Genomic DNA, 57,671 nt, shown 5'->3' on the forward strand with positions numbered 1-57,671 from the left:
TGGACCAGATTGTCCGCCGCGACCCCTGCGAACCCCGCCATGAGCAACCGAAGCGACAGCAGGAATCCGGGGATGGGCTCCGTCGGACCGAAGTTGGAGTTGTTGAAGTCGTACAGCCAGCCGAAGGACCGGGTACGGCGCCTGGCAGTCCAGCCTTGGAAGGAGAAGTGGGGCAGGTTGATCTTGCCGATCTCGGCGATCAATTCGGCTTCCATCTCGGCAGAGATGAAGTCGCTCTTGAATCCGAGACCGGGCACGATCGGGTACGAGGACGCCGGGCTGGTCGAGGCGAACAGGTCTGTCTGCATCACGGCGCCATGGATGGCGAGTGGTCGTGATCCTCCACCCGGCCCTGCGGATCCCAACCGCCGCCCAGCGCACGGAACACGCCCACCGCGGCCCGCGCCACACCGGCCCGGTTGACGTCCAGCTCATCCTGGGCGGTCAGCAACTGCCGGTCCGCGTCCAGGACGTCCGTCAGGGTGATGGAGCCGGCCTGATAGGCCTGCTGGGCCAGGTCCCGGGCCCGGATCAGCGCAGCCACCTCGCCCTGCAACTCGGTCACGTGATCCTGGGTCGTTGCCAGCGCCGCCAGCAAGTCTTCGACATCCTGGGCGGCGCGTAGCACCGCTTGACGATAAACCGCCAAGGCTTCGGCATTGGCGCCCTTGGCCAGAGCCACTTCCGCATCGACCTTACCGAAGTCGAACAGGCGCCAGCGTAGGGCACCACCGCCCAACGCTTGGAAGGCGGAGCTGGTGAACAGATGGTTGGTGCTGACGCTATCCACACCCAGCGCCCCGGATAGGGAGATTTTCGGGTAGTAGTCCGAGATCGCGGCGCCAATGCGCTCGTTGGAGGAGGCCAGGTGTCGCTCGGCCGCGATGACGTCCGGACGCCGGCGCAAGACCTCGACGGGCCGCTGGTCGCCGGGAAGGGCCGGGATTGCCGGGATGGCCCGCGCAACCGCGAGATCGTGGGCATAGGTGCCGGGCTGGGCCCCCATGAGCACGTCGAGACGATTCAGCTGCTGCTCCAAGCCGAAGCGCAGCTGCGGCACGGTTGCGCGCGCCTGCTTCAACAGGGCTTCCGCCTGGGCGATCTCCCGGTCGGTGGCGGCGCCAGACGCCTGGCGATTGCGCACCAGATCGAGCAGATGTTCATCCGTCGCGATCTGGTTGGCCGCGACCGCCAGCCGGGCCTGGTATGCCCGGACCTGGAGGTAGGCATCGGCTGTGTCGGCGGCGACCGTCACCCGGGTTCCCGCCTGCTCCGCATCGGCCGCTTGCACTTCCTCGCCGGCGGCGGTGGCTTCCCGGCGCAGCCCGCCGAAAAGATCGAGCTCCCAGCTGGCCGAGGGTCCCACCGCGAGTTCATGACCGTCCCGGCGGAAGCCCGGCGAACCGCTGGATACCGAGCCCACGGCACTGCGCAGGCTTTGATGCTCATAGGTCGCGGTGGCATTGATGTCGGCGGTCGGTAGCAGCTGTGCATCCGCGCTGGCCGCCGCTGCCCGGGCCTGTGTCACCCGGGCGATGGCCGCGTCCAGGGTGAGATTCTGGTTCAGCGCCCGCTGGACGACCTCGGCCAGCATCGGATCGTCGAAGCCGGTCCACCAGCGATCGAGCGGCGGGGTCGGCCTCGCCAGGGGGGCTGGGGCGCCGATGGTGTTGTGGAACGGAACCATCTCCGCCTTCGGGGCGGTGTAGTCGGGGCCGACGGTGCAGGCGGCCAGGGCGGTGCTGAGCAGCAACATGCCGCTCAGCCCCATGATTTTGAGATTGCGGGTCATGACACGCTCCCTGAGGCAAGCTTCCGGGAGCCGGCCTTGCGGGAACCGAGCTTGCGGATGATGGTGTAGAAAGCGGGCGTGAACAGCAGGCCGAAGATGGTGACACCCAGCATGCCGGAGAACACGGCCGTCCCCAGGGACTGGCGCATCTCCGACCCTGCCCCAGTGGCGACGGCCAGGGGGAAGACGCCCAGGATGAAGGCGAAGGAGGTCATCAGGATGGGCCGCAGCCTCACCCGGGCTGCCGTCGTCGCCGCCTCTTCCGGCTGGTCGCCATCATGGTCCTGCCGTTGCCGGGCGAACTCCACGATCAGGATCGCGTTCTTCGCCGCCAAGCCCACCAGCACCACGAAGCCGATCTGAGCCAGGATGTCGATGGGCATGCCCCGGAAGTCCAGGCCGGTGGCCGAGGCCAGCAGGCACATCGGTACGATCAGGACAATGGCCAGCGGCAGCTTCCAGCTTTCGTACTGCGCGGCCAGCACCAGGAAGACGAAGAAGGCGGACGCGGCGAAGATGGCGATGGTGGGGATGCCCTGTTGTTCCTGCTGGTGGCTCAGTTCCGTCCATTCGATGGAGAAGCCGGGGGGCAGCACTTCGGTGGCGAGAGCCTCCATCCGTGCCATGGCCGTGCCGGAGGCGACGCCGGGGGCCGCTGCGCCGAGGACGTCGGCGGCCGGGTAGAGGTTGTAGCGGGGCTGGCGATAGGGGGCCGTCCGGTCCTTGAAGGTGGCGACCGAGCCGATGGGCACCATCTCACCGCTGGCGTTGCGGGCCTTCAGCTTGGCGATGTCCTCCGCCGACTTGCGGAACTGCTCATCCGCCTGGGCCAGGACCTCGTAGGTGCGGCCGAGGTAGTTGAAGTCGTTCACATATTGCGAGCCCAGATACAGCTGCAGGGTGGAGAACACGTCGCTCGGGGTCAGGCCGATCTTCTGGGCCTTTTCGCGGTCGATATCGGCGTAGAGCGACGGGGCGCCGGCGTTATACAGCGTGAAGACGCCACCGAAATTCGGGTCCTTGTTGGCGGCGGCGACCAGCGTGTTTGTGGCGGCGGCCAGTTCCTGGGCGGTATGATCGCCCCGGTCCTCGACCATCAGCTTGAAGCCGCCGGCGGAGCCCAGGCCCTGGACGGGGGGCGGGTTGACCACGATGACGACGGCGTCCTTGATGCCGGCCAGCGCGGCGCGGACCTTGGGCAGCATGGTGGCGGCGGTGACGCCCTTGATGTGTTTCCCATACAGGGAGGGCAGGCCATAGAAGATCGTGCCGACGTTGGGCGCGATGGTGGAGGTGGTCACGTCCAGGCCGGCCACCGGAGAGGTGTGGGTGGGGCCCGGCACGGTCTTCAGGATGATGTCGTTGACCTCGCGGACGACGGCGTCGGTGCGTTCCAGGCTCGACCCCGGTGGCAGGAAGACGATAACGGCTTGGTAGCCGATGTCCTGGTCCGGGATGAAGCCCGTGGGCAGCCGCGACATCTGGAAGCCGGTCAGGCCGATCAGGCCGACATAGACCACGCCGATGATGGCCGTCGCACGGACGAAGCGGGCGGTCATCCGGCCATAGCTGGTCGACAGCCACTCGAACCCGATGTTGAAGCGGCCGAAGGCGGCGGCCACCAGCCGGTTGAGGCCGCGCGGCTGGCTGTGGCTTTGATGCGACTTCAGCAGGACCGCGCACAAGGCCGGGCTCAGCGTCAACGAGACGATGACCGAGATCAGCGTGGAGGCGGAGATGGTCACGGCGAACTGGGTGAAGAACAGCCCGGAGATGCCGCTGATGAAGGCGGAGGGGACGAACACGGCGCACAGGGTCAGCGCGATGGCGATGAGGGCGGTGGAGACCTCGTTCATCGTCTTGTGCGCGGCCTCCCGGGCACCCATGCCCATCGCCATGTTGCGTTCGACGTTCTCGACCACGACGATGGCGTCGTCCACCACGATGCCCACGGCCAGGATCAGGCCGAACATCGACAGGTTGTTGATGGATATGCCCAGGGCGGCGAGGATGATGAAAGTGCCCACCAGGGAGATGGGGATGGCGATCACGGGGATGACGGCCGCCCGCCAAGTTTGCAGGAACACGAAGACGACGGCGACGACCAGGGCGATGGCGACGAAGATCGTCTCAATCACCTCGTGGATGGACTGGCTGACGAAGGTCGTCGGGTCATAGATCTTGATGTAGTCCAAGCCCGGCGGAAACGACTTCTTCAGTTCCGCCATCTTGTCCCAGATCTCGTTCTCGACCTGGACCACGTTGGCGCCCGGCGTCGCGATGGCGAACCAGGGTGCGGAAGCGTGCTGGTCGGCATAGGCGATGGAACCATAGTCGACGGAGCCCAGCTCAACCCGGCCGATGTCGCGGATGTGGGTGACGCGGCCCTGGTTATCGGACTTGACGATGACGTCGCCAAACTGCTCCGGCGTGGTCAGCCGGCCCAGAGCCTCCACATTGATCTGGTAGGCGGCGTGGGTGGCCACCGGCGGTTGGTTCAGGACACCGGCCGAGACCTGGGCGTTCTGGGCCCGCAGGGCCTCCAGAATCTCAGTGGCGCTGATGTTGCTGGCGGCGGCCTTGTCCGGGTCGATCCAGATGCGCATGGCGTACTGCCGCTCGCCGAACAGCTGGAAGTCGGCCACGCCGGGCAGGCGGGCGATCTGGTCGCGTACCTTCAGCATGTAGTTCGACATGTATTCGGGGCTGCGCGAGCCGTCCGGCGAGTACACATGCACGCCCAGCAGCAGGGCTTGGATGGTCTTCTTGACCTGGACGCCCTGGGCCTGGACCTCCTGCGGCAGGCGGGACAGCGTGTCCTGGACCCGGCTCTGGGTCAGCAGCAGGTCGGTGTTAGGGTCAGTGCCGATCTTGAAGATCACGGTGATGGTCAGTTGGCCGTTACCGGTCGACTGGCTGCTGATGTAGTCCATGCCCTCGACGCCGTTGATCGCCTGTTCCAGCGGCGTGGCGACGGTGCGGGCGACGACTTCGGCCGAGGCGCCGGGGTAGCCGGTGACGACCTGAATGGTGGGCGGGACGATGTTCGGATACTGGGCCACTGGCAGGAACGCCGCCGCGGCGATGCCGAACACCATGATGAAGATACTGATCACGGCGGCAAACCGCGGGTGATCAATAAAGAAGTGGGTGAGTTTCATGATGGGGCGGCCCCGGGTTTAGTTGGTTGCGGTTTTGATGGCTTGGGCCTGTGGGGCGACGGTGGCGCCTGGCCGGACGGTGGGGATGCCGCCGACGATGACGCGGTCGCTGGGGCTGAGGCCTGAGCGGATGACGCGGAGGCCGTCGCGGAGGTCGCCCAGCGTGACCTGTTTGGGGGTCACGACGTTGTCGGGGCCGACGGTCAGGACGACATGGTCGGACTGGTCGGGCAGGACGGAGGCGTCCGGGACGAGCAGGGCGGGGGCGGGCGGTGCGAGCTGGACGCGGACGCGGGCGAAGCCGCCGGGGGTGAGCAGTCCGTCCGTGTCGGGAACGGTGGCACGGAGATGGATGGTGCCGCTGGAGCGGTCCAGGCTGTTGTCGACGAAGTCGAGCGTGCCCTGATGGTTGAAGGCGGTCTCATCGGCCAGGGCGACCGCGACCTTGTTGGCGAGGACGCCGCCCTGGGCCTGGCGCTCCCGCAGGAAGCGCATGTAGTCGGCTTCGCTCATGTCGAAGTTCAGGTAGAGGGTGTCGGTGGAGACGATGGTGGCGAGCAGGGTGGTGGGGCTGGTTGCGGCGCGGCTGCCGGCGACCAGGTTGCCGACGGAGACGAGGTGGGTGCCGACGCGTCCGGTGAAGGGGGCGGTGACGCGGGTGTGATCCAGGTCGAACTGGGCATCGCGGATGGCGGCCTGGGCGGCGTCGACGGCGGCCTGGGCGGCGCGCTGCTCCGCGTTCTTCTGGTCGGTGCTTTGGACGGATCCGGCGCCGGTTTTCTGCAGGGCGTCGGCGCGGGTGAGTTCGCGGTTGGCGAGTTCCAGGCGGGAGCGGGCGCTGGCGAGGGCGGCCTCGGCCTGGCTGAGCCTGATCTGATAGGGGGTGGGGTCGATCTGGAACAGCAGGTCGCCTTTATGGACGATGTCGCCGTCCTTGAAGCCGATCTGGGTGAGGGTGCCGCCGACCTGGGCGCGGAGTTCGACCTTTTGCACGGCGGAGAACTGTCCCAGGAGTTCCAGGCGGCCATCGACGTCGCGCTGCAGGGGCAGGCTGACGGCGACGCTGGGGGGCGAGGCGGTGCCGGCCGGCAGGGTGGGAGAGGCCATGAGCTGGGGCCCGGCGATGACGGCGCCGGCGACGACGCCAAGGGCGATCATGGAAGCGACCCAGGCTTTGGCGCCTGGCTTGGTGGCGGAAGGCTTGGGGGATTGCTGCTGGGTGACGAAGTCGGTGGCGTGGTGGGTGACTAGGTCGGACATGATGGCCTCGCTGGTGTCTGTCGCATCTATCTACCGATAGATTTACGAAGCACAGATAAGCGCACGGACATCGACTCTGTCAACATCTATCTATCGATAGAGAGTTGTTTTTGAGGGCGTCGCGAGTAGCCAAAAAACGCGGGGGCCGGCCTGAAGGACCGCCCCCCGCGCCATTCCAGGTTTTTAGGACAGGGCCGCTTTCGTTTCCGCCTCGAGCTGGCGCATCGCCCGGGAATAGGGAAGTGCGCCATAGCTGATGCGTGACACGCCCAGCGCCGCCAGTTGATCGCGCGGTGGCACCCCGTCCATGACCATCACATTGACCGGTAACGTGACGCCCTCGATGATTCGGCCGATCAGCGCGGCGTCGACCAAGCCGGGGATGAAAAGGCCGGAGGCGCCGGCGGCCGCATAGGCCTCTGCCCGGGCGATTGCCTCGTCGACGGCTTGAGCCGGGTCCCGTCCCTGGCCAAGGAACAGATCGGTTCGCGCATTGATGAAAAAGTCGACGCCTTTACGCTGCGCCGCCTCGCGGATGGCCGCGATGCGGCTCGCCTGCCGCTCTTTGGGGTAAAGGCCCCGGCCCTTGACGATCCGATCTTCGAAGTTGATGCCGATGACGCCCAAGTCGATAAGGCGTGTCACGTTGAAAGCCAATTCATCGAGACTCTCGCTATAACCACCTTCGAAATCAGCGGAGACTGGAACGTCGATGGTTGAAGCGATGCGCGCCACCGTCAGTTCAAAGAGATCGATCGGGATGTCCTCGCCGTCCCGGTAGCCCTGCGCCTCGGAAACAGCCCAACTGCTGGTCGCGATCGCGGGTGAACCGGCCGCCGCTATCGCGCGGGCGCTGCCGGCGTCCCATGCATTGTAGAGCACCAAGGGCTTTCCCTTGATGTGAAGCGCACGGAAGCGTCGAGCTTTCTCTGATTGAGACATTTTGAGGCCTCTCTTTCACTGCAACGAGTTTAAGGGGGAGTGGGCTGTCGGGGGGCGCCAGCCGAGACCGGGGCTCACACGAATGACTACCTATCGATAGATCATATCAAGTGGGTCAAATCCAGCTGCCGTCAATGTCTATCTATCGATAGGACTGAAAAATCCTTGACGCCCCGATCTAATATATCTATCTATCAACAGATAGAATAGGAGTTGAGGCCATGAACGATATTGCCACGGCGATCCTGGACGCTGCGGAGCGGCGCATGCGGATCGGCGGCTTCGGCGGCTTCAGCCATCGCGAGATCGCAGCTGAAGTTGGTGTGAAGAGCTCAAGCGTCCACTATCACTTTCCGACCAAGGACAAGCTCGCGGCGGCCGTCATACGGCGGTACGCCGACCATGTGTCGGAGCTCATCACCCGGGAGTTTGCAACCGAGGCGGACCCGGTGAAGGCCTGGACTCGCGCATTCCGCGCCGCGGTTTACCCAGGAGAACGGATTTGTCCCTGCACGGTGCTGAGCGCCGAAGCCTCGGACCTGCCGCCGGAGGTAGGGGCGGAGGTGAAGCGCTTCTATACGATGTGCATGAGCACGCTGACGGCAACCGGCATGTCGGACAGGGCCGCGATCGAGCTGCTCTCGACCTTGACCGGCGCCATGGTGGTTGCCAACGGTCTGAATGACGGGACGGTGTTCGACCGCGCCATGTGCGAGTTATTGGGCGAGACACCGGCCCAGCCTGCGGCATGACGGGAACGCAGCCGGCCCTCTGCTGGCGCTGGTTGCGCCAACACTTCGGCCCGGCGTTTATGGCCTGATGATATTCAGCAGATAGGGCGGCTGGACGGGAATGCCGCATCCAAACAGAACTTCGGCGGGGGGGCGCGTGCGCTGGCCGGTTGGCCAGCCTTGTCGGAGCCAACGACTGTAGGGGACGAAGGTGTCCTTGCCGCGGCGCGCCGGTCTCCTGCGGGCATTGCCGCTGTTGATGGGCGACAGCAAAGCCTGGTCACCGAACGCATCAAACAGCGCCGCCCCGTCAAAAACCAGGATGACCTGGGGGCGGGGGCCGCATGCGATGCGCTGCCGCTCCAGCCGATCCCGATCCGGCCACAGGAACACGAAACTGTTCAGCAGGGCGTACCAGTCGCTGGTCGTAAGACCGTCGTCGAGCGCCTTGGCCAGGGCGGCAGGCGGCATCGGGCGCTGGTCGCGGACAAGGATGTTGGCGGATAGCTGCATGGCGTCGGGGCGATGGTTCCGCAACACCGCAGTGTGCGCTGCCCCGGTGATGCCTGCCAAGTCCAGCAGCCGCTCGGTGCTCAGCAGCCCATGCGCCATGATGGATGGGAGGTTGTGTTCCTCGGCCAAGTGATAAAGCGTATCAAGCCGGCTCATCTCCATGCCCTTTCCCGCTGCCCCAGGCTAGGGGAGGCCGCGGACAGCAAAAGAGCCTGCCCGCCATTTGATGATGGCGACCGCCAAGCTCACGTTTTGTCGCGAATTAACCGCCGGTGGGCACGTTTGAAAACCCCGCGGCTCCTGGAAGGCACGGGGTTTTAGGGCGATCATGCCGCCGCTGCGTGCTCCCGCAGCACATCCTGGGCGGCATTGTCGTACCGGTTGACGTCGTCGAACACGGCGGCCAGCATCTGGGCGCCCAGGAGAGTGGACATGATCACCGACGCCTTGGCCTCAGGCAGGCCGCGCGCCGCCAGCTTGTCGAACCACATCCGATAATATCCCCGGACCTCCGCCGACACTTCCGCCGGCAGATCGAAGATGGCAGCACCCAGGACGACGCAAGGGCACAGGCGGTCGGAAGAATGGACCGGCCCGCCGAACGCCTTGGCCATGACCTTGATCGGATCACGCTGGCTCTCGAACAGCCCATCAACGAATTCCGCCACCCGCGCCGTATAGCGGCGGATCACCTCCGCAGCCAGCTTCTCCTTCGTCGGGAAGTGGTAGTGGACGCTGGAACTCTTCACACCGACTTCGGCGGCCAGGTCACGGAAGCTGAAGGCGTCATAACCCCCAACGCGGATGTGCCGTTCAGCAGCGTCCATAATTCGAGCAGCTATGTCACTCATCGCAATCCTCCTTGACTACCTCACGATAGATAGTCTTTCTGACGCCAGAAAGCAAGCCCCAACGCCGGGTCCGGGCCGCCTCATCATTGAGGGTTGGGATAGATGGCTCCCAAGAAATCCCGCTTGCCCACATCAACTCCGCCTTGGCGCAAGATCGCGTAGGCCATCGAGACGTGGAAGTAGACGTTGGGGACGACCACGCTGATGAGATAATCTTCACCGCTGATTGCCTCCGGTATCCAGGAAACTGTGACTTTCCGCTGAATGGCATCGGCGAGCTGATTTTCAGTGAGGCCGCGAACGAAGGCGACGGTCTTGCGGATCCGCTCGCGCATGTCGGCGATATTGTCTCCAGTGTTTCCGTACGTAGGTGGCTGCTGGCCAGTGAACCTGACGGCAATCCCTTTTAAGTAGTCGCAGGCGCTCTGGATCTGGAAGACGAACTGCCCCATGTCGGGGGCCAGCCGCCATTCCATGAGCACCTCGGCATCGAAGCGTTTGGCGGTGGCGTGCAGCTCGGCCTTGTCCATCCAGGTCTCGATGCGCTCGACTGCCGAGGCGCACTGTTCGATGATCTTATGGTACATGGATACCTCCAGCGGCGCCGCTCGCGGCGCCAGGTTTCTGCATCAGTGTTCGGCGGTCCTGGCGCAGCTGCGGGGGTTGAGCACGCGCCGCATCGAGGACTGATAGCTGGCTCGCTTGGATTCCGGCCGGATGGGCCGCCGTGTCAGGTTGCTTCCGCAGTTGCGTCGGCGGCGGCCGGTGACAGGTCCTTGTCACAGCATTCGAAGATGGGGCGCAGGTCCGGCATCGCGATTTCCTCCGGATTGGTTCGGGTTCAGCTGTTCTCAAGCAGGGCGACGGCGCCTTCGCCACCATCGGCGCAGACACTGACGATCGCTTTCGACCCCTTGGGCATGGCCGCCAGTTCCTTGACGGTCTGGCTGAGGTCGCGGGCGCCAGTGGCGCCGAAGGGATGGCCAATGGCGATCGACCCGCCGTTCGGATTGACACGCTCAAACGGGAAGCGGCCAAAGTCCCGGGCAATGCCGACCTTTTCGGAGATCCAGCCCGGTTTCTCCAAGGCTGCGACGTTGGCGAGCAGTTGCGCCGCGAATGCCTCGTGAATTTCCCACAGCGCGATATCCTCGAAGCGCAGGCTGTGCCGGTTCAGCAGGCGGGCGATGGCGTAGGGCGTTGCCATCAGCAGGCCGTCGGCGAAATCGATCGCCGCCAGCTCATGGTCGATCAGCTTGGCCGTGGGTACGTTGGTACCCAGCCGACGCCGCCCTTCCGCCGAGACGACCCAGAGGCCCGCTGCGCCATCGGTGATCGGCGATGAGTTGCCGGCGGTCAGCGTGCCCTTGCCGCTGGTCCTGTCGAACGCGGGCTTGAGGGAGGCCAGTTTCTCCAACGTGGTGTCGGCCCGTACGTTGGCGTCGCGAGCGATTTCCGGCAGGGGGATGACCAAGTCGTCGAAAAAGCCGCCGTCCCAGCCAGCGGCCGCGCGCCTGTGGCTGTCATAGGCCCACTGGTCCTGCGCCTCGCGGGTGATGCCCCACTGTTTGGCGGTCTCCTCCATATGGTCGCCCATGGTGCGGCCGGTGATGCGGTTGGCCCAGCCCTTGACCGGTAGCACGAAGTCGGCCGGCGTCAGTTGGCCCAGCGCTGCCAGGGCTTCGGCCGGGTCTTGGGCGAAGAGCGCGCGCAACCGGTCAACCGTCGCGGTGGTGAGGCCGATCGGGGGCCGGCTCATGGTTTCCACGCCGCCGACCAAAATGACGTCAGTCCCGCCGCCGATCATGCCGGCGGCCGCGAAGCTGGCCGTGATGCTGGTGGCACAGGCGAGGATGGCGGTAAAGGAAGGGACGGTGGGGTCCAGCTTGGCGTCCAGCCAGATTTCTCGGGCGATGTTGCTCCAGCCCAGGCTGGGAATGACCGTACCCCACAGCACCAGGTCCGGCCGCCCATTGGACATCTGCTTCGCCATGGCTTGGACCACGGGGACCGACAGGCCGATGGCGTCATAGCCGGCCAGGGCGCCGCCGCCACGGCCGAAGGGGGTGCGCAGGCCCGAGGCGAGATAGACGTCTTGTTGGAAGCGTTTCACGGGCGAACTCCTTGGTTCGGGATGAAGCCGTTGCGGGTCGCCCGCCCAGGCGGCGGGCGACCCGGTTTGCGGTGGCCTTAGGCGTTGGCGCCGCCGTCGACGGTCAACGCCGTGCCCGTGATGTAACGGGCGGCCGGGCTGGCCAGGAAGGCCACCGCGTTGGCGATGTCATCGCCGACGCCGTAGCGGCCCATGGGGATATTCTTCACGTTGGCGTCGAAGATAGGGCCGCTGGCCGGGTTCATGTCGGTGTCGATGGAACCGGGCTGGACCAGGTTGGCAGTGATGTCCAGCAGGGCGAGCTCACGCGCCAAGCCTTTGTTGAAAGCGATCAGAGCCGACTTGGAGGCGGAGTAGACGCCGACCATGGAGAACGGTACATGGTCGGCGAAGTAGCTGCCGATGGTGATGATGCGGCCGTCCTTCTTCAGATGGGGTATGGCGGCCTTGCTGGCCACGATGGGGCCGCGCACGTTGACGTCCAGGATGGCATTGATGTCCTCGATGGAGATGTCCCGGACGTCGGCCAAGCGGATGATGCCGGCGTTGTTCACCAGGATGTCCAGCCCGCCCAGCTCGGCGACCGTGGTCTCGATCGAGGCCTGCACGGCGGCCACGTCGGCGCTGTCCGCCTGGATGGCCACGCCCCGGCGGCCATAGGCCTCAATGGCGCGGACCACGGCGGCGGCGTGGTCGGCCGACTTCTCATACGTGATCGCCACGTCCGCGCCCTCGGCGGCCAGTTTCTTCGCGATCGCGGCACCGATGCCGCGGCTGGCGCCGGTAACCAGGGCGCGCTTGCCAATCAAAGTTGTCATTTTCAGCTCCATTCTCGTGAGGTTTGCCCCGGAGGAGGTTCTCCGGGAAGGAGGGGTAGTTGATCGTCTATCTATTGATCGATAGCCATCCATGCATAGCGGGCGTATTTTCGGTGGTCAAGAATCTTTCTATCGATAGATAGATAATTTTCAGAAAGAGCCGCGACTGGAGTGAATCCCGGCCTGCGGATGACATTCAAAATTTCGGTCGTCGGAGGCGTTCGTTGACAGGAATGGCAACGCCACCGATGAAAAGGAGCCTCGCCAGCGCACGGCTCCTTTCCAGGAAGTTTAGGTCGTCGCCAACGCGGCCTTGGTCCGGTTCGCGGCGGTGATGCGCCAGGTGGCCAGCTCACAGGTCGCGAGTGCCAGGAGGATGAGAGCGACCCCAATGGCACCCAGATGGTGGGCGCCCAGCGTGTGGACGCCGGCAGCACCGAGGATGCCCGCTGTGGTGACGCCTAGGTAGGTGCCAGAGTTGTTGAGCCCCAGCACGATGGGGGCAGCGGTGGGCGCCAGGGAGACGAGGCGGCTTTGCTGGGGTGCTTGGATGCTCCAGGCGAACAGGCCCCAGATCGCGATGGCCAGCACGGCTGTCCAGAGGACGGCACCGGTCCAGGCGAACAGCGCCATGTCGACGGCTTCCAGGATCATGACCGTGAGCAGCACCTTGCGGACGCCCAGGCGATCGACGATGCGTCCCGTCACCAGGTTGCCGATGGTGCCGGACGCTCCCCAAACTACAAGCAGGATGCCGAGCAGCAGCGGGTTGCCGCCAATGGCACGATCGAAGACCACGGAGAAATAGGTGTAGACCGTGAAGTTACCCCCCATGGCCAGCATGGTGGTGAGCAAGGTCAGCAGGATGCGGGCGTCCGCCAGCGGCGCCAAGCGTCTGGCCAGGCTGACCGCCGATAGCATGGGCAGGTTGGATAGCAGGAACAGGACGCCAAGGAAGGCCAGGACACCCAGGGCGGAGACGAAGATCATGGTCCAGCGCCAGTCACCCACGCCGCCGATCACCGATCCCAGCGGCGACCCCAAGGCGGTGGCGGTGGTCAGGCCGCCGATGATGATGGACAGGGCGAAGCCGCGGCGCTCAGGCGCCACGATCATGGCGCCGACGCCGCTGGCGGTGGGCGCGAACATGGCGGCACCCAGGCCCGTGATTACGCGCATTAGGATGGCGACGCCGAAGGTGGGCGCCACCGCCGTCGCCAGGTTGGCCGCCACGAACACCGTCATGCCAAGCAGCATGAGCGTCTTGCGCGGCACATTACCGGCGATGGCGGCGACGGTTGGCGCCAGCAGCGCGAACGACAGGGCATAGGCCGTGGTCACTTGGCCAGCAGCACCGATGCCGACGTCATAGAAATGCGCGATCTGCGGCAGGACACCGGCCATGACAAACCCGTCGGTGCCGATCGCGAACATGCCGAACGCTAAGACAAGCAGGCGCTTATCCATGACTCACCTCCTGAGGGAAGAGCCCCGGGTTTAGTTGGTTGCGGTTTTGACGGCTTGGGCCTGTGGGGCGACGGTGGTGCCTGGCCGGACGGTGGGGATGCCGCCGACGATGACGCGGTCGCTGGGGCTGAGGCCTGAGCGGATGACGCGGAGGCCGTCGCGGAGGTCGCCCAGCGTGACCTGTTTGGGGGTCACGACGTTGTCGGGGCCGACGGTGAGGACGACGTGGTCGGACTGGTCGGGCAGGACGGAGGCGTCTGGGACGAGCAGGGCGGGGGCGGGCGGTGCGAGTTGGACGCGAACGCGGGCGAAGCCGCCGGGGGTGAGCAGTCCGTCCGTGTCGGGAACGGTGGCACGGAGATGGATGGTGCCGCTGGAGCGGTCCAGGCTGTTGTCGACGAAGTCGAGCGTGCCCTGATGGTTGAAGGCGGTCTCATCGGCCAGGGCGACCGCGACCTTGTTGGCGAGGACGCCGCCCTGGGCCTGGCGCTCCCGCAGGAAGCGCATGTAGTCGGCTTCGCTCATGTCGAAGTTCAGGTAGAGGGTGTCGGTGGAGACGATGGTGGCGAGCAGGGTGGTGGGGCTGGTTGCGGCGCGGCTGCCGGCGACCAGGTTGCCGACGGAGATGAGGTGGGTGCCGACGCGTCCGGTGAAGGGGGCGGTGACGCGGGTGTGATCCAGGTCGAACTGGGCATCGCGGATGGCGGCCTGGGCGGCGTCGACGGCGGCCTGGGCGGCGCGCTGCTCCGCGTTCTTCTGGTCGGTGCTTTGGACGGATCCGGCGCCGGTCTTCTGCAGGGCGTCGGCGCGGGTGAGTTCGCGGTTGGCGAGTTCCAGGCGGGAGTGGGCGCTGGCGAGGGCGGCCTCGGCTTGGCTGAGCCTGATTTGGTAGGGGGCGGGGTCGATCTGGAACAGCAGGTCGCCTTTGTGGACGATGTCGCCGTCCTTGAAGCCGATCTGGGTGAGGGTGCCGCCGACCTGGGCGCGGAGTTCGACCTTTTGCACGGCGGAGAACTGTCCCAGGAGTTCCAGGCGGCCATCGACGTCGCGCTGCAGGGGCAGGCTGACGGCGACGCTGGGGGGCGAGGCGGTGCCGGCCGGCAGGGTGGGAGATGCCATGAGCTGGGGCCCGGCGATGACGGCGCCGGCGACGACGCCAAGGGCGATCATGGAAGCGACCCAGGCTTTGGCGCCTGGCTTGGTGGCGGAAGGCTTGGGGGATTGCTGCTGGGTGACGAAATCGGTGGCGTGGTGGGTGACTAAGTCGGACATGATGGCCTCGCTGGTGTCTGTCGCATCTATCTACCGATAGATTTACGAAGCACAGATAAGCGCACGGACATCGACTCTGTCAACATCTATCTATCGATAGAGAGCTATTGGCGGCGGCAATTGCTATAACTGAGACCCAGCATGTGGCGCCGGTTCTGGCGTTCGCTGTGAACTGGCGTCGAAGTGGCCTTCTTGTGAAAAGCGAGGCAGCGTACTGAAACAGTTCAGGAAAATGACAAATGAATAGGGCTCTGATCAGCGCTGGTCGGGGTCCCGCTCTCAATACGCTTTCTGCGGATTTGTCAGGCTGTTGAGCTCGGGGCTCGCTTTGGGCGCCGGTTCACATTAATCAGCTCTTTGAGGTTGCTTTCCGGCGATGTCCCGCCTCGAGGCTGAGCCGGAGATTGTTAAGATCGACCCGCAGATCTTCGAGGCGCTGCTCCCCAAGCCCGGTGGCGAGATTGATCTCCGCCTGGACGGCCGCTGCGGAGCTTTTCAGGGCGTGTCCTTCGCCAGTCAATGTGATGCGCACCTGGCGTTCATTTTCCGGATCGCGCGTGCGCCGGAGACGTCCGGCCGCTTCGAGCCTTTTGAGCAGCGGGGTCAGGGTGCCGGAATCGAGCCGCAGTCGGCGCCCCAACTCCTTGACGGTCAGATCGTCACGCTCCCAGAGCACCAGCATCACCAGGTACTGCGGATAGGTCAGCTCCAAAGGGTCCAGATGAAGCTTGTATATCTTATTGTAGGAATGAAGTGCCGCATAGAGGGCGAAGCACAGGTGGTTTTCCAGCTTCATATTTTCATTGGCGGAGGTGCGATAGTGGGTTTCGTGGGACACGATCTTTTGCTTCATCCGGGTCGCAATTGCGTTGTTCCGGTCAGAATTCCCCATTGGAATGCGAAGCATAAGGGGATGATTTCGACAGTCTCACTTCCGCGAAGTGAAAGAAGGGACGCAAGATTGTGGGCATCTCCCGCCGAAAGCCGGAAGGAATGTGCTCGCCCGTTAATTGCGACGTTACGCCCAAAGGCATAAGTTGCGCCTCAAGGGCTATCGGTTTTCAGTGGGCGGAAGAAGCGATGGACAGATTGGAGGCGATGACGATCGTCTTGCTCACGGTCGAGAAAGGCAGCCTGACAGCCGCCGCGAAGGCGCTGAACATGCCGCTGCCGACCGTGAGCCGAAAAATCAGCGAGCTGGAAACCTATCTCGGAACGAAGCTGCTGCAGCGCTCCACCCGAAAGCTGACGCTCACCGCCGCGGGCGAGAGCTATGTCAACGGCATCAGGCGTATCATGGAGGATATAGACGAGGTCGAGCGTGCCGCATCGGGCGAGTATACAACGCCCCGCGGAGAGCTTGTCCTTACGGCGCCGATGCTGTTCGGGCAGATGTACATCCTTCCGATCGTGACCGACTTCCTGGCCGCATATCCGGAAATCAATGTCCGGCTGCTGCTGTCGGACCAGAACCTTCACCTCTATGACGATCACGTCGATATGGCGGTTCGGCTCGGCGCGCTTCCGGACAGCGGCATGATCGCGACCCGGGTCGGTTCCATGGACACGCTCGTCTGCGCATCGCCCGATCTCCTCGCGGCCCACGGTCTTCCAAAGCATCCAAAGGACCTCGAAACGCTTCCCTGCGTCGTGTTTGCCGGTCCTTCGACAACCACCTGGTCGTTTCAGGAGCCGGAAACGAAGCGGAGGTTCGAAGTCAACATCGCCCCTCGGCTGTCCGTGACGGGGGCCGAGGCGGCGATCCAGGCAGCGCTGCGCCGCACCGGCCTGACCCGCGTGTTCCGCTATCACTGCGCCGACGCGCTCCGCGCCGGCACGCTGGTGCAGGTGCTGCAGGACTTTGATGTGGACCCCGTTCCGGTTCATCTCGTCCATGCCGCCCACGGGCTCCTGCCGCTGAAAATGCGGGTATTCCTGGATTTCGCGGCCAGCCGGCTGCGCTCGGTCCTGTCGAAGCTGAAGTGAGGCGGCCGGTGGCGTCGGTGGGGCTTGGCGGTCCAACCTTGCGCTGGATGGAAGTCATGCTCTCGAATTCAGGTAATTATTCTGTTTAATGCAATGTCGCACATTCTCCTCACCGACGCCGCAGCGGCTCGGAAATAGAGGAGAAACGAAATGGCCCGTATTGCAATCCCCACCCTGGAAGAAGCCCCCGCGAAGTCTCAGCCGATCCTTCAGAACTATGTGAAGGTAATCGGCTTGGTTCCGAACTTCTTCGCCATGATCTCGCAGTCCCCGGACGCCCTCAAGGCGATCGCCGATATGCATGCGGCGCTCGGCAAGAGCCTCGGTCACAAGACCCGCGAACGCATCCACGTCATGACCGCCGAGGTCAACGGCTGCAACTACTGCCTGTCGGCGCACACCTATCTCGGCGCCAAGCTGCAGGGCCTGAGCGCGGAAGACATGGAACTGAACCGCGACGGTCACTCGACCGATCCGAAGGCCGACGCCGCGCTGCAGTTCGCCTACAAGGTCGCCAAGGGTCGTGGTCACATCGAGGACGCCGATGTCGAGGCGGTTCGTGCCGCCGGCTTCAGCGAAGCCGAGATCGTCGACATCGTCGCCGAGACCGCCTTCAGCTTCATCACCAACATCTTCAACAACACCTTCAAGACCGAGATCGACGCGGCGTTCCCGCCGCTGCGAACCAAGGCAGCCTGATGCGCCGTCTGGCCGAGCGCACACCAGCGCTCGGCCGCCTGCCCTTCGCTGGGCGGGCTCCCGGATCGTCGTTTGTTGCTTAAACCGGAACCTCGACCCGCGCCTGTTCCGCTTCGAACACCTGTCCGACGGTTCGTAGACGCTGCTGCAGGCGTGGCGCGACGAAGTCGAGGAACGCCTTGAGCTTCAGCGGCTGATGCGGACGCGGCGCATACACGATCTGCACGGGAAAGGGTGGCGGCGCCCATTCGGAGAGAACCGGTACGAGAACACCGTCGCGAACGCTGTCAGCCGCTTGGTAGGAGATGATATAGGCGATGCCGATGCCGGCGGCCGCTCCCGCGATGATGGCGTCTGCCGTGTTCACCGAGTAGCGCGGGCGGATGATCGTGGTCTGCTCGCCGCGCGGGCCCGCGAAGGTCCAGTCTCGCCAAAGCTTCAGCCCCTCATAGGCGATGCATGCGTGAGTGCTCAGCTCTTCCGGAGACGAGGGGGCGCCACAGCGGGCGATGTAGTCCGGGCTGGCGCAGGTTATCCAGCGGACTTCGCCCACGCGTTTGGCCACCAGCGTGCTGTCGGGAAGGTTGCCCAGCCGCACGGCGACGTCGACGTGTGATTCGATCAGATCGACGACGCCGTCCGTCAGCGCCAGCCTGACGGTCACCTCCGGATAGGCGCTGAGGAAGTCGTGAATGATCGGCGCGACGTGCATCTTGCCGAACATGATCGGGGCGGTGACCAGCAGTTCGCCTCGGGGCGCCCGGTATTCGCCCGACGCGGCCCGTTCGGCCTCGGCCAGTTCTTCCAGGACGCGCCGGGCCGAGGCGACATAGGCCGATCCGGCTTCGGTTAGAAGCAGCTTTCGGCTTGTGCGCACCACCAGTTGCGATCCGAGCATGGTCTCCAGGTCCGAGACCCGCCGGCTGACAGTGGGCAGGGGAAGGTTCAGGGTCCGCGACGCGGCCGAAAGACTGCCGCCATCCACGGCGGCCACCAGGGTACGCATTGCCTCGAACCGATCCATCAATCCTCTCACATAACGGAAGCCTGGGTTCCAAACCTACTGTCTACTGGAGGAATGTGGAAGGCGGTAATTCTGCTGCCGGAGGCCGGTCACGGCCGAGTTGATCAGGAGGCAGAGCCCATGGCGCGGATACCGACTCCCAGCGTGGAGGAAGCGCCCGAACGGTCGCGGCCACTGCTCGCCGAGGTGGATCAGCGGCTTGGGGCGATACCGAATTTCCACCGGGTGGTTTCCAACAGCCCGGCGGCGCTTGAGGCCGTGCTGGGCTTCCAGGCCACGCTTCAGGGCGGTGCGCTGGATGGCCTGGTCGCCGAGCGTATCGCGCTAACGGTGGCTGAGGTGAATGGTTGTGACTATTGCCTTTCGGCGCAAACCTACCGGACCCGCAAGGCTGGGGTTCTGGATGATGCCGAGATCACGGCGAACAGGAACGGCGCGTCGAACGACATCACGGTGGATGCGGCTCTGCGCTTTGCAAAGAAGCTGGCGCGCGAGCGCGGGCATGTCACCGAGCGCGATGTCGATGACGTGAAGCGGGCGGGATACTCGGATGCGGAGATCGTCGAAATCGTCGCGCATGTCGCTCTCAACGTCTTCACCAACTTCATCAATGAAGCCCTGAAGACGGAAATCGACTTCCCCAAGGTCGGCATTCGCCGGCCGACCTGACCGCTCAATCATTTGAAATTCAACACCGCCGGCGCTGACGCGCGTCGGCGAACCCTGGCTCACGCCCTCGAACAAGGAGAAGTGCGATGACTGTTCAATTCAAAACCACCGACGTGGACGGCCTCAAGGTCTTTTACCGGGAAGCCGGCGATGCGACCCGGCCGACGGTTCTGCTTCTGCACGGCTTCCCCAGCGCCAGCCACATGTTCAGGGATTTGATCCCGGAGCTCGCCGGCCAATACCATGTCGTTGCGCCGGATCTGCCGGGTTTCGGGCAGACGGAGCAGCCGTCACGCGACAAATTCGATTACACCTTCCAGAACCTCGCCAAGGTCATCGGCCGTTTCACCGAGGTGATCGGCCTCGCCAAGTTCGCGATCTACGTCTTCGACTATGGCGCGCCGGTGGGTTTCCGGCTGGCGGTCGAGCACCCCGAGCGCATCACCGCGATCATCACGCAGAACGGCAACACGTATCTGGAAGGCGTGTCGGAAGCCTTCGCGCCGATCCAGGCCTACTGGAAAGATCCGACCCCAGCCAATCGCGATGCCCTGCGTGGCTTCCTTGCGCCGCAAACGACCCTGTTCCAGTATACGCACGGTGTCGCCGACCCGAGCCTGGTCTCGCCGGATGGCCGTAACCTCGACGACTTCTACTTGGCGCGCCCGGGCAACGACGAGATCCAGCTCGACCTGCTCCTCGATTACCAGTGGAACGTCGCGCTGTACGACACCATCCAGGCCTATCTGCGCACGCATCAACCGCCGGTCCTCGCGGTCTGGGGCAAGAACGACCCGTTCTTCATTCCGCCCGGCGCCGAGGCCTTCAAGCGCGACGTCCCCTCGGCCGATGTCCGGTTCGTCGACAGCGGACACTTTGCCCTGGAGACCCACGCCGCCGAGATCGGCGCGGCAATGCGCGAATTCCTCGTCAAGCACGTCGGTTGAAGCCGCGACCCCACCCCGGGCGTCGCCGCGGTGACGCCCGAGGCTTGCTCAACAGCCGGCAACACTACGGCCGGCACCAGGAGACTGACATGAAAAACCCCGCTGAAACCATTCGCAGCTTCTACGAAAAGCTCGGCGCCGGCGATATCGCCGGTGTTATCGACCTGATCGCTCCGACCATCGAGTGGATCACCATGTGGCACTACAAGGTCACGGGCCCCGGCGTGGTCGGTGTCGTTGACGGCATCATCAAGCCGCTCGTGGCCGAATAGCCGCGGCATTCCCTGGTTTCGACGGAGTTCATCGTCGATGGCGACACCGTCGTCTCGCTCGGCGACTTCACCGGCGTCCATGGAACGACCGGCAAGGAAGCTCGGGCCCGCTATGCCCACGTGTGGACCGTCCGGGACGGGCTGATCGTCCGGTTCCGCCAGTATATCGACACGCTTGCGGTGGAAGGGGCTCGGTCATGAGCCGCGTTGCGATCGTCACGGGCGCGAGCCGGGGCATCGGTCGCGCCACGGCCATCCGTCTCGCGCGGGATTTCGAGGCGGTCGCCATCGTCGCGCGGTCGGCCGATACTCTGGCCGAGACCGCCGACATCGTTCGCTCGGCGGGTGCCGAGCCCCTGGCGCTCTCACGGGATCTGCGGACACCGGAGGCTTGTGCGTCGGTCATCCGGGCCACGCTTGAGCGCTTCGGTCGCATCGATGCGTTGGCCTGCATCGCCGGGGCGGTTGCCCAGGCGGACCTCTTCGCTCTGACCGACGAACAGTGGGACGACGGCCTTGCGCTGAAGTTCCACTCCGCCCGTCGCCTGACTCTCTCGGCGTGGGATGCGCTGAAAGCGTCGCGGGGTTCGGTGGCGATCACCTCGGGCACATCGGCCTATACCCCGAAGGCATCGCTTGCGGCGGTCGGCACCATCAACGCGGCGATCGTGGCACTCGCCAAGGCTTTTGCCGACAGCGGGATCAAGGATGGCGTCCAGGTGAACTCGATCCTGCCGGGTTCGGTGATGACCGGCCGCCGGCAGACCATGTTGCGAGGTTACGCCGACAGGCATGGGCTGCCGCTTGAGGCGGCGACTGAAAAATTCGCTGCCGAAATGGGCATCGCCCGTTACGGCGAGCCTGACGATATCGCCAACGCCGTCGCCTTCCTGTTCGCGCCGGAAAGCCATTGGATGACCGGGACGGCGCTGCGGGTCGATGGTGGCGAGACGAAAGTCGTCTGAAACCGCTGAAACGGCATGGCGCTGGCTCGGGCGCTCAGGTTCCAGAGCGCCGGCGATGACCCAAACATGCGTCGCATGGAGGTTCACAATGACCAGAATATTATTCGTTCACATCAAAGCCCGCCTGTTGAGGGCCGCGGCCGTTGCCGTCGCAACGCTGACCATGGCCGCGGCAGCGTCCGCGGCACCGCTGGAATTGACGGCGTCGACCACCAGCTATCACCGTGTGAAGGTTGACGGCGTCGGAATCTTTTATCGTGAAGCCGGGCCGAGGAATGCGCCGACGATCGTGCTGCTGCACGGCTTTCCGTCGTCGTCTCGCGAGTTCGACACGCTGATCCCTCTGCTGGCCCCTCGTTATCACGTGATCGCGCCTGATTTTCCGGGCTTCGGGCAAAGCGATGCGCCAGCGGCGTCGGCTTACGCCTACACGTTTGACCACCTCGCCGGGGTGATGAATGACCTTCTGACAAGCCTGGCGATCAACCGCTACAGCCTCTACATCCACGACTACGGTGCTCCGGTGGGATTCCGGATGATGGTGGCGCATCCGGAGCGGCTGCAGGCGCTGATCACCCAGAACGGCAATGCCTATCAGGAAGGGCTGGGCACGAAATGGTCCAAGATTGCCCAATATTGGGCCGACCCTGAAGGCCATCCGGAGGTGGTTGACGCCTTCCTGTCGTTCGAGGCGACGGAGCAGCGTCACACAGCGGGGAGCACCCATCCGGAGCGCTACAATCCGGATACCTGGACGGACGAGTTCACGCACCTCTCAAAGCCTGGCCAGCGCGAAATCCAATCGGCATTGCTCTACGATTATCGGACCAACGTTGCGGCCTACCCGCAGTGGCAGGCATGGCTCCGCGAGCATAAGCCTCCGACCCTCGTCGCGTGGGGCGCCAACGATCCGTCGTTCATCGCGCCGGGTGCCACGGCGTTCAAGAAAGACCTTCCCGACGCGGAGATCCACCTGCTGGATGCCGGGCACTTCGCGCTCGACGAACAGACGGACGAGATCGCGCGCCTGATCCTGAACTTCATGGCCGGACATCCAGGATGACGCCGTCTGCCGCGGATCGGCACTGAAGCAGGCCTGGAGGATGCGCCCCTACACCATGCGTCGGGTCGTGGCCCATAAATCTGATGATGAACGGTGGTTCACAGCCCAGAACAGCCGTTCACGGCTGTCGAACGCAGGTTCACTGTCCCTTAGCGGCACGACAGCGCCATGCGCGCCTGCCTAAGCCAGCCGTTGCGCCAGTTCCTCGGCGTCCGCGTGATAATACCTGGCCAGCATCGATAACGTCTTGTGACCAGTGACGCGCATCAGCTCCAGTGGGTTGGTGTAGATCTTGGCCAGCCGGCTGGTGGCCTCGTGGCGCAGGTCGTGGAACGTCAGGTCCGCGATGCCGGCGCGGTCAACAACGCGGCCAAAGGTCACTTTCAGCAGCCTCTGGTCTTCTCCCACCACGGGTCCATTCTTGTTTCCGTAAGAGGGGAAGGAGCGGAGGGCGTCCACCGCCGCGGTGGACAGCGGCACCTTGCGGATTTCGCCGTTCTTGGAGCCGTCGCCCGACAGGCCGCGAATGGTCATGACGCGCTTCGCCAGGTCCACGTCGGCCCAATCCAGTGCGCAGATTTCCCCCTGTCGCGCGGCCGTTTCCAGCGCCAGCTGGGCCATGGGCACCAGCCAGGCTCCGTGCTTGCTGGCGGCCAGTCCCGCCATCAGGCGTTCCTCCTCGGCGGGGATGTGGTGGCTTAGCTCAGCCTCAGCGCCGGTATCCGGATCGCGTTGGTGCGTCACCTCGACCCTGGCGGGCTGCAGGCGCCGCTCGCGCTTACGATCGGCACCCTTGGGGCGAGCGGTCAGCTTCGCTTCGGCGGGTTGACGGACGCGCAGGTAGAGTCGCTGACGACGTTGGACGATGTATGGGATGGCAACCAAGATGGCGTCGCCCTTGGCTATCCCAGCATGGGATCAGGGTGATGGGGTGGAACAATCTGACGTGCGTCCTGGCTGCGGGTTGGCGGCCGGTACAAGAGCCAAAGCGAACTCACCCCATCCATCGTCCCTTGATCAGGCCTGAAGGCCAGGGGCCTCTTGAAGCGCTACATTGGCTGACCTAAATCGAAAACGCTGGTCGCCAGAAGGGGCCGGCCGGTTGAGCGGGTGCGAAACGCCTGGCGACTGGAGATAACTCGTATCCACGTTGCTCAATGGAGGATATGGCTATGAGAACCACTTTCGACTTTGCTCCACTGTTCCGATCGAGCGTCGGCTTCGACCGGATGCTGGACGCGCTCGAATACACGAGCCGCCTTGCGCCGATCGACAACTGGCCATCCTACGACATCGTCAAGCTCGGTGAGGACGACTACCGCGTCAACATGGCGGTGGCCGGATTCACGGAGAACGACCTGACCATCACGCAGGAGCAGGACATGCTGATGGTTGCGGGGCGGAAGTCCGATGAAGGCGGGGAGAATGGCGAGTACCTGCACCGAGGTATTGCCGCCCGCGCCTTCCAGCGCCGTTTCGAGCTTGCCGATCACGTAAAGGTCGTGGGCGCGAGCCTGGTGAACGGGGTGCTGACCATCGACCTGAAGCGCGAGCTTCCCGAAGAGATGAAGCCGCGCCGCATCGCCATCGCCTCGGGCGAAGCGCTGCCGAAGGTCGAGACCCAGCGGATCGAGGCGAAGAAGCTGGCCGCCTAAAGGCAATCCCGTGAGCGATTTCCGCAAGGCGCCGGCCGGCATGCCGGTGCCGGTGGGATGGCTTTGCAACCTGTCAAGAACAGAAAGGAGGTAACCATGAGTGTCCGTGATCTGATCCCATGGGGCCGCTCCAGCAATCAGGTCCCCGCGGCCTTCAGAGACGACGATCGCAACCACTTCCTCTCGCTGCATCGCGAGGTGAACCGGCTATTCGACGACGTCTTCCGTGGCTTTGACCGACGTCTGCCGACGTTCGGCTCGCTGTCGACCTTCAACGGGGCTTGGCCGAGCGTCGAGATCTCTGAGACCGACAAGGAGATCAAGGTGACGGCCGAGATTCCCGGCCTGGAGGAAAAGGACATCGAAGTGCTGCTCAACGACGGCGTGCTAACGCTGAAGGGCGAGAAGCGCTCCGAAACGGAGGACAAGCAGTTCTCTGAGCGCTTCTACGGCCACTTCGAGCGCCGCGTCCCGCTTGGGGTCGAGGTCGAGGAAGACAAGATCGACGCGCGTTTCAAGAACGGCGTACTGAACATCGTGCTTCCCAAGAGCGCGAAGGCGCAGTCGCAAGTGAAGCGCATCGCGATCAAGAGCTGATGAGTCGGGCCGGCGGCCGCGTCAGGTGCCGCCGGCCCGCGTCCTTCGCCAATCGGGGAGGGGTGAACGATGATGCAGGAACCTATCAGGCAGGCAGAGAAAAGAGGAACGACTTACGTAACCGCGTCATGGCCCTCCAACGACAGCCAATGCGCGCCGTTTACAATGGGGCGCTCGTGGTTTCCGGACGATGCGGTCGCCCGGATCTACAAGCCATCCCGGTCGGTCATGACGTCCGGTGGGGCCCGGACGCGGGGCTGGCGGCTGACGTTCGAGCGGCGCACAGCGCCCGGCATCGAGCCGTTGATGGGTTGGACGGGCGGCGACGATACACTGACCCAGGTCGAGCTCAACTTCCCGACGCGGGAGGCGGCCATTCGGTACGCCGAGCGGCAGGGTCTCCGCTACACGGTTCAATCCGCCGGCGGCGCGGCGGATCGCAAGCGATGTGCGACGCCTTCAGCGCGTGCCTTCTCCGACGCGACGCTGAAGAAGCTTGGCCTGAAAGGCCTTCAGGACAGCTATGGGCACGCGATCGATGGCGCCGCAAACGGCAACAACCCTTCGGGCTCCGAAGCCTGGGGGTCTCCACTGGATGTGGTCCACGATCGCACGCTGTCGCTTGACGCCAAGCGCTTAATCCTAATCAATTGGGCCTGGAGCAAATACCTGATCGATCATGCGACCGAGGAGGTCGAGCAGGCGCTTCTCGCGCTTGAGCGTGAGGTCGCGGAAGACCGAGACGTATCGACTGCACGGAAAACAGCATGAGGCGGGCCCATGGCCCGTTCGTCGTCCTCGATTGCGCAAAGATCCTGAGGAGCAGGTTCGCGCTGACGCACGCGGTCCCTCGCGCAGCCGCGTGCGTCAGCGGCGCGCCCGACCGACATCCGGTGTAAGGCCGGATGTTTGTCCGAGGTGAGGTGGCTCGTCACCGCAGTCACGTGTTAATTGGCGTGAAGTTTGGATGCCGATCGGCGCGGTATCTGTTTGATTCTACTGAAGTCGGCGGGGTCATTTGATCTCGCCGATTTACACGCTGGCCCATTTGAGCAATCTGGTGGGCGGGAAGGCAGCCATCTGCAGGGGGACGCAAACTTCGCCTTCGGGAGAGCAAAGTGCCCCTGAGGACTACGGGGTTATGCCTCCATGGCTTAAGCCAGAATATTTGATGCGGCTTGGGATAATAGTGACATCATGCCGCTCCTTAAGGGGCAGACCACCCATGTCACTTACGAGTTGTCTTCTTATCCTAGCCGCCGTGGCGGCATTGCCGGCTATTACGGCCGAAATATACAATGAGACCGCATTGCGCCACGCCCGGACGGACGAGGCGCGTTTGGGTGTCTCGCGACAGGCCGATTTGGTGGCGACCGATCTTGCCGCGATATTCGACGGTGGCCGTCAAGTCCTGGCTATGTTGACAAGCCTCCCTCAGGTCCAGGACCATGACATTGTCGACTGCGGTGCAATGGCGCGGCAGGCGATGAGGGTGCACGCAGGCTATGACAATATCGTCGTGGCGGACCTCACAGGCCAAGTCTGGTGCTCGGGCCTTGAAGGTTCCGCTGGCCGCCTCCTAAACGTCGCGGACCGTTCCTATTTCAATCAGGCCATCAAGACGGGCCGGTTTTCCGTCGGCGAATTGGTTACCGGCCGGGTTACGGGAAAGCCGTCTGTCCAACTTGCCTTACCTTATGCTGGCCGTGATGGAAACTTGGTGGGGGTGATGCTCATCTCCCTGAATGCGGACTGGCTCGCCAGGCATTTTTCCGCGACCGGAGAATGGACGACCGATCACACTTTGACGCTGGCGGACCGGACGGGCACCGTGGTGGTGCGTCTGCCCGGCAATGAGAAATTCCGCGGAACCTCTGCGAAATCCAGCATCGAGGAGATCCAATGGTCCAATCAGCGGGGCGTGCTGGAGACGACCAAGACGATGGACGGCGTTCCCCGGCTGGTGGGATATGTCCCCTCCACTCTGGGGCCGGAAGGCTTCTACATCGGTGTCGCCGAGGGCCGGGACGCCATCTACGCCGCCTTGAACCGCGCGACGTTGCGATCGTCGCTCATCAATGGTTTGGGTTTTGCGGCGGCCATGCTGGTGGCATGGCTTATGGGGACCCATCTTGTGCGGCGTCCCATCGACACGCTGGCTGCGGCCGCCAAGGCTTGGCGCGCGGGAAATCTTTCCACTCGCGCTAGAGTGGTGGGCCGAGGCGAGTTCGCCGGGCTGGCCACGGTGTTCAATGAAATGGCCGAACACCTGGAGCAGGCGATCGCCCGCAAGGACATGCTTCACAGCGAGCTGTCGCATCGCATGATGAACAACCTGCAAATTCTGGGAACCTTGATCGATCGGCCGGCGCGGACCTTGACCGACACGGATGCCCGACAGACCCTGACCGAAGCGGCCGGGCGGGTCAGGTCCATGGCCATGGCCTATCAGCGTCTCCATCGGTCGCCGGATGGGACCACCGTGAACGTGGCGGACTTTCTTCATGCCCAATGCCGTGATCTGGCGGACGCCATGATGGTGACGCCGGAGCGGATGGAACTGGACGTCGCCCCTATCCTGCTGCCGGTCGGCCAAGCCATGCCGCTGGCCCTCGCCGCCAACGAAATGCTGACCAATGCCCTGAAGCATGGGCAAGCGAACGGTGGCATCAAGGTCACGCTGAAGGCGGAAGGGTGTCGCTGTACCCTGACCGTGGCAAACGCGGGCAGTCTGCCGACCGGGACGATGGGCAAAGGGGCGGGAGGATTCGGACTGCGATTGCTGCAGGCGATTGCCGGCCAGTTGGCGGGCGAATTGCGGTCCGAAGGCGCCGGTGAGAGTGTGGCTTTTGTCCTGTCTTTTCCCGTTGAAGGTGATGTTGCTTTTACAGCTTATACGGGGCGTGCGGAGACGATACCTGGCCCGGGTGTGATTGAGGACGAGACCAGTCTTGGAGGCTCGCCCACGCCGGCGTCTACGTGACCAGCTCAGCGGGACGTACGCCCCGGCCCGATCAGCACGCCGTTCGCCGGCAAGCTCGGGCTGAGCCAGCAGGAGTTGAAGGAATTCGCGAAGGGGGGCGAACGTCAGGTGCCGCTCCAGCGCTTCGGCGAGGCCGATGAGATCGCCCGTGCGGCGCTTTTCCTGGCGAGCGCAGACAGCGCCTACGTCACGGGCACCGAACTTGTGGTCGATGGAGGCCTGTCGCAGTTCTGATCGAGCACCAGCCTGCCCAGCTGGATTTCTTCCGGCTAGGCAGGCTGGGCATGGTTCAGGTGAGATGGTCGCGGCGCAGCACCGAGTTGAGCGCCAATAGGCGGCGCATCGCCGGACTCGGCCAGGGATGTCAATAAATCATACAGTTGCTATGCCGGTCAGCGTCCACCCCGCGCGCCGACTACACACTAACTCTGTTCACGGTTCGGCGGCCCAAACAGTCTATCCAGTCCGGCTTTTTCTACCTTGTGAGCCGCACCCAGCGTTTCTCGTACGGCTCGCAGCACCTCGTCCGCTTGCGCGGGATCCGTCTTTGCGATCGCTCGTGACACGGCGATCGCGCCTATTTCAGCGGCGACGGCTGCAATGGCAAGGCGCCGCCGCTGAGCCGCGGGGATTGAGCCTTCAAGAGAGTCTTCAAGAAGCGCGAACTGCTCGTTGAATGCGCGTGTGAAGCTGGCGCTAACCGAGCAACCCTGTCGCCCGACTTCACTGGCGGAGGCCGCCATCGGGCAGCCCGTTCCCAATCGGTCGCGCATATATGTCGAGAGCAATCCGTCGAGATATTCCTCGAACGGCGGGCGTCGGTCACCGGCCCAAACCCTAGTCTCGGCCATGTTGCCCGCGAAGCCATGTGAGAAGGCTTCGGCCACCAACTCCTCTTTCGAAGAGAAGTGCGCATAGAGCGCCCCCTGGGTCAGGCCCGCCTCCTTCGCGATTTCCGCCACGCCAACGCCGTCTATGCCGCGCTCACGAATTAGCCGGCTCGCCGCTTCAAGGAGTGCGACCCGGTTCTCGGCCGCCTTCTCCTTCGACACACGCATCTCCAGTCTCCTGATCCAAGCAGCTTCAATTTGATTGCGTTCGGTATTAAAATCAATTGAATTTTAAACGCCGGGCCTTTGTCTCCCTTGCCATCCCACTCGAAGCGAAGCGGGGATGCGCAACACACCACGGCTAAGCTCCGGAGAAAGGCTGAGGAGCTGCGGCGTGGTGAGTTCCGGGCTTGATCTCCTCGCGGCCCGGCGGTTTTGCGCGGTACGCGGCACTGAGATTTTTTAGTTGCGTGCTCTATCAAAGTCAATTAGACAGCGGGCAGCGTTTTCATAGCGAACGCTATTAATATGGCAACAGCGGAGATATAGGCAATGCGTTACAAACTTTTCGGCCAGCACACCGGTCTGAGGGTCTCCGAGTTGGTGCTCGGTACCGGCATGTTCGGTACGGGCTGGGGCTACGGCCAAGAGCGCGACGAATCGCGCCGTATCATCGATGCCTATGCCGATGCCGGCGGTAACTTCATCGACACGGCCGGCGTCTACCAGGGCGGTCAATCGGAAGAGATCATCGGCGATGCGCTGACCGGCCGCCGCGACGACTTTGTGGTCGCTACCAAGTACACGATGCCGGCCGGCGCAAAGGGCGGCATCCTCGTCACTGGCAACAGCCGCAAGGCGATGGTCGTCTCCGTCGAGGACAGCCTGAAGCGCCTCAAGACCGACTACATCGATATCCTGTTCATCCACATGTCCGATGGCGTCACACCGGCCGAAGAGATCGTGCGCGGCTTCGACGATCTCGTTCGCCAGGGCAAAGTCTTATACGCCGGCCTGTCGAACTTTCCGGCTTGGCGCGCGTCGCGCGCTGTGACGATCGCTGAACTGCGGGGTGCGGCTCCGATCACCGCCCTCCAGTTCGAGCACAGCCTGGTCGCCCGCACGAGCGAGCCGGAACTGCTCGCTGCCGGCCAGTCGCTCGGCCTCGGCATGGTCACCTGGTCACCGCTCGGCGGCGGCTTGCTCACCGGCAAGTATCGCCAGGGCGAGACCGGTCGCAAGGAGGCCATGGGCGGCAACATCTTCCAGCAGGAGAACTCGCCGCAGCGCACGGCGATCCTCGACACGCTGATTGAAATCGCCAAGGAGCTGGGTGCCGCCCCGGGCGAGGTCGCCATAGCTTGGGTAGCCTCGAAGGGCACGCTGCCGATCATCGGCCCGCGCACCATTGAGCAGCTCAACTCCAACCTGGCCGCCGCGAAGGTCGCCTTGTCGGCCGAGCAGATCGCTCGCCTCGATCAGGTGAGCGCGCTGCCGGTCGCTTTCCCCTACAACGTCCTGGAAGGTGCCCGCCCGGGCTACACCGGCGGCAAGATCAATGAGTTCGACGCACCCAAGGTCTCGGTAGCCTGACCTCACGAAGCTGGCGCGGTCTTCGGACGCGCCAGCGCTTCCACCAGATTGGAGGGATGTTCGAGACCATAACGGTCTCGGCGTCCTCCGTACCCAGCGGGAGCTTCGCCTCAATGGCGATTGTATCAATCGACACTGTCCAGAGTTATCACGCTCACATCTACTTCGATGGGCCCGAGCAGGCCAACATCGCCAAAACCCTACGCGAGCGGATTGCCGAGCGCTTTTCCGTCGTCATGGGTCGCTGGTGGGACGAGCCGATCGGGCCGCACGCGAGGCCGATGTATCAGGTCGCCTTCGCGCCGGACGACTTCGCCCGTGTCGTGCCTTGGCTGATGCTGAATCGGCATGGCTTGGCCATCCTTATCCATCCCAACACTCGCCATCCCAGGCGCGACCACCTCTCCGATGCACTGTGGCTCGGTGAGATACTCGCTATTAAGGCCGACCCGTTCTTGGTCGAACACGAAGCTCCCGAGCCACCGCTCGTTCCAAACACCAGTCCGACGGTGGTCCCGTGAAAGCGGTTCCCTATCGCAGCGCGCTCATCACCGGGGCGGGTCTACGGCAAGCCCCAAGGAGATAGCCGCGATGATCTCTTTCGTGGCCGGGCCGGAGGACGGCTTCATCAATGGCGCCATCCTGAATGTCGACGGCGACTTCACGATCTGAAGTGCGGCGCCCCCCTTCCCAGAAGCAAGGTGTTCATATGACTGATCTGCTGAAAGACAAAATCGCCGTCGTCACTGGTGGCAGCAGCGGCATCGGCTTAGCAACGGCAAAGCGCTTGGCGGCCGAAGGTGCAACGGTGTTCATCACCGGCCGTCGTCAAGCCGAACTGGACAAAGCCGTCGCCGGGATCGATGGCGCCGCGACAGCAGTGCAAGCTGACGTTTCTCGTTTGTCGGATCTCGATCGGCTTTTCGAGACCGTTCGCTCTAAGGAAGGCCGGCTGGACATATTGTTTGCCAACGCCGGGATCCTGGAAAAGGCGCCGCTCGGCGCCATCACCGAGGAGGCAGTTGACCGGCTGCTCACTGTGAACGTGAAAGGCACGATCTTCACCGTTCAGAAGGCTCTGCCCCTGCTTAGCGATGGTGCGTCCGTGATCTTAACGTCGTCCGTGGTCGCCCAAAAAGGGCTTCCCGCTGGCAGCGTGTACGCCGCGACCAAAGCCGCAATCCGCTCGTTGGCGCGAACCTGGGTTGCCGATCTGAAGCCCCGCGCCATCCGCGTGAACGTTGTCAGTCCAGGCCCTATCGAAACGTCAGGTCTCAAGGGCGGTGCTCCGGCCGGGGTGTCCGGCGACTCCTATCTGGCGGCGCTGGCCAACTACGTGCCGCTCGGCCGCGTTGGCAAAGCAGAGGAGATCGCTCAGGTCGTCGCCTTCCTCGCTTCGGACGCGGCCAGCTTCATCACCGGCGCTGACATCCAGGCAGATGGTGGCTTTGCGCAGATCTAGACGCTCCACTCAGCGTGGACGCATGGTGCGTGCCGTCCACAGGTGGTTTGACAGCCCAGCCCTGATCAGTCTGCTTCAACGTACCTGGCCTCGTAACGACGCCTCCTGCCGAGATGGAGATCCGCGCAGTTCGATCCTCATAATTGGCCTGGCCTCGAGAGCCGTTGACTGTAAATCGGCGCGATCAAATGAACCCATCGACATCTATAAAATCAGAGGGATACCGCGCCGATCGGCCGCCAATCTGCATGCTGATTACATTCCAATCGCCTCGACGCGAGGCGGGTCATGGCACCGCAGTTCAGCGACGCGCTCAAACTGTCGGAAAATAGGGTTGGGCCAGCCACAGAAGCCGTGGGCGCCTTGGACTGGCCGGCCTTGCCCCCGACGCTCGAAGTAGCGTGACGCGTTATCCTGGAGCTTTGTTTGCGCCATTTCGCGAAGGTACAGGGCGTCTATGCGCCGAATTGCGCAGGATTATGCGCCGCTTTGCGCAACCTTTGGGCCGCTCAACATGCGCGCTGATTTACAGCAAAAGACCTAGGCCAGGAATTGAACCGGGATTCGCGGATTTGCGGTTCGTTCTAAGTCGACCGCGCCCATGAGCGGACCTGTGCCAGCGGCGGGTCGCCGCCGCCAGTGCCGGCTGGGAAGCAAAGGTTCTTTCACGACTTGCTAGGTTCGATCCGGCGGATGCGTCCCTACACCCTGTGCCGGTGGCGCGACCTATAATCTGGTGATGAACGACGGTTCATAGCGCATGAACAACCGTTCATGGCCGCCGAACGCCGGTTCACTGCCTTCCTCGCTGTGCAGCGGCGCCATGCGCGCCTGCCTCAAGCAAGCCGTTGCGCCAGTTCCTCGGCGTCCGCGTGATAATACCTGGCCAGCATCGATAACGTCTTGTGACCAGTGACGCGCATCAGCTCCAGTGGGTTGGTGTAGATCTTGGCCAGCCGGCTGGTGGCCTCGTGGCGCAGGTCGTGGAACGTCAGGTCCGCGATGCCGGCGCGGTCAACAACGCGGCCAAAGGTCACTTTCAGCAGCCTCTGGTCTTCTCCCACCACGGGCCCATTCTTGTTTCCGTAAGAGGGGAAGGAGCGGAGGGCGTCCACCGCCGCGGTGGACAGCGGCACCTTGCGGATTTCACCGTTCTTGGAGCCGTCGCCCGACAGGCCGCGGATGGTCATGACGCGTTTCGCTAGATCCATGTCGCTCCAGTCCAGTGCACAGATCTCCCCCTGTCGCGCGGCCGTTTCCAGCGCCAACTTGGCCATGGGCACCAGCCAGGCGCCGTGCTTGCTGGCGGCCAGTCCCGCCATCAGGCGTTCCTCCTCGGCGGGGATGTGGTGGCTTAGCTCAGCCTCGGCGCCGGTATCCGGATCACGTTGGTGCGTCACCTCGACCCTGGCGGGCTGCAGGCGCCGTTCCCGCTTGCGGTCGGATCCCTTGGGGCGGGCGGTCAGCTTCGCTTCGGCGGGATTGGATGGGAGGTGCATGCCCCATTCCCGCCGGCCATGGGCGATGGCCGTGGCGATCAGGTTGATCCGCCGCACCACGGTGGCCGGCGCGTAGTCGCAGGCCAGCATACGATCGCGGTAGCTGGCGATATCCTGAGGGGAGAGGGCGCTGAGCCGTCGCAGACAGATTTCGTCATCCTCGACGACGATGAGGTGGCCGGCCTCCTGCACGGCACCCCGCTTGGCCGGCGTGACCTCTTCGCGGTAGCGGCGGAGGAGGGCCCCCAGGGTGGTGCTGTCGGCCTGGCTGTGGTCGAGGAAGACGCGGCGATCCATGTCGGTTCTCGACGGATTTGGCCCAGCGCTCGGCGTCCTTTTTCTTCTCGAAGGTCTTGGAGACGGGCTTGTGGCCGATGCGGCGGACCTTGGCCTGGTAGCCGATGACCTGGCCTTCGCGATTCTCTCTGGGGATGATGGTGGCCATGGCGGGCGGGCTCCTCGCCGTGTTCCGCGAGGTGGACTGCCCCGTAACCGTCCCGCAAAATCCAGCCCAAACGCTGGAGATGTGGCGTCCCCTGTAGGGGGGGCGCCGACCGAGACCCAAGGGATTGATCGCTTTGGCTATTTGGGCGCCAGATTTGTGGATCGGCGTGTGTCACCATGACGTACCACGCCAGCGTGGTTCGCAAGATGATAAATATTGGCAGCCAATGTGCGAGGGCGCGTGGTGCAGGCTAAATTGGGTCAATCCTCGGCCGCCGGAGTGTCCCAGCCTCCGCCCATGGCGCGGTAGAGGCCCAGGACGGCTTGCAGATGGGCCAAGCGGGCCTGGACCAGCCCGTCCCGTGCGCTATAGCTGGTGCGCTGGGTGTTCAGCACCGTCACAATATCGATCGTGCCGTTCAGCAGCAGGCGTTGCGAGATTTCGTTGGCCTTGACGGCCTTGTCGGCATAGGCCTGCAGCGCCTGTTTCTCCTCCGCGCTTTTTTGCAGGGCGACCAAGGCGTTTTCCACGTCCAGGAAGGCGGCCAGCACCGTCTTGCGATAACCGGCCAGCATCTCGGCGCGCTTGTCCCGGGCATAGTCGACCTGGGCTTCCAGCCGGTCGCCATCGAAGACGGCCTGCACGACCGAAGCGCCCAGGGATTCGACCAGACTGGTGTGATGGACCAGGGAGCGTAGCGCCAAGCTCTGGAATCCGGCCGAGCCCGTCAGGGTGATGTCGGGAAACAGCTGCGCCCTGGCCACAGTGATATCGGCATGGGCCGCAACCAGCTGCTGTTCGGCGGATCCCACGTCCGGCCGGCGGGCCAGCAGATCGGAGGGCAATCCCGGCATGATGACGGGCAGCGCGATGTCCGCCAGGGATCCGGTGGGCAGTGGCACATCCTCCCCCAGGCGTCCCACCAGCAGGGCCAGGGTATCACGATCCTGTTCCCGTTGCCGCTCCAGGGGGGGAATGGCGGCACGTTGGCTTTCCACTTGGCTTTCCTGCTGGGTTTCATCCAAGGCGGTGGCCATGCCGCCTTGCCGTTGGCGTCGGATGGCCGTGAGGATGCGCTCCGCCCCCGCCAAGGCGTCGCGGGCAACGGCCAGGCGGTCCTGGGTGCCAATGAGGTCGAACAACGTGCCCGCGACATTGGCTTGGATGTTGAGCTGCACACTGCGCAGGTCGAAGCGGCTCTGAAACGCGGCCGCCGCCGCCGCTTCCTGGGCGGCGCGGTTCTTGCCCCACAGGTCCAGGTCATAGCTGATGCTGAGGCCGAGGTTGAAGCTGTTGGCCACGGGCGCCTGGGACACGGCGGTGCCGGCCGACGCGCCGAAGGGGGAGCGGGCGCGGCTGGCGCCGGCGGTACCGTTGACCGAGGGCAAGAGGCTGGCGCCGGTGGCGCGCACCGTGTCATCGGCTTGGCGCACGCGGGCGGTGGCGGCGGCGACGTCCAGGTTGGCACCCTCGGCCGCCGCCATGAGAGCATCCAGCGATGACGTGTTGAAGCGTGTCCACCAGCCGGTCGAGGGCCAGCCCGGCCCCGCATCCAGCCTGGTTCTCCAGGCTGTCGGTTGTGGCGTGTCCGGCCGAACGTAGTCGTCACCGATGGAACAGGCGGTCAGCAGCAAGAAGGCGCCGGGGATGATGGCCTTCATCGACCCAGGCTCCGCACCGCCGCCCACGCGTCCGGCTGGGGATGGAACTGCGCCGTCAGGCCGCCCAGCGCCACCATTTCCGCGCATAGGTCGCGCAGGCCGCAGACCCGGAAGGCGATGCGGCGGAACCGGGTGAAACGCTCGACCAGCACAAGACAGCGCAGGCCGGCGCCGCTGACGTGGCTCACGCTGGCGAGGTCGAGGACCAGGGCGGCTCGCCCGTCATTCGCCAGCGCCAGCAGCCGATCCGCGCAGGCGGTGACGGTGGCGCTGTCCAAGCGTCCTTCCAGCGCGACCACGGGCACATGGTCGATGACGGTTTCGGTGATCTTCATGCCGCACCCCGCACGCGCCAATGGTTCCAAAGCAGGCCGGCGAACAGATACGCCTTCACGGTCAATGCTTCCCCTGGTTCGCTGACGAGTTTCACATGGCTGGCGCGGCGCACGATGACGGCCTTTTCCCAGCAGGCCGGCCAGCGGCCGGGGTCTGGAAGGCGGCGTGACAGGGGGGCCAGCGGATTCCAGAGGCCGGCCGGCGCGCCGGGCCAGCCCCGGATCAGCGCCGCCTGGTCGGCGCGGCACAGGCCGCATGCCACCAGGCCATCCAGCAAGGGCTTCCAGGCCCCGGGGCGGATCGGCATCACCTCCAGGCCGGTGCGCGGGCCGATGTCGGCGCCCGCGATGTCGAGGTGCAGCACCGTCTCGCATCCGTCGGGCGCCAGACCCTGCAGGACGCGAAGCGAATCCGGCCCGCGCCCCCTCAGGCCGGCCCGGTCAAGGGCGGCGGCGGGATCACCCATGCCGATGGAGAAGCACAGCCGGACGGCGCGGCTTTTCCGGCCAATGGGGAAGCCAATATGGCGCAACGGGCCCGCCGCGCGCAGGGCCAGGAACCTCCGCTCCGCCGCCGCGTCCCAATCATATCCGGCCAGATCATGCAGCCGGGCCACGACCGCCAGCGCCTTGCCGGTTCCCAGCCGGTTGAACGCCGGGGTCAGGCGGCAGAAGGCGAGGCTGGGGGTCCAGGGTCGATCGGCCTCTGGGGCATCGTATTCCAGCCAAACCGTGTCGATCGCCGGGGCCAGCCGGCCGGCCAGGTCATCGCCAGCGCCTTCCCAGGCCCGGCAGATGGCCGCCGCCAGCGGTGGCGCCCCCCGCAGCAGCCGGTGGGAACCATCCTCGCGCTCGATCCGCACCGAGATGTCGACACCCCGCGCCCAGCCGCCGTCCAAGCCCAGCTCGAACCCGAACCCGGACGAGATGGGGAGGAACCGGGCGGCCTGCCCCACAGCCAGGCCGTCGGCCAGGCGGACCATCAGATGGGCGGGGATGGCCATCATTACCATCTGGTGGGGTTCATCTTGACCTCGATCCAACTGCCGACCTGCCGGAAGAAGTTCTCGGCACTTTTAAGCGCCTTGTATGCATAATGGACGCCGCTGCTGGCCAGTGATCGGATGGTATTTTCGGCATAATCCCAGCCAATGGTTGCGGCGGTCCGCAAGCCGTCAACGGCCGATTTCGCGATACTGGACAGGCTTTGCGCTTCCCGACCGATCTTCGAAAGAGCGTCCATCGCAGCTTCGCTGCCCCACTGGGCGGCAATCTTCAGGCCATCGACCGCATAGCTGGCGTATTGGCCGCCGCCCAACGCCACAGTGGTCAGGGCGTGCGCCGCCCGCTCATATCCGGCGGTGCTCCATCTGGCGACTTCTCCCAGGGTATGAATAGCGGTTTGGGCGTGGACGGCGCCCGAGTTGGCCACGTCGGCGATGGCGCCAACGGCGGCTTCCGCGATCGCTCCGCCTTTCCGGCTCATTGTCAACAGCTCGTCAAAGGCTTTGAACGCCGCCTGGCCGCCCAGCAGGGTGATACTGCCAAGCTCGGCCGCGGCCTGCGCCGCCAGGGCACCGCCTGAATTGGCCGCCGTGATCAGGCCATCCACCAGGTGGCCGCGAACCGCCTCGGTGGCGGTCTTGGCCAGATCGGCCGCGGCGTTGAAGGCCGCGGTGCTGCCGTGGGCGACACCGGCGGCGATGATCTGGGCCGCCCCCTCCACCGTGTTGGCGTAGCGTTTGGCCTCGTTCACCAGGCCGTCGACCACCATCTGCGGCGCGTTGGTCAGGATCCGTTCCACGGCCTGTGTCACCGCGTCGGGCAGGATGCCCAGCTTGGCCAGCTCCACCAGCGGCAGGGCTGCCGCCGTCAATCCACCGATGGCCAGGTTGCCCAGCGTGGCGACCGCCTCGCGCGAGCCGGCGCGGGCCAGATGGTCGATGGCGCTCAAGGCGCCGCTGACGCCGCTCCTGGCCAAATTCTCCAGGGTGTCGATGGCCATCTGGCCACCCTTGACCAGGTGTTCGGCGGCGTCGATGGCGCCGGCCACCCCTTGCCGGGCCAGGCCCTCGATGGCGGTGCTGGCCCCGCTGACACCCTGCCTGGCCAGGTTCTCGATGGCCCCCACCGCTTCCTTGGCGCCGGTCGATGCCAGGTTCTCCAGCACGCCGAGGGCGATCTTGCCCTCCTTCACCATGTGCTCGACGCCGGTGACGGCGCCGTCGATGCCCCGCTTGGCCAAACTTTCCAGCGCCTCCGCCGCGCCGCTGGCGCCGGCCCGCACCAGGTTCTCGATGGTGCCCATGGCGACCTTGCCGTTGGCTGCCAGGTCGGACACCACGTCCATGGCGCCCTTGATGCCGTGCCTTGCCAGGTCCTCGGCCACGTCGGCGGCGCCGTGGACGCCGCTTTTGGCGAAGTCGCCGATGACGCTCACGGCCTCGAGCGTGCCGTTCTTCGCCAGGTCGCCGAAGTCCTTCATCGCCTGGGCGGTGACGGCGGCGGCCTCGGTGGCGACGGCGGTGGCGCCCAGCTTGTCCATGGTGGTGGACAGCGTCTTGCCCAGGTATTCGACCACCACCTTGGGCGTGTCGTAGTAATAGTCCTTGAGCATGTTCTTGTAGTCATGGAACAGGTCGCTGACCAAGGACAGGGCCGCCGCCTTCATGGCGCCGGTGTCGCCGGAATACATCGCCTTGCCCAGGTCGGCGATGTTCTTGCCGGCCTCGAACAGCATGGTCGCGGTGTTGCCGGCCAAGCCGATGTAACCGGATTTGTAACCGGCCAGGAAGGTGTCCTGCAGGCCGGATATGGTGGCCCGGATCGCGCCGGCCACCTGCTTCACCTCGCCTGGCGCGTCGTTGCCGAACACCTTGGCCATGGCGCCATTCTCGACGAAGTAGCACAGGACGTTGATGGGCGTCGCCAGCTTGGGCATGGACGAGGATAGGGCCGCCTGCGCCCACAGGTTCTTCCAGGATTCGACGTTGCCCGGGTCATTGATGACCCCCATCACCGCCTTGCCTTGGCGGGTCCGGGAGGCGAAGTCCAGGCCGTACTCCAGGGCGCTGCCGCCCTTGTCCAGGACGGCCTGCAGCGCCTGGCCGCTCAGCTTCGAACCGGCGCTGGCCAGCATGTCCGTCGTCTTGGTCAACGCGCCGGCCAGGTCGCCGGTGAGGCTGACGGCGGCGCCGATGCCCTTGGCGATGTCGTCGGAATGCGAAAGGATGGTCGCCTTGGCCGCCGGATAGGCGTCGAAGGCGCTGCCGGCCCCCTTGGACATCTGGTCGTAGGCGCTGGTCCAGGCCATGGCCTTGGCCGTGTCGGCGTCGAAGCCGGCCATCTGGAAGCTGGTGGCCGCCCGCCCGACCGCGGTGTTCAGGGCGGCGGTTCCGTCGCTGCCGCCCAGGGCGACGATGCTGCGGAAATTCCCGGCCAGGACGTTTTCTATGGACGTCAGGTCGGCCCTGGGATCATCGGTGGCGACCGAACTGCCCCCGGTCAATGGCCTCGCGGCATCCAACGGGGCCGGGTCAAGGGCACCCAGGTCCAACGAGAGCTTCGACCGATCGAGGCTGATCCCCGGTCCGCCGAGGCCGAGGCCACCGACCACATGGTCGAGCTGGCCTTCGCTCATCGGCTTGGTCTCGGTGGCTTCGGACTGCGGTTCGCTTGCCATGATGCTCCCCCTCGTGGTCAGTGCAGTTGCTGTCGCGCGGCCATGGCGGCGAAAAGGCCGCCGGCCTGGGCCAATTCGGTGTAGGTCCCGGCCTCCGCCACCTTTCCCCCGTCCAGGACGATGATGCGGTCGGCGCCCGTGATGGTGCTGAGCCGGTGGGCGATGACGATCCGGGTGCAGGACAGGGCGGCCAAGTTGCGCGTGACCTCCGCCTGCGTGAGGTTGTCCAGCGCGCTGGTCGCCTCATCCAGGATCAGGATGGCCGGCTTGCGCACGATGGCCCGGGCGATGGCCAGGCGTTGCAGCTGCCCGCCCGAAAAGCCGTGCGCTCCCTCCGGCACGGCGGTGTGCATGCCCATGGGCATGGCCTCGATGTCCGGGCCTAGGCCGGCCTGGACGGCCGCCGCCCACGTCTCGTCCAGGCTGGCGGCGCCGTCGGCGCGGATGACATCGTGGATGCTGCCGGGCGGCAGCTGGGTCCGCTGCAGCACGGTGCCGATCTGATGGCGGACGGCGCCCGCATCCAGGCCGGCCAGGTCGCGCTGGTCATAGAGGACGGCGCCGGCGGCCGGCCGTTCCAGCCCAAGCAACAGCTTCACGAGGGTGGACTTGCCACAGCCGGTGGGGCCCACGATGGCCACGAATTCACCGGGCCGCACCGAAAGGTCAAGGTTGCGCAGCACGGGCTCGCCATCGGGGCCATAGCGGTGGGTGATGCCGGACAGTTCCACCGCGCCCGACAGCCGGCCGGGGTTGGCCTTCCTGGCCTCGCGTTCTGGCGCCGCGTCCAGGATGGGCTGGCCATAGGGGATGGAAGCGAACTGGAAGGCGACGTTCATCACCTGCCGGCCCATGTTGGCCATGGCCGACATGCAGGTCTGGAAGGCGATGATGAAGGCGAAGAAGGTGCCCACCGGCATCGACTCCGCCGGCATCAGGGCCGCCGCCGTCAGCACCGCGGCCAGGGCCAGGAACTCATAGCCGGCGGCGAAACCGTTGAACAGGTTGGTCACGCGCCGCAGATTGACCAGCTTCATGCGCGACCGGGTGAAACGGTCGCCCCATTTGACGAAGGCGCGTTCCTCCGCTCCGGCCAGGCGCAGCTTGCGTACGCCGTTGGTCAGGGCGTGGACGAAGGTCGAGACCGAACCTTCGGACTGCTCGCCCTTCTTGAAGGACAGTTTCTGGCCCCAGGCGCCCAGCCCGATGGCGGCGCCGAACAGGGCGATCAGGCCGGCGGCGGCACCGGCCGGTCCCGGGGCCAGCCAGAACAGCGTGCCGAGGTTCACCGCCAGCATCAGCAGGACCGCCAGCGACTGGTGGGCCAGGGTGTGCGTGGCATGGACGATGTTTTCCAGGGTGACCACCCGCATCGTCAGGTCCGGGGCCTGGAAACGCGACAGGAAGGTCATGTTCTGGCGCAGCACGCGGTCCCACAGCGCCGCCTTCAGTCGGGCCGACGCCCGGGCGCGGATGCGGGCGAAGGCGATGAAGCTGGCATAGGTGAAGATCGAGCGGCAGGCCGCCACCAGGGCCAGCGCCAGGCCCACCTGCAGCAGCAGGCCCGCGAAATGCTGGGGGACCAGGGTCTCGAAGATCAGTTTCGAGCCGATGGCCGGCAGGCCGCTGACGCAGGATCCCAGCGCCGTCGCCAGCAGGATGGTCAGCAAATCCCCGCGCGCGCCCTGCAGCCCGAATAGGTACAGGGTGGTCATGGTGATCCGCGTGTCGGGTAGGGGCTGGTATAGGGCGTACGCGTCGGGCGAAAGGGTGGCGGCCAGGTCCGGCGTCACCTTGCGCCGCCGGCCGGTTGCCGGTTCCAGCAGCACCTGGCCCTTACCCCCCCGGTCCAGCACGGCACGAGGGGCGCCCGTGTCCCGATGGTAGGCCACGAAATCGCCCACCCCCTTGCGCCACCAGCCGTCCGTCAGGAACAGCCTGCGGGCGCGCAGCCCGGAAGCGTCCAGGATCCGATCCAGCGACGCGCCCTGGTCGGCCTCGTCGTCGCTGATGGAAGAGGGGGACTGGGCCCGGATGCCGACGCGGGTCGATACGGCGTGAACGGCCGTAAGCAGATCCTGATGCGTGTCCCCCGATCCCCGCTCCGGGGCGATGGCGCCGATCATGCGGCCGAGGTCGCCCATCACGCGGCTAATGTCGCTGGTCAGCCGGTCGGCTTGCAGATCCCAGCGCGTGGCTTCATCCACCCGTGCCAGATCCAGGGCCAGGGCCAACGCGCGCAAGGCCGCGCCGTGGAAGGCCGCGATGGCGCCCGGCATCTCGCCCTCGGCGATCAGCCGGGCCGTCGCGACGGGGCGCAGGTGCATGTCGCTGAAGGACCGCAGCCAGGCGGCCCCGGCCAGGGGCACCAGCGTGAGGCCGGGGCCGCCCACCGGTTCGCTGTCCAACAGCACGCCTTCGCCGCTGAGCGACCGCAGCCAGACCAGTTTCCGGTCCGCGTTCAGGATACGGCCTGGCGGCAGGTCGGCCCGTGGTCCGTCGCCGGCGACCAGGTCGCGGCCGGGCCGGTGCGCGATAGGCCGAGCGCATGCCTCCAGCCAACCCTCGACCCAGCGATCCAGCACGCCGTCCGCCTGGGGATCGGCCCAGAGGCGCGCCGGTGCCAAATCCGTCAGCCGGCTGCCGGGCATGGGCGCGGCGGTTATGACCAGGGCGGGATCCCCGGGCATGGGCAGGAGTATGCCGGGCGCCGTCACGGTGAACAGCAGTCGTCGCGGCGCCGCCGATGCCGCCGGCCGCCGCCGCGTGGCGAAGACGTGGACCGCCCCTTCCTCCACCGCCCACGGGCTGGCGCATCGGCCGAGATCGATGGAATTGCCGACCGGCGCGTTCATGCCTGGCCCACCAGGCTCTGATAGTGTGGGCTGCGGGCCAGCAGTTCCGCGTGGGTGCCGATATCGGCGATGCGGCCTTCCTCCATCACCACGATGCGGTCGGCGTCGCGCACGGCGCTCAGGCGATGGGCGATGATCAGCCCGGTGCAGCCCAGCGCGCGCAGGTTCAGCATCACCTGATCCTCCGTCACCGCGTCCAGCGCGGCCGTCGCCTCGTCCAGCACCAGGATCGAGGGGCGCGTGGCGACGGCCCGGGCCAGGTCGATCAGCGCCTTTTCACCGCCGCTGAGATTGGCGCCGTCCTCGCTCAGCCTGGCGTGGTAGCCGCCGGGGCGGCCCACGATGCGGTCATGGACGCCGATCAGCCTGGCGGCGTCGATGATGGTCTCATCTGTCAGGGTGGGGTCCCACAGCGCGATGTTGTCGCGCACCGTGCCTTCGAAGATGACGATGGCCTGGTCCACCACCGCCACCGAGTTGCGCAGCACCGTGCGGGGCAGGGTGGGCAACGGACGATCATCCAGCAGCACCTCGCCGGACCAGGGGAACTCCATGCCCGCGACCAGCCTGGCCAAGGTTGACTTGCCGCTGCCGCTGCGCCCCACCACCGCCACCCATTCGCCGGGCGCGATCGCCAGGTCGACATCGTGGATCAACGGCGGTTCCAGCCGGCTGTAGCCGAAGGAGACCCCGCGTAACCGCACCGCGCCTGACAGGGGGGCGGCCTCGACCCCCCGCGTTTGGCGGGCGTCGGCGAATTCGGGGCTGACCGGCTGCCGCATGGTGTCATCGATCTGGGTGATATAGGCCTGGGCGGTCTGCAGTTGCTGCCCCTGGCCCACCAGTTGGGACACCGGGCCCATGAAGGCGCCGAGCAAGGCCTGAAATGCCACCAGCACGCCCACGCTGACGTCACCCGCCATGACCTTCAGCCCGCCCAGCGTCAACAGCGCCGCCATGGCGAGGCCGTTCATGCCCACGGGGATGGACTGCAGCAGATAGCGGGGGGGCGCGAAGGCGGCGTTCAGGCTCTCCTGCCGCGCCTTCAGGCCGGTGATACGGGTGAACAGCAGGTTTTCGCCGCCGTTGGCCTTATAATCCGCGATCATGCGCAGGCCCCCGGCGGCCGCGGCCGTGATCTTGGTCTGTTGGATCATGACCGCCTGGTTGCGCTCGGCCAGTGTCCGCGCCAGTGCGCCCAGGACGGCGAAGTCCAGGGCCGCGAACGACAGGGCCAGCAGGCCTAGTCCGGCGTCGTAATAGGTCATCAGTCCCGCGAACAGCAGCAGCGACGGCAGGGCCAGGATGCTGGCGCCCAGACCGCTGGCCAGCAGCATGGCCAGGCCTTCGGTCTGAGTGCCACGCACCGCCAGCTCGCTGGGGCTGCGTTGGTTGAAGAAGGCGATGGGAAGCGAGACGAGACGGCGGATAACGGCGCTGGTCGACGTCACCGAGATCCTGGTTTCCAGGCGCAGCAGATAGGTCTGCTGCAGCCAAGTCAGTCCGCCTTGCAGCAGCGCCGTGGCGACCAGGGCGCCCAGCAGCGGGACCAGCCAGTCCTCATAACGCTTGACCAGGTAGTAATCGACGAACAGCTTGCTGAAATTGGGGGCCAGCAGGGCGGGCAGGGCCATCGCCAGGCTGACCAGGGCGATGAACAGGATGGCTTGCCGGGATTGCCGGAAGCGCCGCCGCACGCCCGCCATCAATGACGGCCGGACGCCGCCGGGACGGAAATCGGGGCCAGGCTTGAAGGTCAGGACGACGCCGGAAAAGCTCTCCTCGAATTCGCGCCGGCCCAGGGCGCGCCGTCCGATGGCCGGGTCGTTGACGTGGACCTTGGCCCCGCTGAATCCCTCCACCACCAGGAAATGGCTTTGCTTCCAGAAGGCGATGAACGGGGTGGCCGTGCCGCGCGCCCGCCGGGCGTCGACGTTGTAGCCGTCAGCCTTCAGGCCGTGATGCCGGGCCGCTTTGAGGATGTTGCTGGCCCGGCTGCCGTCACGGGAAACGCCGCAGTCCAGGCGCAACTGTTCCAGCGCCACCCAACGGCCGTGATGGCCCAGGATGGCGCCCAGGCAGGCGGCGCCGCATTCCGCGCGCTCCATCTGCTGGAAAACGGGGGTGCGTGCGATTTTCATTGGGCGAACAGCCGGGCGAAGGGCGGGATCACCAGGCCCAGCAGGCGCTTTTTCCGGGTGATGAAATGCACCTCGCAGGGGGTGCCCCCGTCGATTTCCTCGTCCGGTCCCTTGGAAGAGGTCCAGGCATAGCCCGACGGTGTATTCGCGGCGGTCAGGGCGACGACGACCTGGAAGGGCGCGCCGTGCTGTGTCAGCTGGCGCACCAACTGGTCGTTGCGCAGGGTGCGCTGCATGCCGATCGAGCTGGCCGGCGCGTTGGAGATGGACAGCACCTTGCCGACGATGAAGCCGTATTCGTTGCTGGAAATGCCCGACGGCGCGATGTCGACCTCGGTGTCCTCGTCAATCTCCTTGCCGTTGTCCTGGGGGGCGAAGGCGACGGCGATGAGGGGGCCCTGCTCATGGGGGCGGGACGGATCGTGTCCTTCCAGGGCCACCAGGGGTGATCCCGCCTCGACGAATTCGCCGGGTCCGTACCGCACCTCGATCACCGTGCCGGTGAAGGGGCTCAGCACCTTGCGGCTTTGTTGCAGCAAGGCGCGGGTATGTTCGATCTCCTCCCGGGCCCGGGCGATCTCCTCCCGGACCCCCAACAGTTCCTTGTCCCCCTGGACGCCGACAATGTTGAGTTCGTTGCGGGCGTTGACGATTTCCGCCTGGGCCGCCGCCAGTTGTTCCGCCGTGCTCACCAATTCGCCTTGGCTGCGCAGCACCACGTCTTTGGAAACGAACCCTTCCTTCTGCAGGTCCACCAGGTTGCCTTCATGCTGCCGCATCACCTGCTGACGTTCGGTCAACAGGCGAACACGTTCCTCCGCCGCCTTGATGCGGGCGGCAGCGCTGGAATTCTGCGCCGCGTCGGACCGCTGGCGAAATGCCAGCAGCGATTGTTCCCGCAGCTGCGACTCCCGCAGTTGGGATTCCCGGATGGCCAACTGGGTTTCCATTTCAGGTTGGCTGATCTCCGCGACCACGTCGCCCTTGTCGATGCGGTCGCCCGGATGGACGTCCATTTCGATGATGCGGCCCCGGTTGGCGATGGTGATTTCCGCGACGCCGTGGACACTCTGGATCATGCCGCGCGTCTTGATCTTGATCGGCACGTCGACCAAGGCCGCCCAGGTGAAGGCGATCAGGACGATGGCGCCGACGGCGCCCAATTGAAGCCAGCCGGCCGACGATGTGACGCTCATCGCCTCGTCGATGGGATCTGAACTGGTTGACCGCGACGAACGTGTTTCCGACATGCGACTAGCCCCGTCGCTCCTTCCAGCATCGACCATGGCGGTTGGGACATCGTCCCGCCAAATGTGATTTGAGGCGGCGATTTTGTACCGTCGCCGTACGGCCGCACCCTTATGCCTGCCGCCCCCCGTGTGTTAAGCGCCAAGCCCGGGGAAGGGTATTTGCCAGGCCGAATCTTGTCTGTAGAACAAAGGCGCGACAGCCGTGCTGTGAACATTATGATCCGCCCTCCAGCCGTAAGCGCCGGGTTGGTGGGCCAGGGTGAAGCTGAATTCGCAGGAATGAGCCCGCACCCTCGCTTGGCTGCGTCGCTAGCCAGGCTTTTCTTCGGGCGGATCAAGGAGATTGGGGCCGTTCTTATCCGGTGTGGTTACCGGCGCATTCACATTTTGCTGTGGCGTGAACCGCCCCGAGTTTGCCGGAGGCTCTACCCTTATGAGAGGATGGAGCTATGGACGAGCATCGCAAACGGAAGTCGTTTTCGCATGAGCTGCGGGAACGGGCGATCCGTATGGTTCAGGACCATCGGGGCGACTACGCATCGGAATGGGCGGCGATCATGTCGATCGCCGGCAAGATCGGCTGCACGCCGGAGACGCTTCGTCGATGGCTGCGGCAGTCGGCCGGAGCTGTCACGGCACCAGACGGCATGAGCGCCGAGATGCGCGAGCGGCTGAAGGCTCTGGAGCGGGAGAACCGGGAGCTGCGGCAGGCCAATGAGATTCTACGCAAGGCATCGCCGGGGGCCTTGGCGAACCTTGGAAGCCGTCGAGTTCGCCACCCTGGAATGGGTCGACTGGTTCAACCACCGCCGTTTGCTGGCCCCCATCGGGAATATCCCGCCAGCCGAGGCCGAGGCGCGCTACTATGCTGCCGCCGACAACCAAACCTTGGCGGCATGACGCACAACAGTCAGCCTCCGGCAAACTCGGGGCGGTTCACCAACTTTGCGTCAGAATCGACTTGGTATTGGAGCTATATTCTCAGAAGTGAACCTGCCGCAATAACGGAGCGGTTCACGTTCCATAGTCCTGGACAGCGGCTGTGCCGGTCGACGCCTTGTCGGAAGGGCAGCGCAGCAACTCTCTCGCCTTGTCCAACGCTTCGGCGTCGGACGCGACCACAAGCATCGGGTAGCCCCAGAACTTCTCGGAAACCACCTGGAATGCCTTCATTGCAAGGCGTTTGGTTGCCGATGGTTCGACATAGACCATCGCTTTGACGAAGGTGCTAAGGCGCTGCCTGTTCTTCTTGGACCATAGCGCCATCTTCTTGCGCTGGGCAGGATCATCCTCGTGGTCGGCATCGTCAGCGGCGGCTCCCTGGCCGATGATCACGAATGGCGTCTCGCGATCAAGCAAGCTCTCAAAGGCGGCGAACGCGTCGTCTTCAGTTTGGGCGGCCTCCTGATCGTAACTGAGCCTCACGATCGGAAATTCCGCGACATTCAAGAACATGGTGCACTCCTAATACTCGCTTCGGGGGGCGGCCCATCTATCGGAACCGTGGCGCCGCGCCGTTCATCAGCACAGAAGATAGCCGCTTAGCAGACCGGCCACATTCCACTGTCCGGTCAGAAAGTTATGCAAACCAGACAAGCGGGTCCGGCGGCGGGGTGAAAGCCCGCCCTCGGCGTCCGCTCATGCCTTGTGGCCGAAACGAGCAATAAAGTGACTGGATTGTGCGATGTCAGACGTTGAGGGACGTGGCACTAATAGGAATTAAGAATGCGTTGCAATTGCGATTTCCGGAATCATGCCAGTTCGTCAATGCTATGGAGATGTAGGCCAGGTGCCTGCTCATGGAGATTATGCGCCAAAGGCGCCGTTGTCGGCTGAACACGCAGCGACACTGAGCGGCGACGCGGCACCGACACCACCTCGGCTCGTCATCCAGCTCCGACCTCAGCGCGTCACTGCTGATGGCTTGCGCAAAATGCTGGCGAATAATCCGCAGGCGGCTGTCCGCTGGATGAAGGCCGCCGCACAGGCGGGGCTGGCGCCCGCGCAGCTCGTATTCGGACAATTGCTGCTCGATGGCCGAGGAATTGTGCGCGACCCTAAAGCGGCGTTCGCCTGGTTCGAGAGGGCCGCCGCAACCGGTGATCCTGAAGCCCGCAACATGGTCGGGCGCTGCTACGAACAGGGGTGGGGTGTCCCCGTCGACCAGGCGCGCGCAACCGAGTCATTCGAGATCGCGGCGCAGGCTGGCCACCTTTGGGCGCAGGTCAACCTGGCACAAATGCTGATGCGCGGAGGCGATCCGAAAGATCGCCCTCGATGCTTCGCTCTGTTCAAGGCCGCCGCGGAAGGCGGCACCAGTAAAGCCAATCTCAAGGCGATGAACTCGCTCGCGCGCTTCCTGGAGGAAGGCTGGGCGGGGCCATGCGACCCGGCCGGCGCGCTGTTCTGGTATATGAAGGCCGCCAAGTTGGGCGACCACTGGGCGCAATACAATCTCGCCACGATCCTGTACCGCACCGGCGACGTGGGAACTGCCGATCAATGGCTGCAGCGCGCCGTCGCCAATAGCGACAACGGATTCCGCCGGCGCATCGCGCCCCTGCTGCTGGCGCAGCCAGAGACCACGTTGCGGCGACGTGGCCTCGAGGCGCTCCAGCGTATCGCGGAAGGCGGTCAGCCAGGCGATCTCTATGCTTATGGCGTCGCGCTGGAAAACGGTGTGGCGGGTTCGCCAGACCCCGCCGGTGCGCGGATGCTTTTCAAAACGGCTGCAAAGAATGGGCACGCGGGAGCGACGGATCGCCTGCGCGCGATGCGGTCACCGATGAAGCTGGTCGCGGCATTTGCGCGCCGCTGCGCTGAGAATCATCAGAGTTGAAGGGGGTATTGTGATAACGATTAAAACTTTGCGGCCTGCGTTGACGGGCCTGGGCGCGACGGCCAGCCTCGCGAGTGGCGTTCTCTTCATCGCCGCCGATGAGGCTGGGGCTCAGGATGCCGCGCCGGCGCAGCCGCCCGGCGGCGGAACGGTTTGGCTTCCTGCGCTCAAGATCGAAGGGACGGAGGCCTCATCGACCAACGCCCTGCAAACCGATACCGGCCTCAACCGGCTTCCGGACCCGCTGCAGAGCACGCCGCAGACAATTACCGTCATACCACAGGTGGTGATCGAACAGCAGCACGCCACCACGGTCGACCAGGTGCTGCAATACGTGCCCGGGATCACCGTCGCGACCGGTGAGGGCGGTGGCGGAATATCTGGCGATCAGTTCCGCATCCGTGGCTTTGACGCTTCTGGCGATCTGTACGTCGATGGACTCCGCGACTTCGGGTCCTATGTGCGCGACAGCTTCGCCACCGAGAACATCATGGTGCTCAAAGGCCCCTCGTCGCAGAGCTTCGGCAATGGCACGACCGGCGGCGTGATCGAGATGGACAGCAAGAAAGCCCATCTCGGCGATGAGTTATCATTGGAGGCGACCGGCGGGATGGGACCTTACGGGCGCGGTGTGCTGGACGTGAATCGCCAGATCGACGACACGACGGCGGCGCGGGTCGTCGTCATGGGGAATCGCCAGGACATCGTCGATCGCGATCATGTCTATTCGGACCGGTGGGGTGTTCTCGGGTCCCTCGGTTTTGATCTGGGCACAGATCAGCAAGTCATCGTCGATTACTTCCATCAACATAGCAACCAGCGGCCGGATTTCGGCGTCCCCATGGTCAGCGTCGCGGGCACCATTGGTGAGCCCGTCACGGAATACGGTGTCCCACGCTCGACCTATTATGGGCGCGAAAGCGACCGGGATCTTATGGACGCCGATGTCGGCACGGTCCTCTACAAGGGTCAATTCGGCGATTGGCTGACACTTACCAATGATACGCGCTTCGGCCATTACACACGGGACCTGAAGTTCACACCGACCATGTGTGCGTCGCCGGGCTATCCGTTCCCGAGCACATGCGCAACCGATGTTCTAGCGGGAAACCTCAACACGCCCTACACGATTTGGGCGGTTGGCGGAACCAAGCAGACAAGTTATGGCGGCGAAAACGTCACGACGGCGGTGATGCGGTTCGAAACAGGGTGGTTCCGCCACGAACTGGTGTCTGGCGTCGATGCGTATGCGCAGCATGCGACCACAAACTTCTATTTGCCGACCGGCCCCGAGCCTGCGGGAACATTGCTGCATCCAATCTTCAATAATTCGCCGGGCTTCGCCGACGTCATATCCCCGGCCAATCGCACGACGGCGACGAGCTGGGATGTCGGTCCCTTTATCAGCGATCGGATGTGGCTGACGCCGGAGCTTTCCATCCTCGGCGGCGTTCGTTGGGATCACTATCAGGTCGACGCCAATGTGACGGGCAACCAGGTCAAGACGACGACGAATTTCGCCAGCCCCAAGGCTTCATTGATTTGGGAGCCGACCGCCCAGCAGACTTATTACTTCAGCTACGCGCGTTCGTTCACGCCCCCAGCCAACAATATCACCTCGCTCAGCTCCTCCCTTGGGCTTTCGCAGTATGGCACGCAGCAGAATCTGAAGCCTGAGGGCGATGAGACGTTTGAGATCGGCGGCAAATGGAGCCTTCTCAATGATCGGCTCGGCGCGACGGCGGCCTTGTTTCGCGTGAATAAAAGCAATGTCTCCTACACCGATCCGGTGACGGGTATTGCGACAACCACCGATGACAATGACCGGGTGCAAGGCGTGGAGCTGGGCCTGACCGGGAAGATCACGGCCGAATGGGATGTGCAAGCATCCTACTCCTATATGGACAGCAAGATCGTCGCATCCGCCATCACTCCGTTCACGCCCGTCTCCGCGGCCGGTAACCGGGTGCCTTACGTTTCGAAGCACGGTGCCTCTTTGTGGTCGACTTATGATGTGGCCTCTCTCGTCGAGGGATTTCCCGGTCATCTTCTTGTCGGTGGTGGCGTGAACTATCGTTCTGATTATTTTGTAAACAACTTGAATACGCTGCGTATACCCGCCGCGACCACAGTTGATGCAGTGGTTTCCTATGACCCCACCGACAAATACCATGTCGCGATCAACGTCATAAACCTCACCGATGCGCTGGCCTACAGCTCCGCTTTTGCCAACGGTTACGCGACGCCGGTCGCTGGCCGCACCGTGACCGTGACCGCGGCTGTGAGGTTCTAGGCCATCATGCTGATCGAAATTCCCCAGGTCCTGTCGGCGGACGAGGTCGCTACCGTCCGCCGTACCATAGAGGCCGCGGTGGTTGTGGATGGTCGCGTCACAGCCGGCGACCAAGCGGCACGCGCAAAGCATAATCTTCAGCTTCCGGAAGGTTCGGCCGCGGCGCGTGAAGCCGGCGACATCATCCTGCGGGCGCTGGGCCGGAACGCCCTGTTCAACAGTGCCGCGCTGCCCCTGCGCGTCCTGCCGCCGCTTTTCAACAGGTACGATGTTGGCATGCGCTTTGACACCCATGTCGATGGCGCCGTGCGGGCGGTACCCAATGCCGGGATACGGATGCGCGCGGACTTGTCGTCAACACTCTTCCTCACGGAGCCTGAGGCTTATGATGGCGGGGAGCTGGTGGTTGAGGACAGCTACGGCCTGCATGTGGTGAAGCTGCCCGCCGGTCACATGGCCCTCTATCCGGCCGGCAGTTTGCACCGGGTTAACGAGATAACCCGTGGCACACGCTGGGCATCATTCTTTTGGACCCAGTCGATGATCAAGGACGAAGGGCTGCGCACGCTGCTTTACGACCTTGATCGCGCGATCATAGAGGTGCGAACGTCCTTGGAGGGCGACACGCAGGGGACACTGGCGCTTACCGGCGTATATCACAACCTGCTCCGGCGGGAGGCGGAACTATGAGACGCCTATGCAGCGCCATCTCCCCGCCCTCGTTCCGACGCCCGTCCTCTCGAGGTTGGTCGTTAGCTTTGCTCGCCGCACTGTTGTTGGTGCTGCCTGTCACCGGCTTTGCTCAAACCGCGGCCATTCCGCCAGCGGCAGCGACGGATGCCCTGCCGCAGCGCGATTTCTCCCCCTTGTCGATGTTCCTCCACGCGGACTTGGTGGTGAAGGTGGTTATGGTCGGGCTGGCTTTCGCTTCGGTCATGACTTGGACGGTGCTTATCACCAAGGGGCTGGAACTTGCCCACGCGACGCGTGCGCAGAGACACGCGCTACGCGCTGTCGATCAAGCCCATTCGCTTGGCGATGCCACCAAACAACTCAATGGAAGCCCATCATCGATCCTTGTCGCGGCGGCTGAGGAGGAGCTGCGCCTTTCCGCCGCTGGCCTGGGGGATCCCGGTGGCAGGCATGAGGGAAATATTTCACGCCTGGAAGATCGCATCGGTTCTCGGCTCGAGCGCCTCGAAGCGGCAATCGGGCGGCGCATCGTCAGGGGAACGGGCCTCCTCGCCACCATCGGCGCGACGGCTCCGTTCGTCGGCTTGTTCGGCACGGTCTGGGGCATCATGAATTCCTTCATCGGCATCTCGAGGGCCCAGACCACCAATCTCGCCATCGTCGCGCCGGGCATTGCCGAAGCGCTGCTGGCGACCGCTTGCGGCCTTGTCGCCGCAATCCCGGCGGTGGTCATATACAACCACTTCGTTCGCCAGACAGCGACCTACCGGGCGATCGTTGCCGATACGTCGGCTGCGGTGCTGCGTCTGGTATCGCGGGATTTAAGCGCCGGCGCGCGGCCTGAAGTTGAACTTCATGCCGTAGCGGAGTGACCTCATGGCGATCCGTATACATCACGGCGACCAAGGGCTTGCGGAAACCCACGAGATCAACGTCACGCCGTTCATCGACGTGATGCTGGTGCTGCTCATCATCTTCATGGTCGCGGCGCCGCTTGCGACTGTCGATGTGCCCGTCGACCTTCCGGCCGCGACAGCGCCGCCGCAGCCGCGACCGGACAAGCCGATCTTCCTTACGGTCAAGGCGGATCACAGCCTGATGCTGGGCGACAATCCCATAGTCCAGGATGGTTTGGGCGCCGCCATCAACTCTTTGACACACGGGGATAAGGAGCAGCGGGTGTTCCTGCGTGCCGACAAGACGGTGGATTACGGCACGTTGATGAAAACCATGAACGCTCTGCGTGAGGTAGGGTATCTCAAGGTCGCGCTGGTGGGGCTTGAAGGCGGCGTTTCGCCATGACCGTGCTCGCGGCCACCCGGAAGATTAACGCGGAAATGCCTGCCGCACAGACGAGCATACTGTCCGTTGAGGCGCTATGGCGCGACGAGGACACACGGGCGCGGTGGCGGTGGGCTGTTTCACTTGCCGCGATCCTGGGGATCCACGCCGCACCCGTGTTCGTCGCCGCGTGGTGGTTCACACCCGTTGAATCAATGCCTCCGCCGCCTCCGCCCGCGATTATGGTCGATATGGCTCCAATGCCGGCTCCACGGGAAGCGGCGCCGGCGGAGATTCCGCCACGTCCGCAAGAGCGCCGCGTTGAGACGGCCGCATCCCGTCCATCAATAAAAATACCACCGCTGGCGCATGTGGCGAAGGCGGCGGCCGCGCTCGCCGCCCCTCCGCGACCCCAACCCCAATCTACTACCGACGAGACGCCGGCGACCGAGACCATCCCGCAGCAGCTGGCCGCCGCATCGCCATCGCCGGCAGCTTCGGCGCCAAGGGCGGCGGCCGGATCGGGCGTATCCATACCGACCTGGCAGGGATTGCTGCTCGCTCAACTGGAGCGCTTCAAGCGCTATCCCACGGATGCGCAAACGCGCCATCAGCAAGGCGTCGCCTATCTGCGTTTCACTATGGATCGCGAAGGACGAGTGCTCAGCTCCCGGCTGGAGAAGTCATCAGGCTATGAACTCCTCGACCGGGAGGCTCAGGCATTGATCGAGCGAGCGCAACCTCTGCCAAAACCGCCGCCCGAACTGGGCTCCGATCCGGTCGAATTGGTGGTCCCCATCACGTTCTCCCTCCACGGGCCGCGCTGATTGCGCCGATGAAAGAGCGAAGTATGAGCCGCAGGCCACCTATCGCGCCAGCGGCGGTGCTCCGACGACGAATTCATCAATCACGTTTTCTTTGAATATTGGAGAGATAACCATGAATGAACCGACAACACTATTGCGACACCAGGTAGCTCTGCTATGGTTGATGACGGCCATCGGTAGCCTAATCTATGCCGTGATGCAGTTGCTGACTTATCTAAGCACCTACATTGCGAGCCATGGCGCCACACCGGCGATCGTCTTGGACGCAGGCGCCTTGTGGGCCTTCGCGATCCTTTATGTGCTTTGGCTCATCCCTCCCGTGCTGGCGGTTACAGTGCGTTTCCGCGCGGCAAACTGGTCTATGCTCCTGCTTGGTGGTTTCCTCGTCATTGGTGGTACCTTCGGTGGCATCTTTGACGGTATTCGTGACGGCGGCCATATCATGGCCACCGCCTTGATCGCGGTTACCTTGCCCGGCGTCATCGCGCTTCGCGCGACGTGGCGTCTGCTGCGCAACGATAAGAACCTGGTCGTGAAGAGCAAAGCCGTTCACGGCGTTGCGTCGAACTGACGGCATACAAAGCAAAGGGTCCAGGCCGGCAAATTCGGAAACAATCCGGAGGATGTTGGCGGCGCGCCACCAATCGTGCGGCCGGCTGAGGATCGTGTCCCTGGACGGAAGAATCCGGCGGCAACGGTGGGAAGCCCGGACCCGCCGGCCCCTGTCGATGACCACTTTGGCGAGCCCCGGGGGCGGCCCGGGGCGGCATATCCTGCGATCCCGCTACGCGGCTTGAAAAATCCTCGTCCTACCGGGAAGCACCGTCTTGGCGCCCGAGACGTGGCCGGTTTGAACAATAATCTGGCAAAGTTGCGGAATGCTTGAAGTCGAGCAGATGGATATCTTCCCTTGGCTCACGGCGATCGTCTGACGTGGCGCATGGCCCGGCGAGAGCACGACAATATTCACCAGTGGATCGCACCATGGCACTTCGCCACTCGAATTCGCTTTGCCCGTTGTCAAGCCTAGGGACAGTAAGTCCAGCCGCCCAAAGCCGGTTGAATGTGGAACGGAGGCACATCAGTTGCCTTCAGGGGGCTATCTTTGCGCGGCCGGTGACTTGGACACCAACGGCACCAGACTATCAGTGCCGGTTGTCGGAGGGGCATTCCTGATGACCAAGCGCATTTTGGCCGCGGCCTTCTTCATGGCGATCGTCGTGTTGGGTCTCTTCAGTTGGCGTCAGCTTCGAATGGGCCCGTCGGGCGCAATGGCATTCCCGCCAGCGGACGTGTCGGCCATGACGGTGGAAGCACATTCCGTTGGGAGTACGTTGCGTGCGGTGGGTTCGCTCCAGGCGGTGCAGGGCGTCACTCTAGCGTCTGAGCAGCCCGGCCGCGTCATTGCCATCAATTTTCAAGCCGGCCAAACCGTGAAGGCTGGCACGCCGCTCGTGCAGCTCTATGACGGCCCGGAACGTGCGGGCTTGGCCGATGCTGAGGCCAAAGCCGAGTTTGCGCGCCTTCAGCTCGACAGATCTTTGGGCCTGGCGTCGACCGGCGCGGAAGCGAAGCAGATCCTGCAGCAACGCCAGTCGGAGTTCACCCAGGCGAAAGCGGCGATTGCTCAGTACAACGCACAAATTGTCCAAAAGACGATTGTCGCGCCCTTCGACGGTGAGATTGGCATCCGTCGCGCCAATCTGGGGCAGTATCTTCATGCTGGCGATCCGATTGCGACACTGACGAGCCTCAATTCACTTTATGTCAACTTCACCGTGCCGCAGCAGAGCCTGTCAGCATTGCATGTCGGCGGCTCGGTCGACGTCAGTTCCGATGCCTTTCCAAACCAGTCCTTCAATGGGCGGATCACCACCATCGAACCCGTGATCGGGGACGACACGCGCAACGTCACCGTCCAGGCCACGATTTCGAACATCGACCACAACCTTCGGCCCGGTATGTACGTGACCGTTGGTGTGGTTCTTCCTGCGCGATCAGCGATCGTCGTGCCTCTAACCGCCGTTCAGACCTCTGCCTCGGGAGATGCGGTGGCCGTCGTGCGGGGCTCAGACGCCCAGCATCTTGGCAAGGTGGAGTTCGTGCCAGTGAAGCTCGGTCAGCAAACAGGCGGCGACGTGATCGTCGAGGCGGGACTGAAGCCCGGTGACGTCATCGTGACGGTGGGCCAGCTTCGCCTTCAGCCCGGTGGTGCGGTCAAGGTGACCTCTTCTACCCCTACCGCCCAGCCGTGATCGGATTTGACGATGCGCTTCACCGACCTTTTCATCCGCCGCCCTATCCTATCGCTCGTCGTCAGCTTGCTCATCCTGCTGATCGGCATCAGCGCCGTGTTCTCGATCCCGATACGGGAATACCCCTACATGGAGAACACGATCATCACGATCGAGACGCGCTTTCCTGGCGCGACGCAGGACGTGATGCAGGGTTTCATCACCCAGCCGATCGCACAGTCGATCGCGACCGCGAACGGTATCGAGTACCTTACCTCCACGTCGACACAGGGCGACAGCAAGATTTCGGCGCGGTTGACCCTGAACGCCAACGCCGACCGCGCGATGACCGAAATCCTCGCAAAGGTCCAAGAAGTCAAATATCGCCTTCCGGCGGGAGCGACCGACCCTGCCATCACCAAGTCGACGGTTGGCGGGACTGGTGTCCAGTACGTCGCGTTCTATAGCAAGACGCTTTCCCTGTCCCAGACCACCGATTTCGTCGAGCGGGTGGCTCAGCCTCTGTTCACGAGCATCCCGGGCGTGGGGTCGGCCGACGTCATCGGCGGTCGGGATCTGGCCATGCGGATCTGGCTCGACCCGACAAAGCTGGCCGCGCGCGGCTTGTCTGCAAGTGACATTTCGTCGGCGCTTCTCGCCAACAACGTGCAGGCGGCCCCAGGGCAGCTCAAGAGTGAACTTACCGTCAGCAATATCACCGCGGACACGGATCTCCGCGATGTCGACCAGTTTCGGCAAATGGTCGTCAAGACCGGCGCCGACGGTTCCGGGATCGTTCGCCTCGGCGAGGTTGGGACGATCGAGATTGGTGGCAAGAACTACGACACGGCATCCTTCGCGAATGGGTATCCTGCGGTATTCATTCAGATCCAGCCAACCCCGGACGGCAATCCGCTCGAAATTGTAAGGCAGGCCCAGGCACTCATCCCGAAGATCAGGACCATGGCGCCGGCTGGGCTCACCGTTGAGCCCAACTACGACGTGGGCAAGTTCATCAACGCCTCGATTTCGGAAGTTGAGGAGACGCTGATTGAGGCGATCGTGATTGTGATCGTCGTGATCTTTCTCTTCCTGGGCTCCGTGCGCGCCGTGATGGTGCCGATCGTCACAATCCCCCTTTCACTGGTGGGGACATGCGCGCTGATGCTCGCTTTCGGTTTCTCCGTGAACCTTCTGACGCTGCTGGCGATGGTTCTCGCCATCGGTCTTGTCGTGGACGATGCGATCGTAGTCGTCGAGAACATCCATCGGCATATCGAGGAAGGCCGCTCGCCCATTCAGGCGGCGATGATCGGCGCCCGCGAGATCATCGGGCCGGTGATCGCCATGACAATCACGCTGGCCGCGGTCTATGCGCCGATTGGTCTGATGGGCGGCCTAACCGGCGCGCTGTTCCTCGAATTCGCTTTTACCCTGGCATGCTCGGTGCTTGTCTCGGGAATTGTCGCGCTGACCCTGTCGCCGATGATGTGCTCGTTTCTGTTGCAGCCCAAGTCTGAAGAATTGGGTCTCGCGAACAAGATCGAGCATGGGATCGAACGTCTTACCGATGCTTACAGGTGGCTGCTTGGCAAAACGCTCCAGGCGCGCCCGGCGGTGCTGGTGGTCGGTGCGTCCGTCCTGGCCGGAGTGATTGTCTTGTTTCTCGGCACCCGGCATGAGCTCGCGCCGACCGAGGATCAGGGCGTTGTCCTGGCTGTGACGAAGGCACCGCAATATGCCGGCGTGAGCTATTCGTCCCGCTATGCTGACCAGCTTCAGAAGTCTTTCGCCGCCATGCCGGAGTACGAGAGCAGCTTCATGCATATTGGCGGCGCGAGCGGCGGTGGGCCGAACACGATGCTTGCCGGTGATATACTCAAGGACTGGTCGCAACGCCGACGCGCTGCGACAGATATCCAGAATGTCCTGCAAATCGAAGGCGGCGCAGTCCATGGCGAGACAGTGACG

At 64.4% G+C, this 57,671-nt stretch carries 50 protein-coding genes and 3 pseudogenes (2 of these 53 running past the window's edge); 28 read left to right on the forward strand and 25 right to left on the reverse strand.

The genetic code is table 11. The features are described from left to right. The 5 genes from UAA55_RS05360 to UAA55_RS05380 all read right to left on the reverse strand — a co-directional run. Window positions 1-308: the start of an alpha-ketoglutarate-dependent dioxygenase AlkB gene (locus tag UAA55_RS05360; RefSeq protein WP_322951618.1), read on the reverse strand. It extends 313 nt beyond the left edge of the window; only the first 308 of its 621 coding nucleotides appear in the window; the start codon lies at window positions 306-308; the stop codon falls past the left edge of the window. Next, window positions 308-1,792 (reverse strand): efflux transporter outer membrane subunit, encoded by a 1,485-nt coding sequence (locus UAA55_RS05365; RefSeq protein WP_322951619.1) that lies wholly within the window; start codon window positions 1,790-1,792, stop codon window positions 308-310. Before UAA55_RS05365 ends, UAA55_RS05360 begins: the two co-directional genes overlap by 1 nt. Beyond that, window positions 1,789-4,953: an efflux RND transporter permease subunit gene (locus tag UAA55_RS05370; protein WP_322951620.1), complete on the reverse strand. Its 3,165-nt coding sequence runs from the start codon at window positions 4,951-4,953 to the stop codon at window positions 1,789-1,791. Before UAA55_RS05370 ends, UAA55_RS05365 begins: the two co-directional genes overlap by 4 nt. A gap of 18 nt (window positions 4,954-4,971) precedes the next feature. Continuing rightward, a complete protein-coding gene (locus UAA55_RS05375) occupies window positions 4,972-6,213 on the reverse strand; it encodes an efflux RND transporter periplasmic adaptor subunit (protein ID WP_322951621.1) in 1,242 nt (413 codons plus the stop codon). A 183-nt stretch (window positions 6,214-6,396) separates the two neighbouring features. Further along, the gene (locus UAA55_RS05380) at window positions 6,397-7,155 is read right to left on the reverse strand and encodes an isocitrate lyase/PEP mutase family protein (RefSeq protein WP_322951622.1); all 759 of its coding nucleotides are present in this window, start codon (window positions 7,153-7,155) and stop codon (window positions 6,397-6,399) included. Between the two features lie 221 nt (window positions 7,156-7,376). Here UAA55_RS05380 and UAA55_RS05385 point away from each other — a divergent pair, with 221 nt between their 5' ends. Next, entirely contained in the window at window positions 7,377-7,907 is a 531-nt protein-coding gene (locus tag UAA55_RS05385; RefSeq protein ID WP_322951623.1) for a TetR/AcrR family transcriptional regulator, read from the forward strand. A gap of 57 nt (window positions 7,908-7,964) precedes the next feature. Here the strand turns inward: UAA55_RS05385 and UAA55_RS05390 are convergent, their stop codons facing one another. From UAA55_RS05390 to UAA55_RS05425, 8 genes are all read right to left on the reverse strand, one after another. Then, window positions 7,965-8,555: a DUF7002 family protein gene (locus UAA55_RS05390; protein WP_322951624.1), complete on the reverse strand. Its 591-nt coding sequence runs from the start codon at window positions 8,553-8,555 to the stop codon at window positions 7,965-7,967. A gap of 170 nt (window positions 8,556-8,725) precedes the next feature. After that, window positions 8,726-9,250, reverse strand: coding sequence for a TetR/AcrR family transcriptional regulator (locus tag UAA55_RS05395; protein ID WP_322951625.1), 525 nt, complete (start codon window positions 9,248-9,250; stop codon window positions 8,726-8,728). 83 nt (window positions 9,251-9,333) lie between these two features. Further along, the gene (locus UAA55_RS05400; RefSeq protein WP_322951626.1) at window positions 9,334-9,837 is read right to left on the reverse strand and encodes a DUF1993 domain-containing protein; all 504 of its coding nucleotides are present in this window, start codon (window positions 9,835-9,837) and stop codon (window positions 9,334-9,336) included. Window positions 9,838-10,091: 254 nt separating this feature from the next. Continuing rightward, window positions 10,092-11,363, reverse strand: a complete 1,272-nt coding sequence (locus UAA55_RS05405) for a thiolase family protein (RefSeq protein WP_322951627.1) — start codon at window positions 11,361-11,363, stop codon at window positions 10,092-10,094. Window positions 11,364-11,440: 77 nt separating this feature from the next. After that, window positions 11,441-12,181, reverse strand: coding sequence for a 3-oxoacyl-ACP reductase family protein (locus UAA55_RS05410; RefSeq protein ID WP_322951628.1), 741 nt, complete (start codon window positions 12,179-12,181; stop codon window positions 11,441-11,443). Window positions 12,182-12,472: 291 nt separating this feature from the next. After that, window positions 12,473-13,648, reverse strand: a complete 1,176-nt coding sequence (locus tag UAA55_RS05415) for an MFS transporter (protein ID WP_322951629.1) — start codon at window positions 13,646-13,648, stop codon at window positions 12,473-12,475. Between the two features lie 30 nt (window positions 13,649-13,678). Continuing rightward, complete coding sequence (locus tag UAA55_RS05420; protein WP_322951630.1) at window positions 13,679-14,920, reverse strand: efflux RND transporter periplasmic adaptor subunit; 1,242 nt, start codon at window positions 14,918-14,920, stop codon at window positions 13,679-13,681. Between the two features lie 349 nt (window positions 14,921-15,269). After that, window positions 15,270-15,773 (reverse strand): MarR family winged helix-turn-helix transcriptional regulator, encoded by a 504-nt coding sequence (locus UAA55_RS05425; protein WP_322951631.1) that lies wholly within the window; start codon window positions 15,771-15,773, stop codon window positions 15,270-15,272. A gap of 227 nt (window positions 15,774-16,000) precedes the next feature. Between UAA55_RS05425 and UAA55_RS05430 the strand changes: the two genes are divergently transcribed. Beyond that, window positions 16,001-16,906, forward strand: coding sequence for a LysR family transcriptional regulator (locus UAA55_RS05430; protein ID WP_322951632.1), 906 nt, complete (start codon window positions 16,001-16,003; stop codon window positions 16,904-16,906). 150 nt (window positions 16,907-17,056) lie between these two features. Next, on the forward strand, window positions 17,057-17,605 hold the full coding sequence (locus tag UAA55_RS05435) for a carboxymuconolactone decarboxylase family protein (protein WP_322951633.1): 549 nt from the start codon (window positions 17,057-17,059) through the stop codon (window positions 17,603-17,605). A gap of 79 nt (window positions 17,606-17,684) precedes the next feature. Here UAA55_RS05435 and UAA55_RS05440 read toward each other — a convergent pair whose 3' ends face one another. After that, complete coding sequence (locus tag UAA55_RS05440) at window positions 17,685-18,629, reverse strand: LysR family transcriptional regulator (RefSeq protein WP_322951635.1); 945 nt, start codon at window positions 18,627-18,629, stop codon at window positions 17,685-17,687. Between the two features lie 120 nt (window positions 18,630-18,749). Here UAA55_RS05440 and UAA55_RS05445 point away from each other — a divergent pair, with 120 nt between their 5' ends. The 6 genes from UAA55_RS05445 to UAA55_RS05465 all read left to right on the forward strand — a co-directional run bounded on the left by UAA55_RS05445 (window position 18,750) and on the right by UAA55_RS05465 (window position 22,545). Further along, a complete protein-coding gene (locus UAA55_RS05445) occupies window positions 18,750-19,298 on the forward strand; it encodes a carboxymuconolactone decarboxylase family protein (RefSeq protein ID WP_322951636.1) in 549 nt (182 codons plus the stop codon). 86 nt (window positions 19,299-19,384) lie between these two features. Next, window positions 19,385-20,245: an alpha/beta fold hydrolase gene (locus tag UAA55_RS05450; protein WP_322951637.1), complete on the forward strand. Its 861-nt coding sequence runs from the start codon at window positions 19,385-19,387 to the stop codon at window positions 20,243-20,245. A gap of 89 nt (window positions 20,246-20,334) precedes the next feature. Beyond that, window positions 20,335-20,517, forward strand: a complete 183-nt coding sequence (locus tag UAA55_RS05455; RefSeq protein WP_322951638.1) for a nuclear transport factor 2-like protein — start codon at window positions 20,335-20,337, stop codon at window positions 20,515-20,517. A 30-nt stretch (window positions 20,518-20,547) separates the two neighbouring features. After that, window positions 20,548-20,718: a nuclear transport factor 2 family protein gene (locus tag UAA55_RS31200; protein ID WP_416235168.1), complete on the forward strand. Its 171-nt coding sequence runs from the start codon at window positions 20,548-20,550 to the stop codon at window positions 20,716-20,718. Continuing rightward, window positions 20,715-21,482, forward strand: coding sequence for an SDR family oxidoreductase (locus UAA55_RS05460; protein WP_322951639.1), 768 nt, complete (start codon window positions 20,715-20,717; stop codon window positions 21,480-21,482). Before UAA55_RS31200 ends, UAA55_RS05460 begins: the two co-directional genes overlap by 4 nt. Before the next feature lie 88 nt (window positions 21,483-21,570). After that, complete coding sequence (locus UAA55_RS05465; RefSeq protein WP_322951640.1) at window positions 21,571-22,545, forward strand: alpha/beta fold hydrolase; 975 nt, start codon at window positions 21,571-21,573, stop codon at window positions 22,543-22,545. 180 nt (window positions 22,546-22,725) lie between these two features. Here UAA55_RS05465 and UAA55_RS05470 read toward each other — a convergent pair whose 3' ends face one another. Then, entirely contained in the window at window positions 22,726-23,430 is a 705-nt protein-coding gene (locus UAA55_RS05470; RefSeq protein WP_322951641.1) for a site-specific integrase, read from the reverse strand. Window positions 23,431-23,717: 287 nt separating this feature from the next. Here UAA55_RS05470 and UAA55_RS05475 point away from each other — a divergent pair, with 287 nt between their 5' ends. From UAA55_RS05475 to UAA55_RS05495, 5 genes and pseudogenes are all read left to right on the forward strand, one after another. Continuing rightward, window positions 23,718-24,200: an Hsp20 family protein gene (locus tag UAA55_RS05475; protein ID WP_322951642.1), complete on the forward strand. Its 483-nt coding sequence runs from the start codon at window positions 23,718-23,720 to the stop codon at window positions 24,198-24,200. 96 nt (window positions 24,201-24,296) lie between these two features. Next, on the forward strand, window positions 24,297-24,797 hold the full coding sequence (locus UAA55_RS05480; protein WP_322951643.1) for an Hsp20/alpha crystallin family protein: 501 nt from the start codon (window positions 24,297-24,299) through the stop codon (window positions 24,795-24,797). 69 nt (window positions 24,798-24,866) lie between these two features. Further along, window positions 24,867-25,568, forward strand: coding sequence for an ETC complex I subunit (locus UAA55_RS05485; protein ID WP_322951645.1), 702 nt, complete (start codon window positions 24,867-24,869; stop codon window positions 25,566-25,568). Window positions 25,569-26,022: 454 nt separating this feature from the next. Further along, entirely contained in the window at window positions 26,023-27,780 is a 1,758-nt protein-coding gene (locus UAA55_RS05490) for a histidine kinase dimerization/phosphoacceptor domain -containing protein (RefSeq protein ID WP_322951646.1), read from the forward strand. Window positions 27,781-27,807: 27 nt separating this feature from the next. Then, a pseudogene (locus tag UAA55_RS05495) lies at window positions 27,808-28,014 on the forward strand (SDR family oxidoreductase); the annotation flags it as partial. 188 nt (window positions 28,015-28,202) lie between these two features. Here UAA55_RS05495 and UAA55_RS05500 read toward each other — a convergent pair. Next, entirely contained in the window at window positions 28,203-28,838 is a 636-nt protein-coding gene (locus tag UAA55_RS05500; protein WP_322951647.1) for a TetR/AcrR family transcriptional regulator, read from the reverse strand. Between the two features lie 324 nt (window positions 28,839-29,162). On the opposite strand from UAA55_RS05500, the gene UAA55_RS05505 reads away from it, so the two are divergent. The 3 genes from UAA55_RS05505 to UAA55_RS05515 all read left to right on the forward strand — a co-directional run bounded on the left by UAA55_RS05505 (window position 29,163) and on the right by UAA55_RS05515 (window position 31,665). Then, a complete protein-coding gene (locus tag UAA55_RS05505; RefSeq protein WP_322951648.1) occupies window positions 29,163-30,203 on the forward strand; it encodes an aldo/keto reductase in 1,041 nt (346 codons plus the stop codon). A gap of 56 nt (window positions 30,204-30,259) precedes the next feature. Then, window positions 30,260-30,724, forward strand: a complete 465-nt coding sequence (locus tag UAA55_RS05510; RefSeq protein ID WP_322951649.1) for a DOPA 4,5-dioxygenase family protein — start codon at window positions 30,260-30,262, stop codon at window positions 30,722-30,724. A 188-nt stretch (window positions 30,725-30,912) separates the two neighbouring features. Beyond that, window positions 30,913-31,665: an SDR family NAD(P)-dependent oxidoreductase gene (locus tag UAA55_RS05515; protein WP_322951650.1), complete on the forward strand. Its 753-nt coding sequence runs from the start codon at window positions 30,913-30,915 to the stop codon at window positions 31,663-31,665. Between the two features lie 836 nt (window positions 31,666-32,501). On the opposite strand, the gene UAA55_RS05520 is transcribed toward UAA55_RS05515, so the two are convergent. The 8 genes from UAA55_RS05520 to UAA55_RS05555 form a co-directional block, all read right to left on the reverse strand. Beyond that, window positions 32,502-33,461, reverse strand: a complete 960-nt coding sequence (locus tag UAA55_RS05520; RefSeq protein WP_322951651.1) for a site-specific integrase — start codon at window positions 33,459-33,461, stop codon at window positions 32,502-32,504. Between the two features lie 408 nt (window positions 33,462-33,869). Then, window positions 33,870-35,270, reverse strand: a complete 1,401-nt coding sequence (locus tag UAA55_RS05525; RefSeq protein ID WP_322951652.1) for an efflux transporter outer membrane subunit — start codon at window positions 35,268-35,270, stop codon at window positions 33,870-33,872. After that, entirely contained in the window at window positions 35,267-35,605 is a 339-nt protein-coding gene (locus tag UAA55_RS05530; protein WP_322951653.1) for an STAS domain-containing protein, read from the reverse strand. Before UAA55_RS05530 ends, UAA55_RS05525 begins: the two co-directional genes overlap by 4 nt. Continuing rightward, window positions 35,602-36,618, reverse strand: a complete 1,017-nt coding sequence (locus tag UAA55_RS05535; protein ID WP_322951654.1) for a hypothetical protein — start codon at window positions 36,616-36,618, stop codon at window positions 35,602-35,604. The genes UAA55_RS05530 and UAA55_RS05535 overlap by 4 nt, the downstream gene beginning before the upstream one ends. Next, window positions 36,612-39,287: a hypothetical protein gene (locus tag UAA55_RS05540; RefSeq protein ID WP_322951655.1), complete on the reverse strand. Its 2,676-nt coding sequence runs from the start codon at window positions 39,285-39,287 to the stop codon at window positions 36,612-36,614. The genes UAA55_RS05535 and UAA55_RS05540 overlap by 7 nt, the downstream gene beginning before the upstream one ends. Before the next feature lie 17 nt (window positions 39,288-39,304). Further along, a complete protein-coding gene (locus UAA55_RS05545; RefSeq protein WP_322951656.1) occupies window positions 39,305-42,142 on the reverse strand; it encodes an ATP-binding cassette domain-containing protein in 2,838 nt (945 codons plus the stop codon). After that, the gene (locus UAA55_RS05550) at window positions 42,139-44,283 is read right to left on the reverse strand and encodes a cysteine peptidase family C39 domain-containing protein (protein ID WP_322951657.1); all 2,145 of its coding nucleotides are present in this window, start codon (window positions 44,281-44,283) and stop codon (window positions 42,139-42,141) included. Before UAA55_RS05550 ends, UAA55_RS05545 begins: the two co-directional genes overlap by 4 nt. Beyond that, a complete protein-coding gene (locus UAA55_RS05555; protein ID WP_322951658.1) occupies window positions 44,280-45,569 on the reverse strand; it encodes an NHLP bacteriocin system secretion protein in 1,290 nt (429 codons plus the stop codon). The genes UAA55_RS05550 and UAA55_RS05555 overlap by 4 nt, the downstream gene beginning before the upstream one ends. 413 nt (window positions 45,570-45,982) lie before the next feature. Here UAA55_RS05555 and UAA55_RS05560 point away from each other — a divergent pair. Next, window positions 45,983-46,270: pseudogene (locus tag UAA55_RS05560) on the forward strand (transposase); the annotation flags it as partial. After that, window positions 46,266-46,433 (forward strand): annotated as a pseudogene (locus UAA55_RS05565) (IS3 family transposase); the annotation flags it as partial. The pseudogenes UAA55_RS05560 and UAA55_RS05565, both read left to right, overlap by 5 nt. Window positions 46,434-46,547: 114 nt before the next feature. Here UAA55_RS05565 and UAA55_RS05570 read toward each other — a convergent pair. Next, window positions 46,548-46,988 (reverse strand): hypothetical protein, encoded by a 441-nt coding sequence (locus tag UAA55_RS05570; protein WP_322951660.1) that lies wholly within the window; start codon window positions 46,986-46,988, stop codon window positions 46,548-46,550. 478 nt (window positions 46,989-47,466) lie between these two features. Here UAA55_RS05570 and UAA55_RS05575 point away from each other — a divergent pair, with 478 nt between their 5' ends. The 9 genes from UAA55_RS05575 to UAA55_RS05615 form a co-directional block, all read left to right on the forward strand. After that, a complete protein-coding gene (locus tag UAA55_RS05575) occupies window positions 47,467-48,372 on the forward strand; it encodes a tetratricopeptide repeat protein (protein ID WP_322951934.1) in 906 nt (301 codons plus the stop codon). A 40-nt stretch (window positions 48,373-48,412) separates the two neighbouring features. Further along, the gene (locus tag UAA55_RS05580; RefSeq protein ID WP_322951661.1) at window positions 48,413-50,665 is read left to right on the forward strand and encodes a TonB-dependent receptor; all 2,253 of its coding nucleotides are present in this window, start codon (window positions 48,413-48,415) and stop codon (window positions 50,663-50,665) included. A 6-nt stretch (window positions 50,666-50,671) separates the two neighbouring features. Beyond that, window positions 50,672-51,355, forward strand: a complete 684-nt coding sequence (locus tag UAA55_RS05585; RefSeq protein ID WP_322951662.1) for a Fe2+-dependent dioxygenase — start codon at window positions 50,672-50,674, stop codon at window positions 51,353-51,355. A gap of 68 nt (window positions 51,356-51,423) precedes the next feature. Further along, entirely contained in the window at window positions 51,424-52,230 is an 807-nt protein-coding gene (gene exbB, locus UAA55_RS05590; RefSeq protein WP_322951663.1) for a tonB-system energizer ExbB, read from the forward strand. Between the two features lie 4 nt (window positions 52,231-52,234). Beyond that, window positions 52,235-52,660, forward strand: coding sequence for a TonB system transport protein ExbD (gene exbD / locus UAA55_RS05595; protein ID WP_322951664.1), 426 nt, complete (start codon window positions 52,235-52,237; stop codon window positions 52,658-52,660). Beyond that, a complete protein-coding gene (locus UAA55_RS05600; RefSeq protein ID WP_322951665.1) occupies window positions 52,657-53,466 on the forward strand; it encodes an energy transducer TonB family protein in 810 nt (269 codons plus the stop codon). Before exbD ends, UAA55_RS05600 begins: the two co-directional genes overlap by 4 nt. A 112-nt stretch (window positions 53,467-53,578) precedes the next feature. Beyond that, complete coding sequence (locus tag UAA55_RS05605) at window positions 53,579-54,037, forward strand: hypothetical protein (protein WP_322951666.1); 459 nt, start codon at window positions 53,579-53,581, stop codon at window positions 54,035-54,037. A 604-nt stretch (window positions 54,038-54,641) separates the two neighbouring features. Continuing rightward, a complete protein-coding gene (locus tag UAA55_RS05610) occupies window positions 54,642-55,721 on the forward strand; it encodes an efflux RND transporter periplasmic adaptor subunit (RefSeq protein ID WP_322951667.1) in 1,080 nt (359 codons plus the stop codon). Between the two features lie 12 nt (window positions 55,722-55,733). Beyond that, window positions 55,734-57,671 carry the 5' portion of an efflux RND transporter permease subunit gene (locus tag UAA55_RS05615; protein ID WP_322951668.1) on the forward strand. 1,155 nt of this gene lie beyond the right edge of the window, so the window shows 1,938 of its 3,093 coding nt (coding positions 1-1,938); its start codon is at window positions 55,734-55,736; its stop codon lies beyond the right edge, outside the window.

Source organism: Nitrospirillum guanabarense (genome assembly GCF_034653355.1).
In the GTDB taxonomy this organism is placed as follows: Bacteria; Pseudomonadota; Alphaproteobacteria; order Azospirillales; family Azospirillaceae; genus Nitrospirillum.

Coding starts and splice junctions, on each gene's coding strand:
- UAA55_RS05365 (WP_322951619.1), bottom strand. CDS start 1,792: ATGACCCGCAATCTCAAAATCATGGGGCTGAGCGGCATGTTGCTGCTC.
- UAA55_RS05370 (WP_322951620.1), bottom strand. CDS start 4,953: ATGAAACTCACCCACTTCTTTATTGATCACCCGCGGTTTGCCGCCGTG.
- UAA55_RS05375 (WP_322951621.1), bottom strand. CDS start 6,213: ATGTCCGACCTAGTCACCCACCACGCCACCGACTTCGTCACCCAGCAG.
- UAA55_RS05380 (WP_322951622.1), bottom strand. CDS start 7,155: ATGTCTCAATCAGAGAAAGCTCGACGCTTCCGTGCGCTTCACATCAAG.
- UAA55_RS05385 (WP_322951623.1), top strand. CDS start 7,377: ATGAACGATATTGCCACGGCGATCCTGGACGCTGCGGAGCGGCGCATG.
- UAA55_RS05390 (WP_322951624.1), bottom strand. CDS start 8,555: ATGAGCCGGCTTGATACGCTTTATCACTTGGCCGAGGAACACAACCTC.
- UAA55_RS05395 (WP_322951625.1), bottom strand. CDS start 9,250: ATGAGTGACATAGCTGCTCGAATTATGGACGCTGCTGAACGGCACATC.
- UAA55_RS05400 (WP_322951626.1), bottom strand. CDS start 9,837: ATGTACCATAAGATCATCGAACAGTGCGCCTCGGCAGTCGAGCGCATC.
- UAA55_RS05410 (WP_322951628.1), bottom strand. CDS start 12,181: ATGACAACTTTGATTGGCAAGCGCGCCCTGGTTACCGGCGCCAGCCGC.
- UAA55_RS05415 (WP_322951629.1), bottom strand. CDS start 13,648: ATGGATAAGCGCCTGCTTGTCTTAGCGTTCGGCATGTTCGCGATCGGC.
- UAA55_RS05420 (WP_322951630.1), bottom strand. CDS start 14,920: ATGTCCGACTTAGTCACCCACCACGCCACCGATTTCGTCACCCAGCAG.
- UAA55_RS05425 (WP_322951631.1), bottom strand. CDS start 15,773: ATGAAGCAAAAGATCGTGTCCCACGAAACCCACTATCGCACCTCCGCC.
- UAA55_RS05430 (WP_322951632.1), top strand. CDS start 16,001: ATGGACAGATTGGAGGCGATGACGATCGTCTTGCTCACGGTCGAGAAA.
- UAA55_RS05435 (WP_322951633.1), top strand. CDS start 17,057: ATGGCCCGTATTGCAATCCCCACCCTGGAAGAAGCCCCCGCGAAGTCT.
- UAA55_RS05440 (WP_322951635.1), bottom strand. CDS start 18,629: ATGGATCGGTTCGAGGCAATGCGTACCCTGGTGGCCGCCGTGGATGGC.
- UAA55_RS05445 (WP_322951636.1), top strand. CDS start 18,750: ATGGCGCGGATACCGACTCCCAGCGTGGAGGAAGCGCCCGAACGGTCG.
- UAA55_RS05450 (WP_322951637.1), top strand. CDS start 19,385: ATGACTGTTCAATTCAAAACCACCGACGTGGACGGCCTCAAGGTCTTT.
- UAA55_RS05455 (WP_322951638.1), top strand. CDS start 20,335: ATGAAAAACCCCGCTGAAACCATTCGCAGCTTCTACGAAAAGCTCGGC.
- UAA55_RS05460 (WP_322951639.1), top strand. CDS start 20,715: ATGAGCCGCGTTGCGATCGTCACGGGCGCGAGCCGGGGCATCGGTCGC.
- UAA55_RS05465 (WP_322951640.1), top strand. CDS start 21,571: ATGACCAGAATATTATTCGTTCACATCAAAGCCCGCCTGTTGAGGGCC.
- UAA55_RS05475 (WP_322951642.1), top strand. CDS start 23,718: ATGAGAACCACTTTCGACTTTGCTCCACTGTTCCGATCGAGCGTCGGC.
- UAA55_RS05480 (WP_322951643.1), top strand. CDS start 24,297: ATGAGTGTCCGTGATCTGATCCCATGGGGCCGCTCCAGCAATCAGGTC.
- UAA55_RS05485 (WP_322951645.1), top strand. CDS start 24,867: ATGATGCAGGAACCTATCAGGCAGGCAGAGAAAAGAGGAACGACTTAC.
- UAA55_RS05490 (WP_322951646.1), top strand. CDS start 26,023: ATGTCACTTACGAGTTGTCTTCTTATCCTAGCCGCCGTGGCGGCATTG.
- UAA55_RS05500 (WP_322951647.1), bottom strand. CDS start 28,838: ATGCGTGTGTCGAAGGAGAAGGCGGCCGAGAACCGGGTCGCACTCCTT.
- UAA55_RS05505 (WP_322951648.1), top strand. CDS start 29,163: ATGCGTTACAAACTTTTCGGCCAGCACACCGGTCTGAGGGTCTCCGAG.
- UAA55_RS05510 (WP_322951649.1), top strand. CDS start 30,260: ATGTTCGAGACCATAACGGTCTCGGCGTCCTCCGTACCCAGCGGGAGC.
- UAA55_RS05515 (WP_322951650.1), top strand. CDS start 30,913: ATGACTGATCTGCTGAAAGACAAAATCGCCGTCGTCACTGGTGGCAGC.
- UAA55_RS05520 (WP_322951651.1), bottom strand. CDS start 33,461: ATGGATCGCCGCGTCTTCCTCGACCACAGCCAGGCCGACAGCACCACC.
- UAA55_RS05525 (WP_322951652.1), bottom strand. CDS start 35,270: ATGAAGGCCATCATCCCCGGCGCCTTCTTGCTGCTGACCGCCTGTTCC.
- UAA55_RS05530 (WP_322951653.1), bottom strand. CDS start 35,605: ATGAAGATCACCGAAACCGTCATCGACCATGTGCCCGTGGTCGCGCTG.
- UAA55_RS05535 (WP_322951654.1), bottom strand. CDS start 36,618: ATGGTAATGATGGCCATCCCCGCCCATCTGATGGTCCGCCTGGCCGAC.
- UAA55_RS05540 (WP_322951655.1), bottom strand. CDS start 39,287: ATGGCAAGCGAACCGCAGTCCGAAGCCACCGAGACCAAGCCGATGAGC.
- UAA55_RS05545 (WP_322951656.1), bottom strand. CDS start 42,142: ATGAACGCGCCGGTCGGCAATTCCATCGATCTCGGCCGATGCGCCAGC.
- UAA55_RS05550 (WP_322951657.1), bottom strand. CDS start 44,283: ATGAAAATCGCACGCACCCCCGTTTTCCAGCAGATGGAGCGCGCGGAA.
- UAA55_RS05555 (WP_322951658.1), bottom strand. CDS start 45,569: ATGGTCGATGCTGGAAGGAGCGACGGGGCTAGTCGCATGTCGGAAACA.
- UAA55_RS05570 (WP_322951660.1), bottom strand. CDS start 46,988: ATGTTCTTGAATGTCGCGGAATTTCCGATCGTGAGGCTCAGTTACGAT.
- UAA55_RS05575 (WP_322951934.1), top strand. CDS start 47,467: ATGCTGGCGAATAATCCGCAGGCGGCTGTCCGCTGGATGAAGGCCGCC.
- UAA55_RS05585 (WP_322951662.1), top strand. CDS start 50,672: ATGCTGATCGAAATTCCCCAGGTCCTGTCGGCGGACGAGGTCGCTACC.
- exbD (WP_322951664.1), top strand. CDS start 52,235: ATGGCGATCCGTATACATCACGGCGACCAAGGGCTTGCGGAAACCCAC.
- UAA55_RS05600 (WP_322951665.1), top strand. CDS start 52,657: ATGACCGTGCTCGCGGCCACCCGGAAGATTAACGCGGAAATGCCTGCC.
- UAA55_RS05605 (WP_322951666.1), top strand. CDS start 53,579: ATGAATGAACCGACAACACTATTGCGACACCAGGTAGCTCTGCTATGG.
- UAA55_RS05610 (WP_322951667.1), top strand. CDS start 54,642: ATGACCAAGCGCATTTTGGCCGCGGCCTTCTTCATGGCGATCGTCGTG.